Raw genomic sequence first — 57,671 nt, forward strand, 5'->3', positions numbered from 1 at the left:
TTATTGCAGTTCAATTTGATGATGAAGAAGATTCAAAGAATGCTCTTGTTATTGTTCCAGATTATCAATTGTCTCTCGCAATAGGTAAAAAGGGACAAAATGTAAGATTAGCAGCAAGATTAACTGGTTATAAGATTGATATTAAGCCTGAATCTCAAGTTGAATTTGTTGAAGAAAATGGCAACTCAGAAGATGAAGAATTTGAGGAAGCTGAAGTATCTTCAACTGAAGAACCAGAAGTAGAAGATGTTGAAGTTAAATCTGAAACAATTGATGAAAATAAAGATGATGAGGAATAGGTGATTTCTTTGAAAAAAAGAAAAATCCCAATGCGTAAGGACTTACTAACGAATACAATGATGCCTAAGAAAGAATTAGTCCGCATTGTAATTGATAAAGAAAAAAATGTTTCAGTAGATCCTACCGGTAAGAAATCTGGTAGAGGTGCATATGTATCATTAATACCTGAAAAAATTGCTGAAGCTCAAAAAGACCGGGTACTTGAAAAAAGCCTTGGTGCTAAAGTACCGCCACAGTTTTATGAAGATCTTTATGCGTATGTAGATCACCAAAAGGCTAGAAAAGATTTATTTGGTGAAGATTATCGTGCAAAATAAAATTTTAAATTTATTAGGTTTAGCACAAAGAGCGGGAAAGTTAATTGTTGGTTATGATGCAATCAAACCAGCCTTATTACACCATCAAGTAAAAGTATTAATTCTTGCCACTGATCTTAGTAACAATACAAAAGATAAAATCAGTTCGATTGCTAAACATAGCAAAAATATCCTGATAATTGAACAATTTTCAAGTGAGGAAATTAAACAAGCACTTGGAAAAGAAAGAAAGTTGCTTGCAATAACCGATGCCGGCTTTAGTCAGGCAATTAAAAAAATAAGTGATAAATAAAGGAGAGTGTTTGGATGGCTAAAAAAAGAATTTATGAAGTAGCTAAAGAACTAAACATCGATAACAAAACCGTAGTTGATAAAGCGAAGGAATTGGGATTTGATGTCAAAAGTCACATGTCTTCTTTGGATGATAGCGAAGCAAACAAGCTTGTTGAAGTTTTTTCAAAAAAGAAAAAATCTGCTGATCAATCCACTTCTTCAAAAAAGACAAAAATCAAAATTTCTGTTGGTGCCATCAGACGTCCACGACATTCTGATAAAAAGAAGAATTTTTCAAATAAGAAAAATGAAAATAAGGGTCAAAATAAGCGTAAAGAAAATAAGAACCGCCAAAATACAAATCATCCAGCAGCACGTGATTTATTAAAAGAATTACATGATAAACAAAGAAAAGACTCAGTTGAATTAGATAAACAAGCAGAGCTTTCACGCCAACAATATGAGAATAAACAAAATAATAGAGGGAAGAAAGTTCAAAAAGACGAAACTGCTAAAACTAGTCTTCCAGCCGAAGGTGCAGAAGCAGTAAAAGCAAGAGTTCAAGCTTCTAAAAAGGTTACTGGTCCAAAAATTGTAAAGCTTTCACCAGCTCGTAACCAGCCAAAGAAAGAAAAGCCTAGAGCAAGAAAAGCTACACCTGCTATTCCTAGCGCTCCAATTCAAGACCAAGATCAAAAGAGAAATAATAACCGCAAAAAAGATTTTGGAAAACCAGGACGTAAACATCATGAAGTTCCAGAATATGAACGTGAACGTAGTGATCACTCTGATAAGGCAAGACGCCGTCGCAATAAGAAGAATAAACGCAATAACCAAAGTCAAGAAGTGAAAAAGCAACCTACTCAAAGAAAAGAACGTCCATTACCAGAAACTTTAGTATATGAAGAAGGAATGAACGCTCAAGATTTAGGTAAGATTCTTCACCGTGAACCAGCTGAAATCGTTAAGAAGTTGTTCATGCTTGGTGTTATGACCAATCAAAACCAATCTCTTGATAAGGATACAATTGAAATTCTTGCAGCTGAATATGGTATTGAAGCTGAAGAGAAAGTTCATGAAGATATTTCTGATATTGATACTCTTTACACAAAAGAAGTTGAAGCTTCTAAGAACTCTAAGAACCAAGTTAAGCGTCCACCTGTAGTTACAATCATGGGGCACGTTGACCATGGTAAAACCACTTTACTTGACCGTTTACGTCATACCAATGTTTCAGCGCATGAAGCGGGTGGTATCACTCAGAGTATTGGTGCTTACCAAGTAAAATTAGATGATCGCAAGATTACATTCTTAGATACTCCTGGACATGCTGCCTTTACAAACATGCGTGCTCGTGGTGCAGAAATTACTGATATTGTTGTTTTGGTAGTTGCTGCAGATGATGGTGTAATGCCACAGACTATTGAAGCAATTGATCATGCTAAAAGTGCAGGTGTGCCAATTATTGTTGCTGTTAACAAGATTGATAAGCCAGGTGCCAATCCTGATCACGTCATGGAAGAATTAATGCAACATGGTTTAGTACCTGAAGACTGGGGTGGAGATACTATTTTTGTTAAAATCTCCGCTAAAACTGGTGAAAATGTTGAAGATTTACTTCAAATGATTCTATTACAAGCTGATGTTTTGGAATTAAAGGCTGATCCAGATCAAAAAGCAATTGGTACTGTAGTTGAAGCACGTCTTGATAAAGGACGTGGCCCGGTAGCTGACTTATTAGTTCAACAAGGTACCTTGAAAGTAGGAGATCCAATTGTTATTGGTGATACTTATGGTCGTGTTCGTGTCATGACTAATGATAAAGGTCGTCGTGTTAAGGAAGCGAAACCTTCTACTCCAGTTGAAATTACTGGTTTAAACGATGTACCAGCTTCAGCTGATAAATTAGTTGTCTTTGATGATGAAAAGACAGCTAGAAGTGTTGGTGAACAACGTGCCAAGAATGCCCTTGAAAAACAACGTGAAAATGTTCAACATGTTACTTTGGATAACTTGTTTGATACTATGAAGAAAGAAAACATGAAGTCAGTCGACATTGTACTTAAGGCTGATGTGCAAGGTTCTGTTGAAGCATTGCAACAATCACTTGAAAAGATTGATGTTGAAGGTGTTCGTGTAAATATTATTCACGCTTCTGTAGGGGCTATTAATGAATCAGACGTAACTTTAGCTGCTGCTTCAAACGCATTTATCATTGGATTTAATGTACGCCCAACTGCTACTGCTAAGGCACAAGCTGAAAGTGAAGGTGTAGATATGCGTCTTTACAACATCATTTATAAGGCGATGGATGATGTTGAAGCAGCTATGAAGGGTATGCTTGAACCAACTTATGAAGAAAAAGTTACTGGTAACTTAACTGTTCGTGAAACTTGGAAAGTTTCTAAAGTTGGTACAATTGCTGGTGCCTTCGTAGATAGCGGTTATGTAACACGTGATTCTGGTATTCGTGTCATTAGAGATGGTATAGTTAAATATGATGGTAAAGTTGCTTCTCTTAAACGTTTCAAAGATGACGTTAAAGAAGTTAAGCAAGGTTTTGATTGTGGTTTAACTATTGAAAACTTCAATGATATCAAGGTCGATGACGAACTTGAAGCATATGAAATGCAAGAGGTTAAGCCTCAATAATAGGAGGCAATTATGAAACATAGAATTGGTCGTGTTGAAGGAGAAATTTTACGCGAATTAACAAAAATCTTAAGAAAAGATATTCGCGATCCACGCTTGAGTGATGTAACTATTACGGCAGTTGAATGTACTAATGATCTTTCATATGCAACTATTTATTACAGTTTGTTAACTGAAGATCCAGAAAAGGAAAAAGATGTTGCTGAAGCTTTAGATAAAGCTAAAGGTACAATGAGACACCTGTTAGGACAAACTTTAACTGTTTATAAAGTTCCAGAATTAATTTTTAAGCGTGACACTTCCGTAGCCTATGGTAGTAAAATCGACGACTTGATTCGCCAAGTAAAAAAGGCTGATCAAGAACGAGAAAATAAATAATATTAAAAGGCGTCAATCGAGTTGTTGACGTCTTTTAATTTAGGTATTAGGAGAATTTTGATGTTAAATGGTATTGTTGTACTTAATAAGGATCGAGGAATGACCAGTAGTGACTGTGTCTATAAGCTAAGAAAATTGCTTCATATTAGAAAAATTGGTCACGCAGGTACGTTGGATCCAGAAGTAAATGGAGTCTTACCGATTGCAATTGGACAGGCAACTAAATTAATTGAATTAATGCACCAAAAACCTAAAGCCTATATAGGAACAGGAAGGTTTGGTCTAGCAACTGATAGTTATGATTTAGATGGTCATGTACTTGCAACTAAAGCAGTTGAACAGCCCTTTACACGTGAAGAAATTAGTAGTGGGATGGACAGATTAACTGGTGAATTAGAGCAAGTTCCACCAATTTATTCAGCAGTGAGAGTAAATGGAATGCGTTTATATGAATATGCAAGAAAAAATATTCCTGTTGAGCGTCCAAAAAGAAAAGTTGAAGTGTTTAATTATCAGTTAACCAATGAATTAAGGTATGATAAAGAACATAAAACACAAGAATTTGATTTTGCGATTAAATGTTCTAAGGGTACTTACGTCCGATCATTAGTGAATGATCTAGGAACGCAGTTAGAAATGCCAGCTGTCATGACTAGTTTGACTAGAATCGCAAGTTCAGGTTTTAATATTAATCATGCTGTTAGTTTAGCTGATATTGAAGAAAATCTTGATCAGCCAGAAAAATGGTTACAACCAATTGATGAATTCTTCAGCGATTATCAAACGATAGATTTATCTCAAGATCAATTTAATCGCGTAAAAAATGGTGCCGCAATTAAATTAAATATTACGACTGAAAAAGTAGCATTAAGGTTTAATAATAAGATAAAAGCAATTTATAAAAAAGTAGGACAAGATTATCGTCCTGATTTAATGCTTTTAAACAACGAATAAAGAGGAATCAGAAGTGAAAGTAGTTTCAATAAAGTATCCAATTAAGGAAAAGCCAGTTAAAGATAAGATTGTTTTAGCTTTAGGTTTTTTTGATGGACTTCATCGTGGTCATCAAGCCTTAATCAAACATGCTAAAGAAATTGCAACAAAAAAAGGGTTACCTTTGGGGGTCATGACTTTTAATCGTCACCCAAAAGAAATTTATCAAAATGATAAAACTTTTGTTTATCTTAATACTCTAAAGGAAAAAGAAGAAAAGTTAGCAAAAATGAATGTTGATTATTTACTGGTAGTGGACTTTGATAAAAACTTCAGTAAATTGAAGCCACAGGAATTTATCGACAAGGTTTTGCTTAAATTAAATATTGATACTGCAGTTGTCGGTTTTGATTATACATACGGACCTAAAGATGTCGCTAATATTGAAAACTTACCTAAGTTTGTTAAAGGAAGGTTTGATATTGTGGTTGAACCAAAACATATGGATGGTGGAGAAAAAGTAGGATCAACAGTTATTCGAAATGCAATTGAAACTGGAAAAATTGAACTAGCTAATAAGCTTTTAGGTGAGCCTTACACCACTTCTGGAATAATCGTTAGAGGCTATCGACGTGGTCATCAAATTGGTTTTCCCACTGCCAACTTGCAAGTTGAAGGTGACAAGGTTATTCCAGCTGAAGGAGTTTATGCGACACGTACCTTAATTGATGGACAGTGGTATGATTCTATGACCAGTGTAGGTTATAATGATACTTTCGAAAATAAAGAATTAACTATTGAAACCCATTTGTTTGGTTTTGATGAAGAGGCTTATGGTAAGGCAATGACAATTGCTTGGTACAAGTTTATTCGGGGTAATATTAAATTTGCGGGTATTCCTGAACTGAGAGCACAGCTGGAAAAAGATCAAGCTAATATTCAGGCTTACTTTCACAATCTAGAGAAAAATAAATAAAGATTTTGAATTAAAAGATAACGAAGTGATGAGAGAATTCTTATTATTTCGTTGTTTTTTTACATTAGTTACTTAATTTTCAAATAAATTTAGCACTCTTCTTGCATTATTGCTAAAATTTGCTATCATTATAATTGTTAGCACAGCAAAAACTTGAGTGCTAATAAAGGGGCGAGAAAAATGTTGACCGAACGGCAAGAGTTAATTTTAAAAACTATTATTAAAGACTTTACGCAAATGCATGAGCCTGTTGGCTCGAAGACCGTTATGTCCCAATTACCAATAAAGGTTTCAAGTGCGACAATTCGTAATGAAATGGCAGCTCTGGAAGAAGCAGGGTTATTAGAAAAAACACACTCATCTAGTGGAAGAATTCCTTCTACAAGGGGATACCGTTATTATCTTGACCACTTAATTAATCCAGTTCAAGTTCCAAGTTCAATTTATGAAAAGATTGGCTATCAACTTAATCAACCATTTCACCAAGTTAATGAAATTGTTCAAGAAGCCGCAAAGATCTTATCTGATTTAACTGATTATACTGCTTTTGCAGCCGGTCCTGAAACGAAGGATGTTAAGATTACTGGTTTTAGGATTGTCCCAATTTCTTCTTATCAAGTAATGGCGATTTTGGTAACTGATGATGGTAACGTTAAAAATCAAGTTTACACATTACCTCATAATGCCAAGGCTGAAGAAATTGAAAAGGCAGTAGATTTAATTAATAGTCATTTAGTAGGCAAACATCTAAGTGAAATTAATTCTTCATTACTCAATGAGATTTCACATCAGTTAATTAATCGTTCATCAGCTCCGCAAGTACTTGACTTGTTGCAGGATGTAATTAAAGATGCTGCAAGTGAACAAATGTATGTTGATGGACAGATTAATTTACTTAATAACTTTGAAAGTAATGATGTTTCTCAGCTTAAATCATTGTATGAATTGATTGATCATAAAGAGGATCTTATTTCTAATTTAATTGACTTTAACCCAGAAGATATGGTTGGTAAAGGAAATTCCAAGATTCAAGTAAAGCTTGGTTCTGAACTGCCTTCCGATCTATTGAAGAATTATAGTCTATTAACTGCAGAATATAGTGTTGGTAAATATGGAAAGGGAACAATCGCCCTTTTAGGTCCAACAAATATGCCGTACTCGCAGATGATCGGTTTACTCGATTACTTTAGAGATGAGTTAGCGAAAAAGCTACTTGATTACTACGGTAGATTTAAATAGAGGAGGTTAGCTGTGAGTAAAGAAGAATTTCCACATGAAAAGGATTTAGATAAAGATACTTCATCAGCTCTAAAGGAAGATTCAAAGGCAAAGGTAGAAGATAAGCAAAAAACTACTGAGTCCGATAAATCTCACCCAGAGGATAATAATGCTAAGATTAGTGAATTAGAATTAAAGATTGATGCTTTAACTGAAAAGAATAAAGAACTTGAAGACAAGTATTTAAGAAGTGAAGCAGAAAATCAAAATATGCAAAACCGTTATTCAAAAGAGCGTGCGCAATTAATTAAATATGAATCACAAAATTTGGCAAAAGATGTTTTACCAGCAATGGACAACTTAGAACGTGCCCTAGCTGTTAAAGCAGATGATGAAGCTGCCTTACAATTGCAAAAGGGAGTGCAAATGACTCTTGATGCTTTAGTAAGAGCGATGAATGATCACGGTATTACTGAAATAAAAGCTGAGGGCGAAAAATTCGATCCTAACTTACATCAAGCAGTTCAAACGGTAGCTGCTGAGAGTGATGATCAAAAGGACCATGTAGTTCAAGTTTTACAAAAAGGATATCAATATAAAGATCGTACATTAAGACCAGCTATGGTTGTCGTAGCACAATAGCGAAAGGAAGTAATTTATATGTCAAAAGTTATTGGAATTGACTTAGGTACTACTAACTCAGCAGTTGCTGTCTTAGAAGGAAAAGAACCAAAGATTATTACTAACCCAGAAGGTAGTCGTACCACTCCTTCTGTAGTTGCTTTTAAAGATGGTGAAATTCAAGTAGGTGAAGCTGCTAAGAGACAAGCTATCACTAACCCAAACACTATCACTTCAATTAAAAGTCACATGGGTGAAGAAGGTTACAAGGTTAAGGTAGGAGATAAGGAATATACTCCTCAAGAGATTTCTGCTATGATCTTGCAATACATTAAGAAGTTCTCAGAAGATTATCTTGGTGAAGAAGTAACTGATGCTGTTATTACTGTACCTGCTTACTTTAATGATGCTCAAAGACAAGCTACTAAGGATGCTGGTAAAATTGCTGGCTTAAATGTACAAAGAATTATTAATGAACCTACTGCTAGTTCACTTGCTTATGGTTTAGATAAAGATGATGCTGATGAAAAAATCTTAGTTTATGACCTTGGTGGAGGTACTTTTGATGTTTCTGTCCTTGAATTAGGGGATGGTGTTTTCCAAGTACTTTCAACTAATGGTGATACTCACCTAGGTGGGGATGACTTTGATAAGAAGATCATGGATTGGTTAATCGAAAACTTTAAAGCAGATAATGGAATTGACCTTTCTAAAGATAAGATGGCTTTACAACGTTTGAAAGATGCCGCTGAAAAAGCTAAGAAAGACCTATCAGGTGTATCTTCAACTCACATTTCACTTCCATTCATTTCTGCTGGCGAAGCTGGTCCACTTCACTTAGAAGTAGACTTAACTCGTGCTAAGTTTGATGAATTAACTAATGATTTAGTTGAAAAAACTAAGATTCCGTTTGATAATGCCTTGAAAGATGCTGGTTTATCAGTTGGTGATATTGATAAGGTTATCTTAAATGGTGGTTCAACTCGTATTCCAGCTGTTCAAGAAGCTGTTAAGAAGTGGGCTGGCAAGGAACCTGATCACTCAATCAACCCTGATGAAGCTGTTGCTCTTGGTGCTGCAATTCAAGGTGGGGTTATCTCTGGTGACGTTAAGGACGTTGTTTTACTTGATGTTACTCCATTGTCATTAGGTATTGAAACAATGGGTGGCGTCTTCACTAAGTTAATTGATAGAAACACTACTATTCCAACTTCAAAGAGCCAAATTTTCTCAACTGCTGCTGATAATCAACCAGCTGTAGATGTTCATGTTTTACAAGGTGAACGTCCAATGGCAGCTGATGATAAGACACTTGGACGCTTTGAATTAACTGATATTCCACCAGCACCACGTGGTGTGCCACAAATTCAAGTTACTTTCGATATCGACAAGAACGGTATTGTAAATGTTTCTGCAAAGGATATGGGAACTGGTAAGGAACAAAAGATTACTATTAAGTCTTCATCTGGTTTATCTGACGAAGAAATCAAGCGTATGCAAAAAGAAGCTGAAGAACACGCTGAAGAAGATAACAAGAAGAAGGAAGAAGTTGACTTACGTAATGAAGTTGACCAATTAATCTTCACTACCGAAAAGACTTTGAAGGAAGTTGATGGCAAGGTTCCTGAAGACGAAATTAAGAAGGTTAAGGATGCCTTAGAAGATTTGAAGAAGGCTCAAAAGGATAATAACCTTGAAGAAATGAAAGCTAAGAAAGATGCTTTATCTAAAGTTGCTCAAGACTTAGCAGTTAAGCTTTACCAACAAAATGGTGGGGCACAAGGAGCTGGAGGCCAAGCAGGTCCAAACCCACAAGGTGATCAACCAAACGACAACTCAAATGGTAACGACGGCCCAACAGTTGATGATGATTTCCACAAGGTGGACCCTGAAAAGTAATATAGGTATAATATAAATACCATTAAGAAAAGAACTGCACCCTGTAGTTCTTTTCTTTTATAAATTAAAGGAGTTTATTGATGGCACAACGTGATTATTATGAAGTGCTGGGTGTAAGCAAGAATGCAACTGATAAAGAGATTAGTTCAGCTTATCGTAAACTAGCTAAAAAATATCACCCAGACATCAACCATGAACCTGGTGCTGAAGAAAAATATAAAGAAGTAAATGAAGCTTATGAAGTTCTTCATGACAAGCAAAAACGTGCTCAATATGATCAATTTGGCCAAGCTGGTGTAAACGGCCAAGGCGGTTTTGGCGGTCAAGGTGGCTTTGGTAATGCCGGTCAAGGATTTGGCGGTTTCGGTGATTTTGGTGATATCTTTAGTGATCTTTTTGGTGGCGGTCGCAGTCGTCGAGTTGATCCTACTGCACCACAAAAGGGTCAAGATTTAGATTATACTTTAGATCTTGATTTTATGGATGCAATCAAAGGTAAGAAGACCCAAGTTTCTTACAACCGTAATGAAGTATGTGCTACTTGTCATGGAAGTGGACCGGCTAAAGGTACACATCCAATTACTTGTGATCAGTGTCACGGCTCTGGTGTGGTCATGAAGACACGCCAAACACCATTTGGTATGATGCAGCAACAAGCTGTTTGTGATAAGTGTAATGGACGCGGTCAAATTATTGAGCACCCATGCCCAACTTGTCATGGTGAAGGAACAGTTGAAAAGAAGCATACTGTTCAAATTGATGTACCAGCAGGAATTGATAATGGTCAACAAATGCGTAAAAATGGCGATGGAGAAGCCGGTAAAAATGGTGGACCATACGGAGACTTATTCATTGTCTTTAGAGTAAAACCAAGTAAGAAATTTACTCGTCGAGGTACTACAATTTATTCTGATGTCCCAATTTCATTTGCACAGGCAGCTTTGGGTGACCAAATCCAAGTTGATACTGTTGATGGGAAAGTAGCACTTAAGATCCCTGCAGGCACTCAACCAAATACCCACTTCAAATTACGCGGAGAAGGGGTACCAAAATTAAATGGTAGTGGTCGTGGTGATCAAGAAGTAACTGTGACTATTCAAATTCCTAAGAAGATTAATGATAAGCAAAAGCAAGCTTTAGTTGATTATGTTAAGGCAGGTGGAGGAAATATTTCTCCGCAAGAAAAAGGCTTTTTTGAGAGAATGAAGGATAAGTTTGATCTTCATTAATACGTAATTTTTATAAAGTTAAAAAGAATAGGAGAAATTTTCCTATTCTTTTTCTTTTGTTTTGGCCCTTTGCTATAATTAAATAGGTGAAAAAGGCGAATTTATGGATATTAAAAAATTAAAAGATTACCAAAAACATATTAGAAACTTTTCAATTGTAGCGCACATTGACCACGGTAAGTCTACAATTGCCGACCGAATTTTAGAGTTAACTGATACTGTCTCAAAAAGACAATTAAAAGAACAATTACTTGATGATATGCCATTAGAGCGTCAACGTGGAATTACGATTAAGTTGAACTCTGTGCAAGTAAAATACCATGCTAAAAATGGTGAAGATTATATTTTTCACTTAATTGATACTCCAGGACACGTGGACTTTTCATATGAAGTGTCTCGTTCTTTGGCTGCTTGTGAGGGTGCTCTTTTAGTAGTTGATGCCACTCAAGGAGTGCAAGCACAGACTTTAGCCAATACTTATTTAGCGATTGATGATGATTTGGAAATTCTGCCCGTTATCAATAAGATTGACTTACCTTCTGCAGATCCAGAAATGTGTAAGGGTGAAATTGAAGAAATGATCGGTTTAGATGCTGAAGATGCAGTTGAAGTATCAGGGAAAACTGGTCAAGGAATTCCAGAATTACTTGAAAGAATTGTTCAAGATATTCCTGCACCAGAAGGTGACATTGAAGCTCCGCTTAAGGCCTTGATTTTTGATTCAAAATATGACGATTACCGTGGTGTTGTTTTAGCAGTTCGAATTGAAGAAGGTACCGTTAAACCTGGTGATAAGATTAGAATTATGAATACTGGGAAGGACTTTGAAGTTACTGAAGTAGGTGTTTCTAGTCCTAACCCTGTCAAAAAAGATATGCTTATTGCTGGAGATGTAGGATATATTACAGCCAATATTAAATCTGTTCGTGAAACTCGAGTAGGTGATACCATTACTAGTGCACAAAATCCTACTCCAGAACCATTGCCAGGTTATCGTCAAATTCCACCAATGGTTTATTCCGGAATGTATCCAGTTGATAATCAAAAGTATGATGATTTAAAAGAAGCACTTCAAAAATTACAATTAAATGATGCTGCTCTTGAATTTGAACCTGAAACTTCCCAAGCTCTTGGTTTTGGTTTCCGTTGTGGTTTTTTAGGCTTACTTCATATGGACGTAGTCCAAGAGAGACTAGAGCAAGAATTCGGGATTGATTTAATCATGACCGCACCAAGTGTAGACTATCACGCGATTATGAATGATGGCTCAACTAAGTTGATTGATAACCCGGCTGATTTACCTGAAGCAGGTGAATATAAAGAAGTTCAGGAACCTTATGTTAAGGCTGAAATTATGGTTCCCGATGATTTTGTGGGACCAGTAATGGAATTATGCCAACGTAAACGCGGAGAATTTATCACGATGGACTACATGGATAAATACCGGGTAAATGTTAAATATAATATGCCACTGGCAGAAATAATTTTTGACTTCTTTGATGATCTCAAATCTTCAACTAAAGGTTATGCTTCTCTTGATTATGAGATCACCGGCTATCGTGCCACTAATTTGGTTAAGATTGACATGCTTCTCAACAAGGAGCCAATTGATGCTTTAAGTTTTATTGCTCACCGTGATGAAGCACAAGTTCGTGCACGGCAAATGACTACTTTACTTAAGAAGTTAATTCCACGTCAGAACTTTGAAGTTGATATTCAAGGTGCAATTGGAGCTAAGATTATTTCTCGTGCTACTATTAAGCCTTATCGTAAGGATGTTACTTGGAAAATCCACACCGGGGATCCTGATCGTCGGGCTAAGTTACTTGAAAAACAACGTCGTGGTAAGAAACGAATGAAGGCTGTTGGTAAAGTAGAAGTGCCACAAGATGCATTTATGGCTGTATTGCAAATGAATGATGAAGATATCAAAGGTAAATAAGTTGACTTAAAAGCTTGAAATTACAATATTTTGGTTGATCATCTGTGGTTTCTACATAAAATCTAAGTAAATTAAGTATACTTTTATCTTAAGGAAAAAGAATAATGAGTGAAAATAATAAAAAGAAGACACCAAAAAAAGTTATCTGGTTAAGGATTGCTGCGGTAATCTTATTGATTATTGGTTTGGGCATGATTTTTAATGCACAAATTCGAGATTACATGGTAACTCAAAATCAAACCAGTGCTCTTAAAAAATTAGATCGTAGCACGATTGAAAAGAATGAAAAGAAAAAGGGGATGTTTGATTACTCCAAAGTTCAAGAAATTGACTTTAGTCAAGTAACAAAATCTCGGGTCAATAATACTGCCGATGCAATTGGTGCACTAGCCGTTCCAGCTGTTAAAATGTATCTTCCAATAATGAAAGGCTTGAGTAATGATGCCATGTCCACTGGTGGAGGTACTATGCGTGCTGACCAAGTTATGGGTAAAGGAAATTATCCCTTAGCAGGACACTATATGACAGCTAAAGGAGTTCTATTTTCACCATTAGAAAGTGCAAAAGTTGGAGAAAAGGTTTATTTAACTGATCTTAAAAAGATTTATGTTTATAAAATCTATATGAAGAAAAAAGTTGATCCTACTGCAGTTTGGCTTGTAAATAATACTAAGCAAAATATTGTTACCTTAATAACTTGTGCTGACGGTGGTGTTAATCGTTGGGCCGTTAGAGGTAATCTGATTAAGACTGAAAAAGCAACCGATAAAAATTTACAGGTATTTAAATTAAAGTAAAATTTTTAGCTTAATTATCAATGAGAATGATAATTAAGCTATTTTTGTAGTTTGAGAACCATTGCTTAGAAAGTTTTTTCCTAATATAATAGTTAATATCTGTTAAAAAATTATTTATTACTTAGAACTTGAAGTGTTTAAATTATGAAATGGAAACAAAGAGAAGCTAATCCCTTAGCGGAAGAACTAATTGATGAATTTCAACTTAGCCCCATCCAGGCTAAGTTGTTTTCATTAAGGGAGATTAATACTGCTGAAAAATTAGAAAAATGGTTTAATGCTTCCGAATATGACTTAGCTGATCCATATTTGATGCATGATATGGATAAGGCAATTGAAAGAATCAATCAGGCAATCGATAATGGCGAAAAAATTACAATCTATGGTGATTATGATGCTGATGGAATCACTTCAACTACCATTATGGTTGAAACCTTATCTATTTTAGGTGCAGATGTGCACTATTTTATTCCGGATCGTTTTAAAGATGGTTATGGTCCCAACCTTAATCGTTATAAAGAACTAGTTGAAAATGGGACTGATTTAATTATTACAGTAGATAATGGTGTGACTGGTGTGGAAGAAGTAGAATACGCTAAAAAGCATGGTGTAGACACGATTATAACTGATCATCATACCGTTCAAAGTGAAGTTCCGGATGCTTATGCAATTGTTCATTGTAATTATCCAGGACAAAAATATCCTTTTGATGATTATTGCGGAGCAGGAGTTGCTTATACAATTTGTCGTGCCCTGATGGATGACTCAATGAGTGAAATGCTCGAGTTAGCGATGATTGGTACTATTGGGGATATGGTAAAAGTAACTGGGGAAGGTCATATCATTGTTAAACGTGGTTTAGAAATGATTAATCAAAGTGAACGACCAGGATTGCGTGCCTTAATCAAGTTATCAGGTCTTAATCTAGGACAAATTACTGCAACTGATATTGGATTTAATATTGCTCCGCGTCTAAATGCGGTTGGTCGTTTAGCAAATGCTGAATTAGCAGTGCAATTACTTTTAACTGATGATGAAGAACAGGCTCAAAAAATTGCCCAGCAAATCGAAGATTTAAATGAGAAACGAAAAGAGTTAACTAACGAAGTCTTTCAAGCTTGCTTACAAGAAGTTAAAGAAAAAGGTTGGCAACATGCTAATACATTAGTGATCTATCATCCAGATTTCCACGAAGGTGTCTTGGGCTTAGTAGCTAATAAAGTGGTAGAAGCATTGCACAAACCGACAATTGTTCTTACGAAAAATGAATTAGATGAAGTCAAAGGATCAGGCAGATCAGTTGAAGGATTCAATCTTTTTGATGCTTTAGAACCACTTAATGGAGATCTATTAACAAAGTTTGGTGGTCATGATTTTGCCTGTGGACTTTCGCTTGAAGAGGAAAATATTTCCAAGCTTAGAAAAACTTTTGAAGAAAATTATCATGTAAGTGATAATTTAGAAGTTAAAGAGTACGATATGGAATTGCCAATGTCTGAGCTGAAGCCTGAATTAATGAATCAAATTAATTTAGTGGGACCTTTTGGTACCGGTAATCCTGAACCTATTTTTACAATCACAGAACCCCAAATTTCTCATTTCTTTAAGATGGGCAAGGAGAAAAATCATGTTAAATTTATAGCAAGTAAAGATGGAGGTAAGTTAGAAGTTGTTGGTTTCAACAAAGCTTATCTAAATTCTAATCTGCTATCCTTTATTAAGACCTTATATGTTACTTTATCTTTGAATCAATGGCGCAATAAGGTTAATTTGCAAGGGATGATTGACGATATTAGTTATGGAGCACCTACTCTCGCAGTACCAAGTAAGGTAATTGATTTACGTCAAGAAAATTACATTATGGGTTTTGCGGATCGTTATTTATTATTTGATAAAAAACTAATTCCTTGGGTTGAAAATGGTTTAGGAATTAGTAAAGATCATATTAGTTTAGTAAAAGACTATAATTTGAGTGATGAAACAGCGGTCCTCTTAGATACACCAAGAAATAAAAATGAATTAGATCAGGCCTTAAGCAATAGTTATCAGCAGCTTTATTTGCGATTTATTTTAGATGAATTGCCAGTTCAAAGTATTCCAAGTAAAGATGCTTTTGGTACAATTTTAAAATATATTTATGCGCATCCAAATTTGAGTTTGAATGATTACCAAGAAGCAGCACCTTATTTAGGTTTAGACTATGATAGTATTTTGTTTATCTTAAGGGTATTCTTTGAATTGAAGTTTGTCTCTTATCAAGATGGGAGAATTATTGCTGAGAAAAATCCTGAAAAGAAGCCTTTAACTACTTCTAATTATTTAAAGGGAATTAATGCGCAGATTAAATTCACTCAGCAGTTACGGCATATGCCAAGTGAACAGTTAATAAATTATGTTAAGAAACTAATGCAATAATTTATATTTTATTAAAAATAGGTCTGAGAGTGCTTTTTACCTATATTTCTGGTAAAATAAAGCAGTCAAAGACTTATTATAATTTTAAAGTCAAAGGAGAGGTCAGCTTTATATGTCAGTTGATTTTAAGAAGTACATTGCCAGCGTTCAAAATTTTCCTAATGAAGGAATTGTTTTTCGTGATATAACTCCAATTTTGCAAGATGGTAAGTTATATCGTGCTGCTACTCATGAGTTAGCAGAATATGCTAAAAGCCGCGGAGCAGAAGTTATTGTTGGACCAGAAGCACGTGGATTTATCGTGGGCTGTCCTGTAGCAACTGAATTAGGTGTTGGTTTTATTCCGGCTCGTAAACCTGGTAAATTACCTCGAGAAACTGAAAAAGCTTCTTATGATTTGGAATATGGCTCTAATTCGCTTGAAATGCATAAGGACGCTATTAAACCTGGTCAAAAAGTAGTTATTTGTGATGACTTAATGGCAACCGCTGGTACTTTGCATGCAACTAAAGAATTAGTTGAAAGAATGGGTGGCGAAGTTGTTGGTGCAGCCTTTTACATTGAACTTCCAGATTTGAAGGGAAGAGAAAAGTTCCCAGACACTGATATCTTCAGTCTAGTTCAAATGGAAGGCGCTTAGTTTTAAATAAAATTGATTGTAAGTACTGCTAGTCGCGATGGGATTAGCAGTATTTTTTTGAGGCTTATTAATTGAAAAGTTAATTCTTCTTAACTATAGTTACTAGTAGTTAGGAGGGATTTATTATGAAAAGAATCATTTATTCAGGTACCATTTTGTTAGGTTTAATTGCTACTACTTGTGGTGTTTACTCATGGCATATGGATATTATTCATACTTATAAAGCTAATAAAAAAGCAACGAGTAGTAAATAAAAAGCTTTCGGAATTATCCGAAAGCTTTTTTTAATAAATACTATCCTTTAGTAAATAAAGAAATAAAATTAAAATTGAGGTCTTAGAATTTGAATTGAAAAAAATTTTAATTTATAAATAAAATGTAGAGAATTTTAGGAGGGATAACATGTCTGAAGATTTATTAAACCGTACTGGTGCTAATATCTTGGTAGAAGCACTTCAAAAAAACGGTGTTAAAAATGTATATGGTATTGTTGGTATTCCCGTAACTGATTTAGCTCGTCTAATGGAATTACGTGGAATGAAATATTACGGATTTAGAAGAGAAGATTCAGCTGTTGATGCTGCAGCAGGTGCAGGTTTCTTAAATAAACAACCGGGTGTTGCCTTAACAGTTTCTGCTCCAGGATTTTTAAATGGATTAACTGCTTTAGCACAAGCTACAAAGAACTGTTTCCCATTAATTATGATTTCTGGTTCTTCAGAACGTCATATTATTGATCTTTCACAGGGTGATTATGAAGGATTAGACCAATATAATGCTGCTAAGCCATTTTGTAAGAAGGCTTACCGTGTAGATCGCGCTGAAGATGTTGGCTTAGCAGTAGCTCGTGCAGTAAGAACTGCAGTATCTGGTCGTCCAGGTGGTGTTTACTTAGACTTACCAGCAGATACAATTACCCAATTGAATAATGCAACTGATCAAGTAGACCAAGGAATCTTTGCTCCTGTTGATCCCGCTCCAGCACAAGAGCCTAGTGATCAAGCTATTCAAAGAGCAGTTGATCTAATTAAGTCAGCTAAGAAGCCTTTGATGATTATCGGTAAGGGCGCTGCTTATGATCGCAGTGAAAAGCAATTACAAGAATTAGTTGATGCCACTGATATTCCATTCTTACCAATGTCAATGGCTAAAGGTGTTATCCCTGATGATGACAAACATTCAGCCGCTGCAGCTCGTTCACTTTCATTAAAGAATGCGGATGTTGTTATTTTAGTTGGAGCACGTTTGAACTGGATGCTTTCATATGGTGATGCTCCACAATTCAATCCAGATGCAAAATTCATTCAATTAGATATTGATGCAACACAATTTGATTCTTCACAAAAAATTGATGCGCCACTTCAAGGTGACTTACAATCTATTTTGAATAAGTTAGTTCCAGCCTTGAAAGCAACTAATTACAAAGTAGATTCTGCTTGGCTTGATGCAATTGCTGCTGATACTACTAAAAATGATGAAAAATTTGCACAAAGAATTGAAAAAGGTAAGACAAAACCTGAGTTTGGTTTCTATGCAGCAATTGATCCAATTAAGGAATACTTCCAAGAACATCCTGAAACTTACTTAGTAAGTGAAGGTGCCAACACTTTGGACATTGGTCGTGACATGATTGGTATGCAATTACCACGTCACCGTCTTGACACTGGTACTTGGGGTGTCATGGGTGTCGGCATGGGTTATGCAATTGCGACTGCTGTTGAAACTGGTAAACCAGTTGTTGCCCTTGAAGGTGATAGTGCTTTTGGTTTTGATGGTATGGAAATTGAAACCATTTGTCGTTACCACTTACCAATTACTATTGTCATTCTTAATAATGGTGGTATTTATAATGGTATTGATAAAGTTGTCCCTGATCAACCTGGTCCAACTCAACTTGATCCAACTGCTCACTATGATTTACTTGCTAAAGCATTTGGCGGAGATAATTACTTCGTAACTAACTACGAAGAAATGAAGGATACCTTTGCTAAGGCCGTTGCTTCAGGTAAACCAAATATTATTAACGTTCAATTAGACCCAGCCATGGGTAAAGAATCTGGTCACATTGGTAACCTTAACCCTAAGTTGAATCTTGAACCACTTGAAGAAAAAGAAAGTGTAGATAAAAATGACTAAAGAACCAAATAACAAAAATATTGAAAACGAAACTAACGAATATGCACCATTAAAAGGTATTAAAGTTGTTGACTGGACTCAAGTTCAATCAGGTCCATCATGTACACAATTATTAGCATGGCTTGGTGCCGATGTTATTAAGATTGAACGTACTAACACTGGTGACCCAACTAGAAATGAATTGCTTGATATTGCTGATTCTTGGAGTGTTTACTTCTTACAATTAAATGCCAACAAGAAATCTTTGACTTTGGACATTAAAGCACCAGAAGGTAAGAAGATTATGTACGATCTTTTGAAAGATGCTGATGTCTTTGTTGAAAACATTAAACCAGGAGCTGCTGAAAAAGCTGGTTATGGCTGGGATACGCTTCACAAGTTAAACCCAAGATTAATTTATGCTTCATTAAAAGGATTCAACCAAGGTTCTCGTTTTGCTAATGTTAAAGCCTTTGAACCAGTTGCTCAATCAGCTGGTGGTTCAGCAACTGCTACTGGTTGGAACGAAGGTAAATACAATGTTCCTACGCAATCTGCAGCTGCTTTAGGTGACTCAAACTCAGGGATGCACTTAACGATTGGTATTTTAGCAGCCTTACTTCAACGTGAACACACTGGTGAAGGTACTTTTGTTTACCAATCAATGCAAGATGCAGTTTTGAACTTAACTCGTATCAAGTTACGTGACCAAATTATGCTTGATAACTTAGGTGCACTTCCTCACTATGCTGTATATCCAAACTTTAAGTGGGGTAAAGCAATTCCACGTGCAGAAAATACTGAAGGTGGTCAAGTTATTGGTTGGACTTATAAGGCTAAAGGTTGGGAAACTGATCCAAACGCTTACGTTTATATTGTTGTTCAAAACAGTAACAAGAGTTGGGAAACTATTGCTAATACAATGGGTCACCCAGAATGGGCAACTGATCCAAGATTTAGAGATTGGGAACACCGTCAATTACACAAGCAAGAATTATATCCATTAATTGAATCTTACACTAAGAATTATGACAAGTTTGAATTAACTGAGAAGTTGGGAGCTGTTGGTATTCCTGTTGGGCCGGTTCTTGATTGGCACGAATTAGAAAATGATCCTGACTTAAACTCAGATGGAACTATTGTTACTATTGATCAAGGTGGAAACCGTGGTAAATTCAAGACTATTGGGATGCCATTTACTTTAGCTAACTACAAGCCAGTTTATAGTGCTGCACCAAACTTAGGTGAAAACAATAAGGAAATTTTGTCTTCACTTGGTTATGATCCAGATCAAATTGATGAATTGGTTGAAAAGGGCGTTATTTCTAAAGAAAAAGCTCCATCTAACCCAAGAACTCAAGTTATTAAGGGTGAAGAATAAGATTATTACTTTTAATAAAGATAAAATAGATCTAAACATTGGTTTAGGTCTATTTTTTGCTATGATGATATGAACATTAGATTGGTCAGAGGAGTAATTTTTATGAAAAATGATTATCAAATTAAAAGAGTGAGAGAAAACCAGGTCCAAGAATTACAGACTATTTCTCGTTTAACTTTTACGCAAACTTTTGGTGCTGATAATAGTGAAGCCGATTTAAATAAATATCTTGATGAAGCTTACGGTAAAGATAAATTAGTTAAAGAGCTAGAGAATCCAAATAGTGAGTTTTACTTTATTTTAGTAGATAAAGAAGTTGCTGGATATTTAAAGGTTAATGAATTTGATGCTCAAACAGAAAAAGTTGATGAAGCAGCGTTAGAAATTGAAAGAATTTATTTAGATAATAAATTTCAACATCGTGGTTTAGGTTTGGCTTTAATTCAATTAGCTGAAAAAATTGCTCACGATAAGAATAAAAAGAAAATTTGGCTAGGGGTTTGGGAAAAGAACTATCATGCCCAAAAGTTTTATGAAAAAGATGGTTTTAAGAGATTTAGTGAACATACTTTTGTAGTAGGAAATGACAAGCAGACTGACTATATCTTAGTAAAACCTTTGGACTAAAAAAAATGCAGTGCTTAAACGCACTGCATTTTCACATGTCTAATTTATAAAATTGGGGCAAGCAATCTTGAGAAGTATTCTTTGAACTTGTGCCAACGTGATTGTTTGTCAAAGTACTCGTTGGTTAAAAGAGTAGATTCAAGAATATCATTTTCAAAGATTTGTTTTAGCTTAGTGTTCAAAGCTTCATCAAAACAAATAGCATTTGCTTCAAAGTTTAATTGATAACTTCTAAAATCTTGGTTGGCAGAACCAACAGAAGCAATATTAGAACCACTGACCATGGTTTTAGCATGAATAAAGCCGTTGTTATATTTATAAACTTTAACACCATTGCGGGTCAGATACTTAGCATAGTATTCTGAAGCGCGGTAAACAAAAGCATGGTCGGGCATACATGGTATCATTACTCTAACATCAACCCCACTTTTAGCTGCAATAATTAAAGCTTCTAAAATTGGATCTCCTGGAATTAGGTAAGGAGTTTGAATGTAGACGTATTCTTTTGATTGGGCAATGATTTCTTCATAAGCTCGACGTAAGGCAAAATTTTGACTATCTGGACCAGAAGAAACAATTTGCATTGGAACTAAGTTCGGATCATCAGTTGGTTCCGCTAAAGTGAAAGTATCTAGTTCTTTTTCTAAATCAAATTTAGGTAGTTTAGATTTACGACAGCTGGTGTTCCAATCCATTGCAAATCTTACTTCCATCATTACTGCCGCTTGACCAACTACTCGCAAATGAGTATCGCGCCAGTGACCAAATTTTTTACTTTTATCAACGTATTGGTCACCGATATTAAAACCACCGATGTAACCAATCTTGTGGTCAATAATTACAAGTTTACGGTGTAAATGATAGTTGAATCGTGGGGAGGTAAAAAATTTATTACCTGCACTTGACATAAAAGGTTGAGCTTCACCATTGTATTTTCTTAAAGTATCAAAGAATTTTGGCTTAGTACCACGAGAACCACTTGCATCATAGAGTACGCGTACTTTTACGCCACGTTTTGCGGCAGCGACTAATGCGGCTAAAACACGGTTACCTAATTCATCGTCATAAAAAGTGTAAAATTCAATATCAACCGTCTTTTGAGCTTGATTAATTTTTTCAATAATATTATCAAATAGATTCTCACCATTAATAAAAGTTTGAACTTGATTATTAAAAGTTAAAATTGCACTATCATTAGCCAAGTTGAGCTCTACTAAGCGTCTAGTTCTTCTACTACTTTCGGCTTCAGGTAGTAGATGATGTTTACGTAAAAGTGCTTGTTGACGCTTTAAAAAGTGATCACGAAATTCTTTTTGTTCACTTTGTAGACTAAAGATATCGTCATGCGATAATTGACGTCCAGTAAAGAGGTAGAGAATAAAGCCAACATAGGGGAAAAGAATTAAAACTAAGAGCCAAGCCCATGTTGAAGCAATATCTCGCTGACTTCTAAAGACTGTCCAAATTGCAAAGGCGTTATTGATTAGCCACAAAACTTCAATTGTTCGTCTAATAATGTCCCAAGTTAATACCATAAAAGGCTCCTTTTTAAATTTGATATGTTAACTTATTTATTCTAGCATAAATTGTTATTGAATGAATTTTAAGTTAAGTTATTGGGAAAGGTATAAATAAAAAAGGGGGGATGAAAGAGATGATAAGTTACGTGTGGGCTGAAGATGAGGCCACAAATATTGGTTATCATGGTAAGCTACCTTGGCATCTGCCGGCTGATTTACATCATTTTCGTAACTTAACTATTAATCATCCTATAATAATGGGCAGAAAAACTTTTGCTAGTTTGCCAGGAGTTTTGCCGGGAAGATTACATGTGGTTTTAAGTCATGATGATAATTTTAGAAAAAAGTATTATACCAATAAAAATGTTTTGGTATTCAATCAAATTTCGGATTTAAAGACGTGGATTAAGGATCAAGAGCAAGAAATATGTGTGATTGGTGGCAATAGCTTATTTGAACTTTTTAAAGAGGACGTCAAGATTTTACATAGAACAATAATTCATGAGAAGTTCAAAGGGGATGTCCAAATGCCAAGGCTAAATTATAGTAAGTTTCATTTAATTAATGAGGAAAATTATTTACCAGATAATGAAAATAAGTATGCTTATTCTTTTTTAGATTATCAACGTAAGTAAAAAGCTAGTATATTGTTATAAACGCAATATACTAGCTTTTTAAATTGTTCTAAATTATTTATTTTTCATAATTGGTTGATAAATTAAATCAATAATAATTGCAGCAATAAGGGCAACTAAAATTGTAATACCCAAGTTTGACAAATTAATTTGAGTCATTGCTAGTCCAAAAAGTGCTAAAGCAAAAGTAATTACTACATCGGCGATTTGCACACTATAAACTAAACGTGATGGGGCAGATTGCCAGAAGTATTTTTTAGTACGAGTAATTAAGACTAAGAACATAGCACTTAGAACGAGGTAAACGTAAACCATTGTTGATACGACTCCATGAGCAACTCCGTGAGCGTTTAAGTACCAAACAAAACCAAATCCGATAATGGTCCAACCAGCGGCAAGTGAAAAAGCAATCTTAGCTAATTTTGCCATATTCCAACTTTCAGGCTTATAAGTTACATGAGCATTATCAGTTCCGATCATCATAGTAACCATGTTATTCATAATGGTATAAATAACCATTGCGTTTAAAGCCATAGGGATATAGTTAAAGATAAGGTAGGCAAAAGTTAAAAGCATGGTTAATTCAGCGGTACGAGCTAGTTTTGTTAAGGACCAGGTAGTCATTCGTTGGTAAACACGGTGTCCAGCATCAAGAATATTAACAATTGGGGTAAGACCATCATCAAGTAGAACCATCTTTCCACTCTTTTTAGCCATATCAGCCGCATTAGCAACCGCAATTCCAACTTCAGCTTGTTTAAGGGCAGGAGCATCATTAACACCATCTCCTGTCATTCCGACGATATAACCATCTTTTTGGAAAATTTTAACCATTCTTAATTTGTCTTCAGGTAAAACATCGGCAATTCCAGCTAAGTCATTAACGTCTGTCTGATCATTGAAATCTTTAATAGAAATAACTTTTCCTTTTAAACCTACTTCTTTGGCAACAGCAGCTGCAGTTCGTTGATTATCACCAGTTAACATAATTGGTTTAATACCGCGGCGTTTTAATTCTTCTAAAGCTGCCCTTGAGTCTGAACGAACCTTGTCTTGTAAAATGAAAACACCAGCCAACTTATTATTAATTAAAGCGGCAACTGAACGTCCTGCACCAAAGTCAATGTCCTTAGCTTCTTGATCAGCATTTTTATCAATTAAAGATAATTGCTTAAATGAACCAAGCTTGACATTATAGCCGTCAACTTCAGCCATTGAATAACCAGTGTTAGAGGTAAAAGGGGTAAATTTAGTAGGTGTTAAAGCTTTGATATCTTTTTCTGCAAGATAGTCATCAATTGCTGTATCAATGATGCTTGGACTGCGTTTATCAGTTGCAGCTCCGATTAAAGCTAAAACTTTGTTATTATCAAGATTAGAGAAATTTGTCCAAGATGAAACTGCAGTTTTATTTTCGGTTATTGTACCAGTTTTATCTAATAAAAGAAGATTTAAATTAGCTGCATCTTGAATACCAGTTAAGTCAGAAGTTAGAACTCCTTCTTTACTTAAACGTGTAGCTTCAAAAGAGTTAGAAAGGGCAAAAGTTGAAGGCATAGCAACAGGAATTGAAGCAATAAACATCATGGCTAAGAATGGCAACATTTCAATGACGTTTTGACCACGAATTAAAGCTGCAATGATTAAGATTAAAGTTAAAACCCCATCTAAAAGACAAAGATAGTAAATAATCTTGGTTAATAATTGTTGTAAGTGTCCCGGAGCAGCAGAATTGTTAATCAAGTTAATGGTTTTACCCGAACGTGAGTTACTACCAGTTGCAGTAACATATGCAAGTGTATCCCCGCTTACAACAGTTGTACCCGCATATGCAGTATCACCAACTTTTTTGTTAACTTCTTTTGATTCACCGGTAATAGATGATTCATCAACTGCGATTGACCCTTCAGCAATTTTAACGTCAGCTGCTAAAACATCGCCTCGCTTTAAACTAATTAAATCACCAACGGCTAAGTATTTTGAATTAACTTTTTTCCATTTACCATTGCGCTTAACTGCAACAGTAGGGGTTAATTCATGAGAAATTGTGTTTAATACTCGACGTGATTTTTTCTTTTGTGTTGCTCCATTAAATGCGGCAAAGAGTAGCATTAATAAAACAAATAAAGATTGAATCCATTTACCCAGAATACATTCCAAAATTAGGGCTGCTTCTAAGATCCAAGCAGATAAGTTCCATAATTTTGCCATAAATTCTTTAAAGAAATTAAATTCTGGTTCAGGAACTTCATTTAGACCATCTTTTTTTAGACGGGTATCAGCTTCAGCTTGAGTTAAGCCCTGAAGTTCTTTTTCTTCCATAAATATACCTCCTAGAATTATGTCTTGTACCAGTTTAGCGCATTTTTTTGCAATAGGGTATAAAAATTCATAATCTATCTAAGATTGACATTGAACTTAATTTTAGATAAATTTAAATAGCTTAAAAAATTTCGGTTATTTACGGAGGTAAAAATGAAATTAAAGATTAATACTTGGACAGGTATTTTGGATATTGTAAATTGTGTATTATTTGCTGTATCTTGGTTTGTAATTTTTGGAACAGCATTTTCCGATACAATGAATCATGGAAATGCTACAACCCCAACAGCAGTTTTCTTTTACGCAATGGCTTGGGCTGGAGTAGCTTTGAATATAGTTGCTCTTGTAAGATCCAAAAAAGTTGGTATTTCAATTACGGGACCTGTGTTAGGAATTATAGGTAGTGCTTTATTTGGGGTAACAGCTTTGCTTGCTTTTCCTGCACTAGTTGTTTTAATCATTGCTGCAGTATTTACAATGATGCAACGTCCGGCAAAGAAAAATAATAATCCTACTCAAGAAAATTAATATTGAGAATTGAATATTAGTAAGAAAAACGATTAAGAGCCTTTTATCAGGTTTTTAATCGTTTTTCTGATTTAAAGGACCAATGTATTTATTTAAGAATTTATTTTTGCTAAGCTACAAAAGAGAAAGGTTTTAATATTAGCAAGCATAACAAGCATAAAAGGAAGGAAAATATGGGACAGTTTTCGATATTTATTGTTGCCTTGGCCGCTTTAACAATTCCCATTGTCATGGCACGTTTTAAGGTAACTACAATTCCTACCGCTGTTGCTGAAATTATTGTAGGAATTCTTTTGGGAGAATCAGCTCTTAATATTATAGAAGAAACTACTGCAGTTAATCTTTTATCTAACTTAGGAGTTACGTTGCTGATGTTTTTGTCAGGGATGGAGATAAACTTTGATTTATTTAAACATGATGATAATCAAGAAGTAGGGCACGTTAATCCTGCTAAAACTGCTATTACTTCATATATTTTAATCGCAATTACAGCTTTTGTTGGAGCCTCAGTCTTACACTTTATCGGCTTGTTTAGTGATATTATGTTAGCTACGATTATTCTGATGACGGTAGCGCTAGGAGTTGTAATCGCAACTTTAAAGGAAAAAGAAATTTTATCACGCCCAATTGGGCAAACGATTTTATTAACGGCAGTGCTAGGAGAAGTCATTCCGTTATTGCTTTTAACAATTTATGCCTCAATTAATGGGGGAAATGCTGAAAAATTATGGCTGATTATTATCTTATTTGTGGTGGCAATTATTTTGCTTAATCGTTTCAAAAAACCTTATGAATGGTTTAATGAAATTTCTAAATCTACCACTCAACTTGATATTCGTTTAGCCTTTTTCTTAATTTTTGCCTTAGTAACAGTAGCACAACAAGTTGGGGCAGAAAATATCTTGGGTGCTTTCTTAGCTGGGATGGTAATGAAATTATTGCAACCAAGTGAAGCAACTATGGATAAATTAACCTCAATTGGATACGGCTTCTTTATTCCAGTATTTTTTATTATGACTGGGGTTAAGTTGAACTTAAAATCTTTGTTTGCTCACCCTAACGCTTTAATGTTAATTCCAATTTTGGTTTTACTATTAATTGTGGCAAAATTACCAGTTTTTCTAATTTATCGCAAAAACTTTGTTAATCGTAATGCACTCGCTGGAACATTACTTGCTACTACAACAATTACGATTGTTTTGCCAGCCTTAGAAGTTGCTCGAAAATTGAAATTAATAACTGCTACGCAATCAGATGCTTTCATTTTAGCTGCAGTCATCGTCTGCATCGTTGGACCAATTTCATTTAATGCGATTTTTAAATTAACTAAACAGGATAAGATTAAAGATCGAGTATCAATCTTGGGTGCTAATGTGATTACTGTTCCTGTAACACAAGAACTTTATGATAATTGGTATAACATTACGATGTTTACCAATGCTGAAGATCACTATAATACCTACAAGAGCCGTATTCCTAAGTTGAAATTAATTCCAGGACTTGATGAAGAACAATTAAAACAAGTTGGAGCGTTTGAATGTGAAATTTTTGTTGCTGGGTTTGAAAACGATGAGATTAATTGTCGTCTAGGGTCAATGGCTAAAAGAAATGGTGTTAAGCGTGTTATTGTCAGCCAAAGAAAAACTGTTGAAAGTCAACAATTACGTGATTTAAGAGAAAAAGGAGTTGAAGTTTTCAATGCCTTTAATGCTGAAACTTCAGTTTTGCGTTCAATGATTGAATCACCATCAATTGTAGCTATTTTACGTAATACTAAGAATGGTTTATACGAAATTACTGTTCGAAACCGTAAGTATGCTGGTCGCAAGCTCATGGATCTTCCGTTTATTAATAAAATCACGGTTAGTTACATTCTGAGAAAAAATCAATGGCTCACTCCACACGGTAATACCATTATTGAACCAGGAGATAAGATCATTTTTACTGCTCCAATTGAAGAAGTAACTCCAATCAGAACAGAAATAGAAAAGAAAAATTAATCATCTAACTAAAAATCGAAATTGTATAAAGCAATTTCGATTTTTTCATTGGAAAATTAGGATAATATTGCCTGTCTGAGGATAGTTATTTATACTTAAAAATATATTTATTGGAGGAAAGATTAACGTAAAAGAAGAATCTGAAATTAATAATGAAGAAAAAAGTTCTCAATTTATTTTTGAAACTAATTTTAGGCTTAAGTTTATTACTTGGGACTATTGCAACCGTGCAGCTCTTAGTACCAGCTCAAACTACTTTTGCTTCAATGGGTTCTACAGGAGGAGGTAGTTCCGATTTTTCTGGAGGAGGAAGTAGTTCGGATTATTCTACTTCTTATTCTTATGATTCATCTACTGATAGTAGTGATGATAATGAGTCAGATTCACCGCTTTGGCAAAAGATTTTAGCAGGAATTGTGTTAGGAGTCATAGTTTTCTTAGCTTTAATAGATAGTGTTGGTGATTTCATTTGGTATGTTTTTCAATTCTTTCTCAGAATGATCCGCTTGGCATTTATTCGTCTCCATTTGTTTTACCAATATGGTGGCAAACATCTTGCATATGATTTTATTAAGCCAAATATAGAATTAAGTGAGCTTGAAGAAGCAATAAGAGAGAATAAGATTGAGTTAAAAGAAATTTCTCAAGCCAGTAAGTATAAGAATTTTAGTGATGTTTATATCAAAGCGCAATTTTTATATAGTCAAGATCTGCGAGAAAGATATGTGAACAAGCGCTATAGCTTAAGGAATTTACTTGAATATTTAGATAAAAATTATTATTGGGTAATGAAGAATGAAATTAAGTTGAAAGTTAAGCAAGCAACTATTGATGATACGGTTGTTTCTAACGCAAGAGTCGTTAAGATAGCCAGGTTAAGTGAGAATGTTTGGTTAACTCAAATAGATGCCAGTGGAAAAGATAAGGAAGTTCAATTTAATAAAGATTTTAATGATAGTTTTACGCGATCTCAGTGGAGTGATTATGTCATTTTTGGAAAAGATCGAGAAGGGCAGATTAAGATTATTAATTTAGTTTATGGAGAACATTTCCACTTGGATGGTAAAGATTTTAATCATCAAAAGTCTTTGGGTAGTGGAGGTTATAGAGAAAGAAAATAGAAATAATAAGTAATAGCTCGATACGTTGTTGTATCGGGCTTTTATTACGGTACTTTATAATAAATTGTTGATTAAATTAACAAGAGATAGAGTTAAAAATATTGTTAATCATAATAGTAGAATATTACTGAAGGATTTACTCCAGGATAGTCGGATGAAAGTAATTTTGATTTAAGAAAGAATTAAAAAATGGTTTTTATACCTAAAGAGATAATTAATATTATTGATTTTGTTGATGGGATCCTCGCACTGAAGGATGGAGCTACAGATAAGCAAAAGATAATATATGCAGACTTTATGAAAGACTATCTTTTCAACCATAATGAAGATGATTTTGACACTTTTTTCAAGAATCATTAAGAATTTTATCTTTAGCTGTAAATGATTAAGCTAGAATAGGTTGCTTTTCTAGTAAATAATTTGAAAAAGCGTAGATCCTTCTTTTTTATTTATTCTCTCTTCAAATAGTGCTTTAATAGGACTGTGTTACAAAAGGGAGAAAATAATGAAGAATAGAAAAGATGGATATTTAGAATTAATTGATCCGATGACCTTGATTAATACTTTTGCACCATGGTTATTAGGAATTCTGTATACTTTGTACAATTATCATGTATTTAACTTATGGTTAAGTGTAGAAATGTTAGTTGCGTCCGCATTTTTACAATTAGCTTTAAATATGAATGATGATTTTTGGGATAATCGTAAGTCAAAGGCCTTGGGAATTAATGACCCTCAGAATCCAATCAGTAGTTATGGTTTAAACAAAAAATTAGTTTTATCTTTGATTATCGGATTTTTATTGGTTTCAATGGGATTTGCTTTTGCCATTGGATTTCAAACTAATTTAATTATTTGGATAGTTGGTATTTTTTGCTACGTGGTCGCAATCGGTTATTCAACTGGTAGGCATTCAATTTCTGGCACTCCTTATGGTGAAGGACTTGCTGGGATAGCCATGGGGTTCGGAATATTTTTTGTAACTGCATTTTTGAATATTAATAATGTTTATCCATTAGATTGGAATTTTGCCTGGAAAGCTATGCTTGCTTCTGGTGTCAGCGTGGCATGTACTTTTAATTTGCTATTAGCCAATAATATTTCTGATGCTGAACCTGATATTGCTCATGGGCGTCAAACAATTGTTAGTTATTTAGGAATCAGAAAAAGTTGCTATTTGCTAGCTGCGGTTTATGTAATCGGATATTTTGCTTCAATCATAGCTACTGTCGTGGGATGTATCCCTTGGACTGTACTTGTGATTGAATTATTCATAATTCCATATCTAGTCAAACAAGTAAAATTCATCTTTCGTAAACAGATTAAACAAGTTTCATTTGCCAAAATCTTAAATACCAATATTCTATTATCTTTTGGACAAATTCTAGGATTGGTAATTTGGCTTATCGCATAGTTAAGATAAAGTGATTTAAATTTTTTAGTGCAAAATCACTCTGGAGTAAGATTTCTAGAGTGGTTTTTATTATCATGAAAGGTCATGAAGAAGTAGTAAAATATTATTAAGTTAAGGTAATTATTTTTATAAAGTATGATATGTAAAACGACTTAAGCTACCTATTAGTTAAAGAAAAGAAGATGAAAATGACAAAAAAAGTTACACCACGTTTGGTTGTGGCAATTTTATCAGCAGGGATGCTCTCATTTTTTGGAATTCTTGATGAAACGGCAACAACTGTTACTTTTCCGATTTTAACCAAGGAATTTGCCATTACTACCGATCAAGTTCAATGGGTTAATACTTTGGTATTGTTAGTAATTGCGACAATTGTACCCATTAGTTCACAGATTAGGTTGAGAATTCCAACTAAAAGAATATTCATTCTAGGAGTGTCTTTGTTCCTATTGGGCTTAGTAATTGATATTTTTACTCCATGGTTTGCTCTTTTGCTAGTGGGACGAGCTATGCAGGGAATTGGTACGGGGATAGGACTACCCTTAATGTACAACATTATTTTGGCTGAAGTCCCTAAAGAAAAGCTTGGTTTTATGATGGGAATCGGAACAATGATTACCGCTTGTGCTGTAGCTTTTGGCCCAGTATTTGGTGGTATTGTGACTGATGAACTTAATTGGCGCTGGATTTTTATCATCTCACTTTTTTTAATTATTATTAGTTTATTAACTGGAATCTGGTCAATTAGACAAATTAATCCTTTACAGAAGGTAAAAATCAAGTTTGGCCAATGGTTATCTTTAGCAGTTGCGTTAGTTTGCTTGATGCTAGGCTTCACTCAGATTGCTAAATATTCATTCCTATCAGTGCCAGTCTTGGGCTTTTTACTTTTGGGCATTGCCAGTTTATTGATTTGGTTAAAAATATCTTGGTCAGACAAGGGAGCTTTAATTAGTCCTAAATTATTTAAAAATCTACGTTTTAGTATGCAGCTTATTGCTTATTGTTTTGCCAAAATTGCGACTTTAGCCTTGGGTTTTATATTTCCAATTTATGTGGAGCTCGTTAATAAAGGGTCTGTTTCACTAGCTGGTTGGATCACCTTCCCAGGTGCAGTGGTTAATGCCTTAATGGCAGCAATAGCCGGTAAGTTGCTTGATAAAAAGGGTGCGCGTTTACCAATTATTGTGGGTGTAATCGCTAGTTTGACTAGCTTAGTTTTGATGAATCTTTTACCATCGCTCAGCAACGTTGCCATTGTATTACTATATGTACTTTATTATGGTGGGTACGGAATGTGCTTCGGTAGTTTAATGACTAGTGGATTGATAACTTTAGGTGAATCTCATCATGCTCAAGGTAATGCTATTTTTAACACTTTGCAGCAGTTTTCTGGAGCACTTGGAACTGCATTAGCTGGGACCTTGATTGCGATGGCACAAAGTAAGCATATCGGTAATGGTACGGCGATTGGTTCTAAATGGACCTTTATGGTACTACTTGTATTGGTAAGTATTAATCTAGTTTTGGGACTTTGTTTTGTACCGAAGAAGCAAGAGGGGAAATCTTAAATAGATAAGAAAATAAAAAGCCCTATGTATCAGTACATAGGGCTTTCGTATTAAGGAAGGTACAGGATTTGAACCTGCGCGCCGGTATAAGCCGGTTCGCCGGATTTCGAGTCCGGTGCATTACCACTCTGCCAACCTTCCACAATAAAAATAGTATATCATTGATTAATTTATTAAGGTAATATTTTTGCAATCTTTATTTAAAAAGTCTTTTATTAGCTTCTTACAAAGGAAAGAGCTATCATGCAAGTAGAATAAAATTATACAACTAGTTTATTAATGGTGGGAGACAAAATTATGAAGAAAACATATCTTTTAGCTGTTACCGCTCTTGCAGGTGTAACTCTTGCAACCACTACACTTCCAAGTGCAGGGTTTACTAATAATATAGTTCAGGCTGCATCAAAAAAAGAATTTAAAGTAAAGCATGATAAATATCATAAGAAACGTGTTTCTGTAAATGTTAAAAATCCTAAAGCAGGAGATTATGCCAAAATTGATAATGGCGAATATATGACTTGGATTAAGGGAAATAAGAAGCTTTCTAGTTATAAGGCTAAAGGACTTAAATTTACTAATCTGAAGTATCAAGTTTTTGCAATTGAGAATTATAAGAACTATGATCAAATTTTGAATATTAATAAGAATGATAAAGCTGTTTTTGGTAAGTCTCAATTCTCAGATCCTGTTGATCAAACTTTTGTGGTTTTAAAAGTGACAACTAATATTGAAAATACAAGTAAGAAGACCATAACTTTTGGTGGTTTATCAGGTGAGGCTAAGAAGATTAAGCTGGATAAAGGTAAGAAAGTTAAAAATAAGAATATTGCCTTTGATGATGCAAGTAGCAATATTCAAATTAAACCAGGCCAAAAACTTAAGAATAAAGAAATGGTTTTAGTTTTATCCTATGGAACAGATTTGAAATCAGCGCTAAAAAAGATTAAGAGTAAGCACTTAAAAGTTACAACAAGCGGGATTAAAGATGAAAATAATAAAAATCTTGGTGGAGAAAAAACTTTAAACTTTATCATTAAATAATGACAAAATAAAAATGATTGACCTACAGAAACTGTAGATCAATCATTTTTTATTTATCTAATCGTTTTAATGCGGCAAGATATAAACTTCCACCAACAATGGCAATAATACCACCAATAGTGTCGCAGAATGGAATCATTGCAACAGCACCACCTACAATCAAGAGGACCGTTGGCGCAGTATGAACTTGGGTTACATTCTTAAATTTAACAGCCCCCACAATTCCTAAAACCAAAATTGCAATTTTAATTATAATAAAGATTACCCCGATTATTACTAACCAAATTGCATCCGAACCACTAATTTCTGAATATTCACCACCAGCCCAGTAGGCAAGTACTCCATAAAAGGCAGTAGTGAAAATGGTACCAAATAAGAGGAAAATTCCTCCAACTAATCCGACAATTCCATTGGTTAAAACCAATGAGCTTACATTTTTAGTCTTCATTTTTGTATCTCCTTATCTTGTAACATAGTGAAAGTATAGCAAAGATAGAAAAATTTTAAAATATCAAAAAAGCCACAGAAGTTTAAGCCTTCTGTGGCTAAATATTACTTTTAAGCTTCAATTTGCTTCATTTCAGAAAGATACATACTTCCACCAATGATTGCTAAAATTCCACCAACCCAGCCTAAAAGGGGAATAAGTGAAATAGCACCACCAACAATTAATAGTACGCTTGGGGCAGTATGAATTGCATCAACAGTTTTAAATGAAATTGAACCAATAATTCCAAGAACCAAGATTGCAATCTTGATAATATAAATTAAAACCGTAACAAATCCTCCGAAACCGTCATTTACAATAAAACTTAAGCCCATTAGCCAAATAGCAATTAGAAGAATAATTCCTCCAATTAAACCTACTAACCCATTAGTTAAAGCCAAGTTTTTAGCTCCTTCTTGACTCATTTTTAAGCCTCCTAAATATTAAAATTTAGCTTAAGTATAGCAAATGATTAAGATTTATTAAAGATGAAAAATAATTATAGTTATGTTATTAAAAACATACAGATTTAGGTCTAAACCTGCTACAATATAAACGTTAGTTTTAAAGAGGTAATACTGTGGATTGGAATTTAAATCTTAATATGATCGTAGCAGGAAGTGTACTTGCTGCTTTAATTCTTACCATAAAAAGTTCGCGGTTAGTAAATTTCTATGATCGCTGGGTACATCATAAATTAGGAACTCAAAATAATACTAAGCTATGGCGATTGATCACATTTCTCAATGAGCCAAAGTTAATTGCGGGATGGGATGTTGTACTTGCCAGTTTACTTTTTATTACTGGTCACCCGCATTTAAGTAAATGGGTCTTAATTACTTTGATTTTTACTGATTTGTTAGGCATTTTCCTTAAACATACAGTTAAGCGGGCAAGACCGAAAAAAACTAGTCCAGTTCGTGTTGGTTATAGTTTTCCTAGTGGTCATGTTCTAAGTGTCACAATCATGGGGTTAATGCTTTGGCATTTATTTGGTAAAAGTGGGGGATTGTTATTATTTTTAATTATTATTGCAACCTGGCTTTTAGTAGTGATTTCACGTTTAAAAACTAAGGCACATTATCCTTCAGATATTATTGGAGCGACGACTTTAGGCTTTTTCTGTTTTGCAATTGCGCAACAATTATTAGTGTTGGTTTAACGACCAACACTTTTTTAATGCAAAAATAAACTTAATTTCTGATATAAGTTTACATCATCACAATCTTGCACTAAAATAGTTTTGTAGTCCAAAAGGGCTAATGCCCAAAGGTGACGAATATATTGGTTAGATAGCAATGTATTTAGTTTGTATATTTCGCCACAAATTCTAAGGAGGATTTTATACTAATGCTCAAATCAGTTATTGAAAATGTACATGCTCTTGAAATCTTTGATTCACGTGGTAACCCAACTGTTGAAGTGATGGTTACTCTTTCAAACGGTATTGTAGGTAAGGCTGAAGTTCCATCAGGTGCTTCAACTGGTGAAAACGAAGCCGTTGAATTACGTGATGGTGGTTCACGTCTTGGCGGTAAAGGTGTTATGAACGCTGTTAACAACGTTAACACTGAAATCAACGATGCATTAAAAGGTTTAGATCCACATGATCAACCAAACATTGATGCAACTATGATCGCTTTAGATGGTACTCCAAACAAGGGTCGTCTTGGTGCTAACGCTATTTTAGGTGTATCTATGGCTACTGCTGTTGCAGCTGCAAAAGATACTCACCAACCTTTATATCGTTACCTTGGTGGTACTGATCTTGAAATGCCTCAAACTTTCCACAACGTTATTAACGGTGGTGAACACGCTGACAACGGTATTGACATTCAAGAATTCATGATTACTCCAGTAAGCAAGACTTCATTCCGTGATGGATTTGAAAAGATTGTTAACGTATACCACACTTTGAAGAAAGTTCTTGAAGATATGGGTTACGAAACTGGTTTAGGCGACGAAGGTGGTTTCGCTCCTAACATGAAGAACTCAGAAGAAGCTTTAAAGGCATTACACGAATCAATTATTAAGGCTGGTTACAAACCAGGTGAAGATATTGCCATTGCTTGTGACTGTGCTGCTTCTTACTTCTACAACAAAGAAGACGGCAAGTACCACTTGGAAGGTAAAGTATTGAACGATGAAGAATTAGCTCAATACTACGACAAGTTGCTTGCAGAATTCCCAGAATTAATTTCTATGGAAGACCCATACGACGAAAACGATGTTGAAGGTATGGTTAAATTTACCGAAAGCCACAAAGATCGTTTACAAATCGTTTTAGATGACTTCATTTGTACTAACCCTAAGCTTTTGAAGAAAGCTATTAAAGAAGGTGCCGGTAACGCTTCATTGATTAAGTTGAACCAAATCGGTACTGTTACTGAAACTCTTGAAACTATTCGTCTTTCACGTAAGAATGGTTACAACACTATGATTTCTCACCGTTCAGGTGAAACTGGTGATACATTTATCGCTGATTTAGCAGTAGCTATTAACGGTGGTCAATTGAAGACTGGTGCTCCAGCTCGTTCAGAACGTGTTGAAAAGTACAACCGTTTACTTGAAATTGAAGAACAACTTGGTAAGGGTGAACGTTTAGCATTCTTCCCAGACAGCGTTGACTTTGATTAATAATAATTAAAAGACTGGTGGAAACACCAGTCTTTTTTTCTACGTAAAGTCAAGCACAATACGATGTTTGACTATGTTTTTAGCTTGAATTTTAGTTTAAGTAGCTATTAATGTCGATATATTTTTGGAATTAAGCACGATAAATAAGCCCAAGTTTATATCTGATTTTTGGGCTTAGCGTTATAATGTAGTTGATCAATTAATTACGACTAAAGTCTTTTTTGGTTATGTGTGGCTACGTTGTAATCATATAGTTGATCATTAATAATCAGGGCATAAATTGTTCTGATTAGTTTATGTATTGAAGCAATAGCTATCTTTTTAAACCCTTTGGTTTGAGAAGATAGCTTTTTGCTTTCATAATAATCTGCTATGTGACACGGATTAGTCTTAGCCGCATTATCAATTTGACCAATAGCACGATAAAGCAATTTACGTGCTATTGCATTACCATGCTTAGTAATACTTAAATTAGAATCCATTTCACCTGACTGATATCTACCTGGATCTATGCCAATAAAAGCATTAATTTTATTGGGATTGCTAAATCTGCGTACATCTCCCAATTCTGCTAAAACTCTAACTGCAGTAGTTTGGGCAAAACCTGGAATACTTTCTAGATTTTCTAAATCATGATTAGGTAAAGTCTTAGCGAGTTTAACCATTCTTGTAATTAATTGTTCTCTTTGCTTACTTAGATTAAGTAGTCTTTGGGTATAATATTGTACTTGTTGAACTTCTATACTAGTCTCGGAGACAACTGGATAAGCTTGATAAGCTAATTCAATAAGTTTATCAGCAGTTTTTTGAGCATGTTTAAATGCAATACCTTTTAAATTCATTAGCCAATTAATAATTTGATTTTTGTTCTCTTGTCTTACTAAATCGCAATGAGGGTAATGAGCAACTATTTGCCAGTAATTATTACCTTTAGCAGTAGAAAATAGATTTTCAATTTCGGGAAAAGTTGATTGTAAAGCCTGGTGAAGTCTATTTTTAGCTGTGACTAAATCATCTGTTAGCTGGTCATAGAAACGACTCAAAGCATTGAGTTGCTTATAAGACTGAGACTGATTTTGACTAACTGGATGATGATAAAGTCTTTGAATTAAGGCTAAATGATAAGCATCAGTTTTATCAGTCTTATTATGACGTAGTCCCAAATCCATTTCTTTTTTGCTTTAAGAGGATTAAGCACAACATATTCATAACCGTAATCTTCTAGAAAAGCTTGTAGTCTGCGTGAATAAACACCAGTAGCTTCAAAAATAATTTCTGGCTGTTTAGTAAAAGCAGCTAATTCGTGCAGTAATTTAATAAAACCAGGACGGTCGTTAGTAATGGTAAATTCATTTTTACTTTCACCAATTAGCTCACAAATAGTAGAAGTAGACTTACTTACATCAATTCCAAAAGTAATTTGCATTATATAACCCCCTAAGCTTAAGTAGTAAAACGTATTTACTTAAGAAATCAGATCTAATTTTCTAAACTCGACATCAACGTGTCCACATTCTTCGAAGAGATTATTGATAGCCTAAGTAAAACTGCCAGTTTTTAATGCGACATCAAGTGTCTAAAAAGGCTTTGACATATCGTTTTACTACTACTTAAATTCTACAAGAGAATAAAAAATAGTGAATTAATTATCCCGTCGGATAACTAATTCACTATTTAGCTTAGAATGTTTTGTTTGTTAACTTTTCTTACAAGTTTGCATTAATTATTGTCTAGGCAGTATTAAAAAAATTTGCTATACTTAAGCATCTAAATAAATTGCTGTAATCAAATTTGAAAGGATGATTATTAAGTGATCACAGTTTCTGACTTAAGTTTAAATCTGGCAGGACGAACTTTATATGATGATGTAAACCTAAAATTCACACCCGGTAATTGTTACGGTATCATTGGAGCCAATGGAGCAGGAAAGTCGACTTTCTTAAAATTATTAGAAGGTAAATTAGAACCAACTACTGGGAATATTAGTATTGGTTCTAATGAAAGAATGTCTAGTTTAAATCAGGACCACTTTGCTTTTGAAGATTTCACTGTCCTGGAAACCGTAATTCAAGGCCACAAAGAGCTTTATGATGTAATGCAGGAAAAGGATGCCCTTTATGCTAAACCTGATTTTGGTGATGAAGATGGGGTAAAAGCAGCTGAACTTGAAAGTAAATTTGCTGAATTAGATGGTTGGAATGCAGAGGCTGATGCATCCAAATTATTACAGTCATTGGGAATCCCTGAATCTAAACATCAAGTTTTAATGAGTGAATTATCAGAAGCTGAGAAAGTTAAGGTCCTTTTAGCTCAGGCTTTATTTGGCAATCCTGATATTTTACTTTTGGACGAACCAACAAATGGTTTGGATGTTCATACAATAGATTGGTTAGAAAACTTTTTAGCTGATTATCCAAATATTGTTTTAGTGGTTTCTCACGATCGTCACTTTTTGAATCAAGTATGTACCCAAATGTGTGATGTTGATAAAGGAAAAATTCAACTTTATGTAGGGAATTATGATTTTTGGTATGAATCTAGTAAGTTAGCCAATGAACTAGCTGCTAACCAGAATGCTAAAAAAGAAGAAAAGATTAAAGAACTACAAGAATTTATTGCACGTTTTTCAGCTAATGCTTCAAAATCTAAGCAAGCAACTTCACGTAAAAAGCAATTAGATAAAATCACACTAGATGATATTAAACCTTCATTACGTAAATATCCTTATGTGAAGTTTGAAATGCATCGTGATCTAGGTAACGATTTACTCAAAGTAGAAAATGTTTCTTATACTGTTGATGGTGAAAAATTATTAGATAATGTTTCTTTTACGATTAACTCTGGTGATAAAGTAGCATTCTTATCAAAAGATACTAGAGCTACTACAGCATTATTAAATATTATTGCAGGTAAATTAAAACCAGATAGTGGAAGTGTAACCTGGGGTCAAACCACGGCGTTTAATTACATGTCACGTGATTTAAATGCTAACTTTAACAATGATAAGTTAACTATTTTAGACTGGTTACGTCAATATGCAACTAAAGAACAAGATGATAATACCTTTTTACGTGGCTTTTTAGGAAGAATGCTCTTTAGTGGTGATGAAATTGAAAAGCAGATCAAAGTACTTTCTGGTGGAGAAAAAGTTCGTTGTCAATTATCACGGATGATGTTAGAACCAGCTAATGTCTTAATTATGGACGATCCTACAAATCACTTAGATTTGGAATCTATTACTTCACTAAATAATGCTTTAACTGATTATCAAGGATCTATTCTTTTTACCTCCCATGATCACGAATTTATCCAAACTATTGCCAACCATATTATTGAAGTTGGACCAAAGGGAATTGTAAGTCGACCAGATATGACTTATGATGAATTTTTAGAGCGTCCAGAAGTACAAGAAAAAGTAAGTGCAATTTATTAATGAATAAACTGATATACTGCGTTATGAACGTAGATATATCGGTTTTTTTGTTAGATATTACTTTTTAGAATAATATGTGTTAATTGGCTTAAATCTCTTAATATATGAAGTTGTTTGTAGTAAAATTGAGGCAGTTGTTAATATTACTTTTAATGTAATTAAAGGAGAAAAACATGTGTACTGGAATTTTATATAATTCAAATAATCATTACTTTGGTCGTAATTTAGATTTAGAAATTACTTTTGGTCAAGAAGTGACTGTTACTCCAAGAAATTATGAATTTAAGTTTCGTGAAGTACCAGCAATGAAATCTCATTTAGCTATTATTGGGATGGCAATGGTTGCTGATAACTATCCTTTATACTTTGATGGAGCAAACGAAGCTGGTCTTGGTATGGCAGGATTGGCTTATGCAGGAAATGCAACTTATAATCCTTCTAATCCCGAAATGACTAATGTAGCTTCATTTGAATTTATTCCGTATATTTTAGGCCAAGCTAAAACTGTAGCTGAAGCTAAAGAATTAATGAAGAATCTTAATATTACTAATGAAGCATTCTCAAAAGAAACCCAACCCTCACCATTACACTGGATCTTAGGTGATAAAACTGGTGCCAGCATTACAGTTGAACCAGATGCTGATGGTCTACATGTCTACGATAATCCAACTCACACTTTAACTAATAATCCATCATACCCACAACAATTGCTTAACTTAGGAAATTATGCTGGAATTACACCTGGTGAACCTAAGAACACTTTACTTCCAGATGTCGATATTAATTACTACAGTCGTTCACTTGGAACTCATAACTTGCCTGGTGGAATGGACTCAGAAGGTCGTTTTGTTAAGGTTTCTTTTGCTTTACAACATGCTCCAAAAGGTAAGACAGAAGATGAAAACGTTACTAATTATTTCCACGTACTCGGCTCTGTAGCCCAACCTAAGGGATTAGATGAAGTTGCGCCAAATAGCTTTGAATATACGATTTATTCAGATTGCATGAATTTGGAAAATGGTATGTATTACTACACAACATATGACAATAATCAAATTTCTGCGGTAGATATGCATAAAGAAGATTTGGATGGTAATGAATTAACTTCATATGCTACTAAGAATTCTCAAAGTATTAATTGCCAAAATTAAATAACGGATAAATAATAAATAAAGAAATCGGAACAAATACTTTTTGTTATAAAAATATTGTGAAAGGCTATTATAATGAGGCTGAGAAGTGATTTGATTTAGTGAAAGGGTTATTTTTAAATAAAAAAACTATTTTAAAATAACTTCTTGTGTGCTATAATCAGATTGTCGAAGGCGGAACAGTCCTCGATATCTTCTCAACAACATGTTTTTCTCAACAATTTCGGAGTAATCCGATTTTTTTTTGCTCTAAATTATATATTATGAGATTATTCTAAAAATATTTTAAAAAAGTCTTGACGAATTAACTAAGTAATTTTATTATGTTTTTAACAATTAAATTTAAACATTTCTTCAGCAGAGTAGAAGTACAATTTACTTTTAGAGAATCTATGGTTGGTGAAAATAGATAGAAATTTACTTTGAACATGGGCTGAGTTAGTGATGGCAGAGGTGAATTTTTTAGCCTTTGACGGGGTTGCGCTCGTTAACAAAGCAAAGTAATTCTAATCAATGTAGTATTGGAGCTACTTACCAAGATTATTTATGTGAGTAAATAATGAATAAAGGTGGTAACACGAAGCACTCGTCCTTTAATTAGGATGAGTGCTTTTTTTATTTTATAAATTCTTTAGGAGGAAAGTAAATTGCATAAGAAAAGAGTCAGAAATCGTATTATTTGGTCAATAGTTGGAGTTTTAATTTTAATCGCAGGCTGGTTCAGTTTTGTACCTAATCCACTTGGTAAACAACAAGCTCAGTCTAAGACTGTTACAGTCGGAGTTGTGGGCTTATCTAAGCAAGATGAAATTATTTGGAAGAGTGTTCAACAAACTGCTAAGAAAAAATATGGGCTTACGATTAAGTTAAAGAATTTTTCAGATTATACTCAACCTAATAAAGCTCTAGCTAATGGTGATATTGATTTAAATTCTTTCCAACATTATGCATTCTTAGACGCTTGGAACGAAGCTAATCATGGTACCTTAACTCCAATTGGTAGAACGTATATTGCTCCAATTAGAATTTATTCAAAGAAGTACAAGAGTATTAAGGATTTACCAGATGGTGCAACAATTGCTGTTCCAAATGATGCAACTAATGAATCACGTGCCCTTTATGTATTAAAGAATGCTGGCTTAATAAAATTAAAGAAAAATGTTAAGTTAGCAACTATTGCGTCTATAACAAGTAATCCTAAGCATTTAAAGATTAAAGAAGTATCAGCTGAACAGACAGCGCGAGTAATTGATGATGTTGATGCAAGTATTATTAATAATACTTATGTTCAAGCAGCTCACTTAGGTGATAAAGAAACAATTTATATTGAACCATTAAATAAAGATTCAGAAAAATGGATTAATGTAATTGTTGCTCGTAAAGATGATAAGAATAATATAATTTATCGTGAAGTTATTAAATCCTTCCAAACAGAAAAAACTAAAAAATTAATCCAAAAACTTTATGGAAAAACACAATTACCAGCTTGGGGTATTGAATTGAAATAGGAGAATTGCGGATGAGTATACAAATTGATTTACGAAATATAGATGTTGAATTTAATGGTAAAAAAGCAGTTAATAATGTTGATCTCCAGGTAGAAAAGGGAGATATTTATGGAATTATCGGCTTTTCCGGTGCAGGTAAATCTACCTTAGTTAGAACGATTAATTTATTACAAGAACCAAGTAATGGTACAGTCACAGTTAATGGAACAAAATTATTTGGTAACCATCAACAAGCTGTTTCTAATCGCAAGCTTCAAGATGAACGTAAGAAAATAGGAATGATTTTCCAGCATTTCAACCTGTTAAATGAAGCTACTGTAATTGAAAATGTTGCCTTTGCTCTTAAGCATGCAAATTTGAAAGATGATGAATTAGAAAAAAGAGCTTTACATTTATTAGATCTAGTAGGGTTAAAAGAACATGCAAATTCTTATCCAGCTCAACTCTCTGGTGGTCAACAACAACGTGTAGCTATTGCAAGAGCCTTAGCCAATGAGCCCGATATTTTAATTTCAGATGAAGCAACAAGTGCCCTTGATCCAAAAACAACGAATCAAATTCTAGATTTACTTTATAAGTTAAATAAAGAGTTGAAATTAACTGTAGTTCTGATTACCCATGAAATGGATGCGGTTAAGCGGGTAGCAAATAAAATTGCAATTATGGAAAATGGAAAAATAGTTGAAAAAGGTAACTTAAAGGATATTTACTTACGTCCAAAACAAACATTAACTAAGCAATTTGTAGGTGGAGCACTTGAAGTTCAACATATTTTAAATACTTACAATTTTGAGCAAGTTAATGATAATGAAGTTTTATACCAACTAGTTTATAAGATTAATGATGTTACAAAAACAATTGTGGCTGATTTAGATGAAGCTTTAGCTACTAAAACTAGTATTTTATATGGAAATGTTGAAGTTTTGGGTGGCGAAGCCGTTGGTACTTTGGCGGTTTTACTTAATTTAAATCAAGAAAAACAAAAAGAAGCAATTCAGTATTTAGAAGATAAGGGAATAGTTGTGACCAAGCTTGATAAAGGAGTGATAACTAATGATTAATTTCTTTGATAAATATTTTCCTAATGTAGTAGCCCTTGGCTGGGGTGGAGATGCAGGTTGGGGTACCTCAATTTTTCAAACACTTTTTATGACCTTTTGGTCAGCAATCTTTGGCGGGATTTTAGGCTTGATTTTTGGATTACTTTTGATTCTGACCAAGCCCGAAGGAATTTTAGCAAATAAGGTGGCATATAATATTGTTGATAAAATAGTTTCTCTTTTTAGAGCCGTGCCATTCATTATCTTATTAGCCTTTGTTGCTCCATTAACTCAAGCAATTGTTGGTACCCAAATCGGAATGAAGGCAGCCTTGGTGCCATTAACTTTAGGTGTATTTCCATTTTTTGCTCGTCAAGTACAAGTTGCACTTGAAAGTGTTGATACTGGTAAAGTAGAAGCAGCGCAAGCTTTAGGGGCCTCAGTATCTGATATTATTTTTGATGTTTATCTCAAAGAAAGTAGATCTGAATTAGCACGTGTTTCAACTGTTACTTTAATTAGTTTGATTGGCTTAACTGCAATGGCTGGTGCTGTAGGTGCTGGTGGGTTGGGTAATACTGCGATTGCCTATGGTTATAATAGATTTGATAACGACGTAACTTTGGTTGCTACCGTTTTGGTCTTAATCTTAGTTTTGATTGTTCAAGTAGTTGGCGATTATGTTGCGAAAAAGCTAAACCACCAAGAACGTTAAGCAAAAAGGGAGGCTCAGAGAGCCTTCTTTTAATTTGTAAATAAATAACATTTGTTGTATTTCATGAATAAAAGAGTTAATCTAATACTTGAGTTTAAAGAGTTAATCTAATACTTGAGTTTAAAATGAAGTGAAAAGGTTGAATAAATAAAATGAAAACTAGTCTGCAAAAGAGAATAATTACGATAACTGCTGTATGTGGCTTAACTTTCATGACCAACGATACAAGTTTGGTTATGGCAGAAAATATCACCTCAGAAAATGCTGATTATCCTCCTTTAACTAAGGCAGAAGATTCTCCTGATAATGATTTTGAAGCTGGTGGAGATCAAGAAAATAAGCAGCAATCTCAAACTGTGGCTGCTCCAGTTCAAAATCAAAAGGCAAAGTCAGTTAATCACTCTAATTTTCATCAAAATACGCCTGATGTTTATTCACAAACCTCACCAAATTACTCGCAACAAACAAAGTCTGTTCCTCAAACAAGGACTAGTTTAAGTCAAGATAATAGCTCAACAACGGTTAAACCTCATGCTGAAAAAGTAACTAAGAAAAGTAAAAAAACTGCTGTTAAACATCAAAATAAAAAGCAGACCTCTTTAACCAAAAAGCAAAAGAAGAATAAATCTAAGAAAGAGGTTCGAAAACAACGTGATCAATTAAGAGGTGCTTTATATGGTTCAATTGGATTTGTCATTGTAGCCGTAATTGTTTGGTTTTATAAAAGGAAAGCATAGTTAAATATAATTAGTAAGCTTATATGAAATTTTCATATAAGTTTTTTTCTTAAAAAATTTAATCTTTATATCTAATGAATTATAATTAGGTTAGCAATAAAAATGGAGGTAATTATCATGACTGAAAAAGAATTTCGTACTGAAAGTGATACCTTAGGTCCTGTTAAAATTCCAGCTGATGCTTTATGGGGACCACAAACTCAAAGAAGTCAAAATAATTTCCCTACTGGGCCACGTATTCCAGTTGGTATTATTCGTGCCTTGTTAAATATTAAGGCTGCAGCCGCTAAAGCAAATATGGCTGCTGAAAAAGAAAGTACCGAAAAGGGTAATGCAATTATTGAAGCAATTAGTCAATTATTAGCGATGCCCAATGAAAAGTTACATACTTACTTTCCATTACATGTTTATCAGACAGGTTCTGGTACACAAACTAATATGAATGTTAATGAAGTAGTAGCAAATTTGGCCAATAAGAATCATCCGGGATTAAATGTTTTGCCTAATGATGATGTAAATATGGGACAATCTTCCAATGATACTTTCCCTACAGCAATGAATTTAGTAGCGGTTGAAGCTGTAGATAATTTGGAACAAGCAGTTAAACACTTAATTGATGAATTAATTGTTAAGCAAGACCAATATTGGACTACAGTAAAAGTAGGACGGACACATTTGCAAGATGCAGTACCATTAACTTTTGGTCAAGAAATATCTGGCTATATTTCTGCCCTAAATCATGATTTATCTTATCTTAAGGAATTAAAACCAACATTATATGAATTACCTATTGGTGGAACTGCCGTAGGTACTGGACTTAACGCTGCAGATGGTATGGCAGAAAAAATTGCCGAAATCTTATCTAAAGAATACGACCATGACTTTAGAGTAGATACTAATAAATTCTTTGGATTGGCTAACCATTCAGGACTTGACGTAGTTCATGGCGCAATTAAAACTTTGGCTGCAGATGCATTTAAGATTGCTCAAGATATTCGCTTCTTAGGTTCGGGTCCTAGAGCTGGATTAGGTGAACTTAATTTACCAGCTAATGAACCGGGTTCATCAATCATGCCTGGAAAAGTTAACCCTACTCAAGCTGAAGCAGTAACTATGGCTGCAACTAGAGTATTTGGTAATGACACGACAATTACTATGGCTGCTTCACAAGGAAACTTTGAAATGAATGTCTTCAAGCCAGTTATGATTGAAGCATTTCTTGAATCAGCTGATATTTTAGCTGGAACTTTGACTAAGTTTGCTGATTTAATGATTCATGGCATGACTGTTAATAAAGAAAGAATGCAAGCTGATGTCGATAATTCATTAATGACTGTTACTGCACTTTCTCCTCATATTGGTTATCACGCTGCTGCCAAAATCGCGCAAGATGCTGCAGCTAACAATACAACCTTGAAAGAAGCCGCAATTAAGAGTGGGAAAGTGACGGAGGCTGAGTACAATGAATGGATGAAGCCTTTGGAAATGACTAACGCTTTACACCAAAAACCAATTGATGATTAATTTAGAAGTGAGAATATGGAAAAATTTGAATTTAAAACAAGTGATCCTAGTGAATTAAAAGATGATTATGACATTATCATTGTCGGTTCTGGAGGAACAGGATTAACTGCTGCAATTCAAGCACAAGAATTGGGTATGAAAGTCGCAGTTCTTGAAAAAAATGAACGGTTGGGTGGTAATACTACTCGTGCATCCTCTGGTATGAATGCGGCAGAAAGTTTTGTTCAATTAAAACATCAGATTATTGATAATAAAGATGATTTTTATCGAGAAACGTTAAAGGGGGGCGGCTTATTAAATAATCGTCAAATGTTACATTATTTTGTTGACCACTCAGCTTTAGCAATTTCTTGGTTAGAAGAACATGGAATTGATCTTTCAGATTTAACGATAACTGGCGGCATGTCGAAAAAACGTGCTCATCGTCCCGCTTCAAAAGCCCCAGTTGGTGGGTACTTAGTAACAGGTTTGCTTAAGCAAATTCAAGCTAAAGATATTCCTGTTTTTGCTAATACTTTGGTAACTAGTTTGCTTCAAAATGATAAAAAAGAAGTTACTGGTGTTGAAATTGAAACTGAAAAGGGAACGAAAGCGATTAAGGCCAAGGCTGTCTTATTAGCAACTGGCGGTTTTGGGGCTTCCAAAGAACTAATTAAAAAGTATCGTCCTGATCTTGAAAACTATAAAACAACTAATCAACCAGGTGCTACTGGCGACGGCTTGAAATTAGCTCGCAGTGTGGATGCTCAACTAATCCAAATGGATTTTGTTCAAGTGCATCCAACTGCTCAAACTGATGGGGCACGCACCTACTTAATTGGTGAAGGTGTACGTGGTGAAGGTGCAATTTTAGTTAATAAAGCTGGTAAGCGTTTTGTCAATGAATTGAATACGCGCAAGGTAGTATCAAATGCGATTACTGCTCTAAATGAAGATGGCGCATATTTAATCTTAGATCAAGGAGTAAAGGATCGTTTTCCAGCAATTGACTTTTATGAAAAAGTTGGTTTAGTAGAAAAAGCTCCAACAGTTGAAGAATTAGCTAAAGTTATTGGTGTTGATGAAAAAAATTTGGCAAGTACTCTTGAAACTTGGAATGAAGAAGTTGTCCAACATAAAGATTCACAGTTTAATCGAACAACGGGAATGGAGCATCCCTTAAATACCGCACCATTTTATGCAATTCATATTCATCCAGCCATTCACTATACCATGGGTGGTATTCATATTTTGCCAGATACTAGTGCTTTAGATGAAAATGGTAATAAGATAAAAGGCCTCTATGCTGCAGGTGAAGTGAGCGGAGGTCTTCATGGAAATAACCGTATTGGTGGAAACTCAATCGCTGAAACTGTTATTTTTGGACGTGAAGCTGGAATGACAATGGCTAAAGAAATCAAGTAAGCAGTATACCAATAAAGCTAAAAGCTCTGAACGTTTTTATTAGTTCAGAGCTTTTTAGTATAATTTAGATTAAAGGAAGGCAAATATTATTAAAGGAGAATTTAAATGTCAACCAAGTTAGTTGCAATTGATCTCGATGGTACTTTATTAAGTAGCAATAATACAATCTCACTTGAAAATAAGCGTGTAATTCAAGCAATCAGAAATAAAGGCGTAAAAGTTGTTTTAGCCTCTGGACGTCCTTTATCCGGTGTAATGCCCTATGAACAAGAATTAGGGATTGATGGTAAGGATGAGCATGCAGTCGTTTTTAATGGTGCTGTAGTGCAAACACTTGCTGGACAAGTACTAATGAGTAAAAAATTAACTTATCAAGATTTTCTCAAGATGCTTAAATTACAGCGCTTGGCAAAAGTTAATTTACATTTTGAAACAACTGAGTGCTTTTATACCTGTGATCGTGACCTATCAGTACAAATGCAGATTAATGCTTCATTTACAAATAATGTCATGAAAGTAAGGAATAAAAACGAAATTCCCCAAGATTTTACCTTTAATAAAGTTGGATTTACTTGTGACCTAAAAAGCAATGAAATTGAAAAACTTTGGCGTAATCTACCTGCATGGGCTTTTGAAAAATATGATATAGTTCGTTCAGCAGAAAATTGTATTGAATTAAACACTAAAGGAGCTTCAAAAGGGGATGCGTTAGTTAATTTAGCTAATCGATTAGGAATTGCGGAAAATGAAGTTATGATTTTTGGAGATCAAGATAATGATCGGTCAATGTTTGCTAATCCAAATTTTAAGAAGATAGCTATGGGGAATGCAATTTCATCAATTAAGGAGCAGGCGGACTATATTACAGCAACTAATGATGCAAATGGGGTCGCAAAAGCTTTAAAGAAGTTTGTTTTATAGGATTCATTTTATGGTATTCTGAGTATTGTATGTTAATTAAAGGGAAGTCATAAAATGAATAAACAAGATGAAAATAGTAGTGATGTTCTAACTCCAGTTCCTACTTTATCTCATCACCATCATATGCGAATTAGATGGAAAGAATTTTTTAATAATGAAAATGATAGTTTAGCTAAAGATGTCACGCTTGAGCAAAAATCAGTTATCGTTGGTCATATTGGCCTAATGCTTCTATCCTATGGTACTGGTGCTTGGCGTGTAAGGAGCTCGATGAATACGATGGCACGTGCTCTGGGAATTACTTGTAGCGCCGACATTGGCCTAGTTTCTTTATCTTATACTTGTATTGATCACGATGGAAAAAGTTTTTCTCAGTCATTGAGTTTACCAACTACCGGTGTTAATACGACTAAATTGGCAAAGATGGAGCAGTTTGTCAGTGAGTTTAAAGCTGATGGTGGAAACTGGACTATCAGCAAGATTCATAACCGCTTGGATAAAATATCTTCAATGAAAGCACAATATAGTCCTGTCCAAGTAGCTCTAGCATCTGGTTTAGCCTGTGGCGGATTTATTTTTCTACTTGGTGGTGGGATTTTTGAAGTGATCTGTGCCTTTTTAGGAGCAATGTGTGGTCAATTTGTTAGACGTAAAATGGCTGATCATAAAATTACTATTTTAGCTAATATTGCTATTGCAGTAACAGTTGCTTGTTGCGTTTATGTTGCAGCTTTCTTGATAATTAGAGCAATTTATCCCATAAGTTTAAGACGGCTGGATGGATATATTGGAGCAATGCTTTTTGTCATTCCAGGTTTTCCATTTATTACTGCCGGCTTAGACATGTCTAAATTAGATATGCGGTCTGGTTTAGAACGATTAACTTATGCAATTATGATTATTGTGGTAGCAACTGCAGTAGGTTGGGGTGTGGCTTTAGGATTAAACTTGCATCCACAGGATTTCTTACCATTAGGCTTAAGCCCATGGCTAATGACACTTTTACGTTTGTTAGCAAGTTTTTGTGGAGTATTCGGATTCTCAATTATGTTTAACTCACAACCTAGAATGGCTGCGGTAGCAGGAATTATTGGAGCTTTTGCTAATACTTTAAGATTAAGCTTGACTGATTGGACCCTTGTTCCTCCAGCCGTAGCAGCTTTTGTAGGGGCATTACTTGCAGGCCTGCTTGCGTCAGTAATTAGAAAAAAGGTCGGTTATCCTCGGATTGCCTTAACTGTGCCTTCTATTGTCATTATGGTGCCAGGACTCTACATGTATCGTGCCATGTTTAATTTAGGTCTTACTTCAATTAATGAAGGGGCACTTTGGGGTGTAAAAGCAATTATGATTGTTTTAGCATTACCATTAGGATTAATTACAGCTAGAATTATTGCTGATAAAGATTGGCGTCATGCTGGCTAATACAAAAAGGAAGTTTGGTTTTATTCCAAACTTCCTTTTTTATTTATCTTAGTTTTTATCTTTTTTATTATCTGACTGGGTAAATATACCAACTAAAATTACTAATGCAATTGCTCCAATAATAAAACCAATAATGCCCCATATCCAAGATGCAAGTGCACCAGTTTTTGGTAAAGTAGCTAAAAGTAGATTATTCATAATATTACTTCCAATCTTTTTATAAAATTCTTTCCCTATGGCTAGTGTAAGTTAATTATAAAAGGATTGAAAGAGAATATAACTGCTCTTATTCAACTAAATCAACAAATTCCGCATCTGTTATTTTTTGGAGGTCGAGGGGATTGATTTTGATACTTCTACCAACTTCTCCACTTGAGACAATAATTTTATCGTTATTTTTCATACTTTCATCTAAATAGATAGGAAAGTGGTGTTGCTCATAAATGCCAATTGGAGTGTTAGCTCCATGAACATAACCAGTAGTAGGGACAAGTTTTTTCAGTGGAAGTAATTCGCATTTTTTATTGCTAGAGGCTTTAGCCAATTTTTTCATGCTTAAATGTTCATCTACTGGAATAACGCCAACAACGGGAGAAATCTTATTTCCCTCACAAACTAAGGTTTTATAGACCAAATGCTTATCATCCGCTAGAATAGAAGTATCAACTTGTTGAACATCTCCCTTTTTTACAGTTTTAAAGGTACATTGTTCATAAGGAATTTTCTTTTGGTCTAACATTTTTTCAACTAATGTTTTTTTTAATTTTTGTTTTTTATTTTTTTTAGACATAATTCTCACCATCAACATCATAACTGGGAGAAGTAATTGTGTCAAAGGAGTTATTTTAATGAAGTTATTAGCTATTCGAATTAAAGCAGGTCATGAACTAGAAGATGGACTTTCATACTTTTTACAAAATGATTTAGGGGCAGTAGGGCTTGAAAGTAGAAAAAAAAGCGATTTTATAGCTGAAGGGCAAAAAAATGATTCAAGCTTAGTGGAACTTGATGATATTGAAAATTTACCTGAAGATCTGGAATTAACAGCCTTTTTTGATGCTGAAGCGGACAAAGAGGAATTATTAAATAAAGTTAATGCAAAAATAGAAGAGATGAAGGGTTATGGTTTAGAACCTGGTCAAGTTGAAATAGATACACGATATATTGCAGATGAAGATTGGAATACAGCTTGGCAAAAATACTATCATGTAATTGATTTTTCAAGAAATTTAGCTATTGTTCCAGAGTGGGAAGACTATCAACCAGCTTTTCCTGATCAAAAGTTAATTAGACTAGATCCGGGTTTAGCTTTTGGAACTGGTGGTCACACTACTACGCAATTGGTATTACTAGCAATGGAGCGAGCCATGACTAAGCCAATGACAGTAATGGATGTGGGAACAGGATCAGGTATTTTAGCAATTGCTGCTTCTTTGATGGGAGCTAAAAAAGTTTTAGCTACAGATATTTCTGATGAAGCAGTTACGGCAGCGCAAGAAAATATTAAATTAAATGATATTAATAATATTACGGTTAAAAAAGCCAATTTATTAAAAGATACAGAAGAATCGTTTGACTTAATCATTGCTAATATTTTGGCAGAAATTTTATTAGATTTAATTCCTGATCTAGATAAGCATTTAAATAAAGATGGAAAAGTAATTTTTTCTGGAATTGATTATAAGCAATTACCAAAAATTGAAGCTGCTTTAGAGAAAAATGGCTTTGAAATTGAAATGAAAATGCAGGAAAAACGTTGGATTGGTCTCTTAATCAGTCGAAAAGACAAATAAGTGCTAAAATTTATAAAAAAGAAAGAGAATATTAACAATGGAAAATAAACAAAATAAAAAAGGGATTAATAAATTAAATGAAAAAAGTTTTATGCCTGTAATTTGGTTAACCTTACTTGCAGTAATTATTTGGATTATTTGCCCTTTAGTACACTTATCTAAAGTTTGGCGAATTGGTTTAGTATTTTTTATCTTTAATTCTTTTATTGCATATGAAATAGGCCATCTGATTACTTTACGTAAAGCAAGTAAATGGTGGATTTTGCTTTTCCCAGCTGTTTTTGCCATTGCTGTTTTAATTCATTTTGCCCGCTATAATTTGTTGCTTTGCGTTGTTTATTTTTGTTTTGAATTATTTGGCCTTTGGCGTGATGAATTTTATCGTGAAAAGAAATAGGTGATGTTTATATGTCCAAATATCGTGAAATGACCCATGACGAAGTTTTAGCGGCTTGTCAAGAATATATGAATGATTCAGATATTGAATTTGTTGAATCAGCCTATAAATTTGCTAAAGATGCCCATGAAGGACAGTTTCGTGTATCAGGACAACCATATATTATTCATCCTACTCAAGTAGCTGGTACACTTGCTACCTTGAAATTAGATCCTGACACAGTAGCTGCGGGTTACTTGCATGATACGGTTGAAGATACTCCGGTCACAAATGATGATATTAAAGAAAAATTTGGTGAAGATGTTGCCTTCATTGTTGATGGAGTAACGAAGCTTTCAAAAATCCCTTATAAGTCAAAAACGCATGAAGAATATTTAGCTGATAATCATCGTAAGATGCTGATTGCAATGGCAAAAGACTTACGAGTAATTATGGTTAAATTGGCAGATCGTTTGCACAATATGCATACACTAGATCACCTGCGTCCTGATAAACAAAGAAGAATTGCTGATGAAACACTAGATATTTATGCACCTTTGGCAGATCGTCTAGGTATCGGAACAATTAAGTGGGAATTAGAGGATATGAGTCTGCATTACTTAAATCCTCAACAGTATTACCGGATTGTTAACTTAATGCAATCTAAGCGTAGTGAACGTGAAGGATACATTGCAGATGCAATTGATACTCTGAAAAAAACACTCGATGGCTTGCACGTTAAATATGATATTTATGGTCGTCCAAAACATATTTATTCAATTTATAAAAAGATGGTTAATAAACATAAAGATTTCAGTGAAATTTATGATTTATTGGCTGTACGTGTAATTGTAAAATCAGTTCCTGATTGTTATGCGGTATTAGGTGCTGTACATACGGAGTGGAAACCAATCCCTGGCCGGTTCAAGGATTATATTGCTGTGCCTAAAGCCAATGGTTATCAATCATTGCATACCACAATTATTGGGCCAGGTGGTAAGCCACTTGAAATTCAAATTAGAACTGAACAAATGCACGAAGTAGCTGAATACGGGGTTGCTGCTCACTGGGCCTACAAAAAGGGTAGTACAGATGGTGTAGCCCAGACTGAAGCTACTAAGAAATTAAATATGGTTCAAGAAATTCTTGAATTACAAGATGAGACTAAAGATTCTCATGAATTCATGAAAAGTGTAAAGACGGATATTTTTTCTGATCGGGTTTATGTTTTTACACCGCAAGGGGATGTTTATGAATTACCTAAAGATTCTAGTCCGCTTGATTTTGCTTATATGATTCACTCAGAAGTTGGTTCTCATTCAGTTGGAGCTCGGGTAAATAACAAGATTGTGCCATTAGATTACCATTTAAAAAATGGTGATGTAGTTGAAATGCTAACGCAATCTAATGCCAAGCCTTCTCGTGATTGGGTAAATATTGTCAAAACTTCTCGAGCTCGCAATAAAATTAAACGTTTCTTTAAGGCAGAAGATAAAGAAGTTAATACTGAAAAAGGTAAAAATTTAGTAGAAGAAGAACTTCAAAATAAAGGTTTTGTACCAAAAGACTTTTTAACTAAGGACCAATTACAAAAAGTTATTACCCACTTTAATTATCATAATGAGAATGAACTTTTTGCAGCAGTAGGCTTTGGTGAAATTTCACCAGCTACAGTAGTTAATCGCTTAACTGAAGATGTACGCCGTGAACAGGAAAACGAAAAGCAGCGTCAAAAAGAAGCGGAAATTATGAATGCTGGTCAGCAAAGTATTACCGATAATGATGATTCAAAAGCACCAGCTGATGTAATGCGGGTGAAGCATAATAATGGCGTTATGGTTCAAGGAGTATCTGATTTAATGCTCCATTTGGCTAAGTGTTGTAACCCAGTTCCTGGTGATCCAATTGTTGGTTATGTTACCAAAGGACGTGGAGTTACAATTCACCGCTATGATTGCCCTAATATTACTGAAGAGGCGAGAAAACAGGGGCGTTTAATTGATGTGGCTTGGGAAAATGTTGCAAGACACAAAAATGATGAAAATTATAATGCAGATATTGAAGTCTTTGGTTATAATCGTTCTAAGTTATTAAGTGATGTCATTACTGCTTTAAATTCTAAAACTAAAAATATTGTTAATATTTCTGGTAAAGTTGATAACAATAGTATGGCTCACATTTATGCTACAGTTTCAGTTAGAGATGCCAATCACTTAGAAGATATTTTGAGTCGATTGCGTGATATTCCAAATGTTTATGAAGCAAAGAGGTCAACAAATTAATGAGAGTTGTGTTACAGAGAGTTAACCATGCCCAAGTAGCTATTGATAATAATATTGTAGGAAAAATTGATCGAGGACTATTAGCCTTGGTAGGTTTACGCAATGGTGATAATAGTGAATTAGTAAAAAAGGCTGCGGCTAAAGTTGCTAAAATGCGAATTTTTGAAGATGAAAATGGAAAAACAAATTTATCTTTAGCAGATGTGGGAGGTCAAATTTTAAGTGTTAGTCAGTTTACTTTATTAGCTGATACGAAAAAGGGTAATCGCCCCAGCTTCTTTGATGCAATGCGCCCACCTAAATCTAAAGAATTATGGGAAGAGTTTAATCAAGAAATGGAACAAAAGGGATTCCATGTTGAAACAGGTGAATTTGGGGCAGATATGCAAGTTTTACTTGAAAATGATGGACCTTTTACGATTGTTTTAGATCTTGATGAATAGAGCTATTGACAAGTTAATAAAAAAAAAGTATTCTAAAAAAGAATTATCGAAGACAAAGATTGAGACAAGTGGTAACCACCAGAGAGCGTCTAGTTGGTGAGAGGACGCAGAAATATACACGAGTCGTGACACTTTAGCAGATAATGGTTCGTGTGGCGAGCGTTAATCGTAGCAAACAAAAGGTGGTACCGCGCAAAAGCGCCCTTGATTAAATTCAAGGGTGCTTTTTTTGTTTTGGAAAGGTTAGATGTAGATGAAAGTTCAAAAGCCTAAAGGTACAGTAGATATTCTGCCTGACGTTTCTTATCAATGGGAAAAGGTAGAACAAACAGCAAGAGAGTTCTTTGAACGTGCCAATTATCGTGAAATTAGAACTCCAGCTTTTGAAAATTATGAAATTTTTGCTCGTTCGAGTGGTGAATCTTCAGATGTTGTTGAAAAAGAGATGTATGATTTTCATGATAAGGGAGATCGACATATTGCTTTAAGACCTGAAGGAACTGCCGGAGTAGTTAGAGCATATGTAGAAAATAAAATTTATGGCCCTGATTATGTTAAGCCATTTAATGTTTTCTATATTGCACCAATGTATCGTTATGAAAGACCACAAGCAGGTCGTCAACGTGAATTTCACCAAATTGGGGTTGAAAGCTTTGGCTCAGCTAATCCTTTAGCAGATATTGAAACAATTTTAATGGGTAATGATTTACTAAATAAACTCGGAGTTAAGAATTTCGAATTACATATTAACTCTTTAGGTAATGAAGCTGTTCGAAAAGCTTACCATGATGCTTTAGTAAATTACTTTACTCCAGTAAAAGACCAATTATCTGCTGATTCCAAGCGACGTTTGGAATCAAATCCTTTAAGAATTTTGGATTCAAAAGAAGAGCAAGATAAGCAGTTTTTGCCAGATGCGCCAAAAATTGTTGATTACTTAGATGAAGAATCTAAGGCTAACTTCAAGACGATTACTGATACTTTAACTAGCTTAGGAATCAAGTATGTATTAGATGATGACTTAGTTCGTGGTCTGGATTACTATACTGGCGTAATTTTTGAGTTTATGGTTGAAGATAAAAATCTTTGGCAATCTAAAACTACTATTTTAGGTGGAGGACGTTATGATCACTTGGTTGAAGAATTTGATGGTCCTCAGACTCCAGCTGTTGGTTTTGGTATTGGTGAAGAAAGACTAATGTTAGTGCTTAAGCAACAAAACCCTGAATTCTTTGAAGATGAGGGGATTGATTTCTTTATTACTAATATTGGCCAAGGAACTGCTCAAAAGACAGTAGAGATTGCTAGACAGTTACGTAATCAAGGTTTGAAAGTTCAATATGATGTTGATCAAAAGAAGCTTAAAGCACAATTTAGAAAAGCTGATCGTGTACACGCTAAGTATGTAATTACTTTAGGTGCTAAGGAATTAGAAAATGGCACTCTAAATATTAAGCGCTTAAGCGATGGAAAAACAATTGATCTTGAGTTAGCTGATCTTGATAATATTGATGAAGTTTTAAAACAATTAAAAGATTAATTATTTAGAATATCGAGGAAAAAATGGATAAAAGAACTGATTATGCAGGTAACATTACCTCAAAGTATGAAGGTCAAGAAGTTACTTTATATGGTTGGGTACAAAGAGTTAGAAAATTAGGTAAGCTAATTTTTATTGATTTACGTGACCGTGAAGGAATTGTTCAAATCGTAGTTAACCAAGATTCAGGACAAGAATTAATGGATATTGCTCAAAGTCTTGGGAATGAATACGTTATTGAAGTTAAGGGTAAAGTTGTTAAACGTTCTAGCGTAAATCCAGATATGAAGACTGGTGAAGTGGAAGTTGATGCAACTGAAATTAAAGTTTTGAATAAGTCACAAACTCCACCATTTGAAATTAAAGACGATGCTGAAATTAGCGAACAAACTCGTTTGAAATATCGTTATTTAGACTTACGTCGTCCAACTCTTCAAAAAGCTATCATTTTACGTTCAAAGATTTTACGAGCTGTTCATGAATACTTTGATGAAAATGGCTTTATTAATATTGAAACTCCCAATTTAGGTAAATCTTCTCCAGAAGGTGCACGTGATTACTTAGTTCCTTCAAGAATTTATCCTGGTAGTTTCTATGCTTTACCTCAATCACCACAATTATTTAAGCAGTTATTAATGGGTGCGGGTTTTGACAAGTACTACCAAATTGCTCGTTGTTTCCGTGATGAAGACTTACGTGGTGATCGTCAACCAGAGTTTACCCAGATTGATATGGAAGCATCTTTCCAAGATGAGCAGGGAATCCAAGACATTACCGAAGGCTTACTTAAAAAGGTTATGAAAGATGTAATGGGAATTGATTTAAAAACTCCTATTAAGAGAATTACTTGGGACGAGGCCATGAATAAGTACGGTTCTGATAAGCCGGATACTCGTTATGAAATGTATCTTCATGACTTAAGCCCAATCTTTAAGGATAGCGACTTCAAAGTATTCTCAGGTGCAATTGCTGACGGTGGTGTTGTTAAAGGAATTGCTGTTAAGAATGGTGCTAAGCAATATTCCCGTAAACATATTGATGCAAAACAAGATTATATTAAGCGTTATCATGCTAAGGGTCTTGCTTGGGTTAAATATGAAGACGGTGAATTTTCAGGTCCAGTAGCAAGATTCTTAACTGATGAAAATAAAGCAGCCCTGAAGAAAGAATTTAACCTTGAAGGTGGAGAATTAGTGGTAATGGTTGCTGACAAATGGAAGGTTGTTACTGATTCACTGGATCACTTACGTCGAGAATTTGCTAAAGAAACTGGCATTATTCCTAAGGATGTTTATGACTTTGTCTGGGTTGTTGATTGGCCATTATTTGAATATGATGAAGGTTTTGGCCGCTGGATTGCTGCTCACCATCCATTTACTATGCCAGATGA

The 57,671-nt window shown here is 34.4% G+C and carries 50 protein-coding genes, 1 tRNA gene, 1 pseudogene and 1 other annotated feature (2 of these 53 cut by a window edge); of the genes and pseudogenes, 44 read left to right on the forward strand and 8 right to left on the reverse strand.

The annotated features are described in order from the left end of the window. From nusA to FP432_RS01650, 19 genes are all read left to right on the forward strand, one after another. Positions 1–299, forward strand: partial view of a transcription termination factor NusA gene (gene nusA, locus FP432_RS01560; RefSeq protein ID WP_265489113.1) — the 3' end only. The gene continues 874 nt to the left of window position 1, outside the view; only the last 299 of its 1,173 coding nucleotides appear in the window; its start codon lies off the left edge, out of view; it ends in the stop codon at positions 297–299. 9 nt (positions 300–308) lie between these two features. Next, positions 309–617, forward strand: a complete 309-nt coding sequence (gene rnpM / locus FP432_RS01565; protein WP_265489114.1) for an RNase P modulator RnpM — start codon at positions 309–311, stop codon at positions 615–617. Continuing rightward, positions 607–909 (forward strand): L7Ae/L30e/S12e/Gadd45 family ribosomal protein, encoded by a 303-nt coding sequence (locus FP432_RS01570; RefSeq protein ID WP_265489115.1) that lies wholly within the window; start codon positions 607–609, stop codon positions 907–909. The genes rnpM and FP432_RS01570 overlap by 11 nt, the downstream gene beginning before the upstream one ends. A 14-nt stretch (positions 910–923) precedes the next feature. Then, a complete protein-coding gene (gene infB, locus FP432_RS01575) occupies positions 924–3,542 on the forward strand; it encodes a translation initiation factor IF-2 (protein WP_265489116.1) in 2,619 nt (872 codons plus the stop codon). 12 nt (positions 3,543–3,554) lie between these two features. After that, the gene (locus FP432_RS01580; RefSeq protein ID WP_265489117.1) at positions 3,555–3,920 is read left to right on the forward strand and encodes a ribosome-binding factor A; all 366 of its coding nucleotides are present in this window, start codon (positions 3,555–3,557) and stop codon (positions 3,918–3,920) included. Between the two features lie 60 nt (positions 3,921–3,980). Beyond that, on the forward strand, positions 3,981–4,874 hold the full coding sequence (truB, locus tag FP432_RS01585; RefSeq protein WP_265489118.1) for a tRNA pseudouridine(55) synthase TruB: 894 nt from the start codon (positions 3,981–3,983) through the stop codon (positions 4,872–4,874). Positions 4,875–4,887: 13 nt separating this feature from the next. Then, entirely contained in the window at positions 4,888–5,829 is a 942-nt protein-coding gene (ribF, locus tag FP432_RS01590) for a riboflavin biosynthesis protein RibF (RefSeq protein ID WP_265489119.1), read from the forward strand. A gap of 180 nt (positions 5,830–6,009) precedes the next feature. Next, a complete protein-coding gene (hrcA, locus tag FP432_RS01595) occupies positions 6,010–7,068 on the forward strand; it encodes a heat-inducible transcriptional repressor HrcA (protein WP_265489120.1) in 1,059 nt (352 codons plus the stop codon). Positions 7,069–7,080: 12 nt separating this feature from the next. After that, complete coding sequence (grpE, locus tag FP432_RS01600; protein ID WP_265489121.1) at positions 7,081–7,689, forward strand: nucleotide exchange factor GrpE; 609 nt, start codon at positions 7,081–7,083, stop codon at positions 7,687–7,689. Between the two features lie 18 nt (positions 7,690–7,707). Beyond that, positions 7,708–9,567, forward strand: coding sequence for a molecular chaperone DnaK (gene dnaK / locus FP432_RS01605; RefSeq protein ID WP_265489122.1), 1,860 nt, complete (start codon positions 7,708–7,710; stop codon positions 9,565–9,567). 80 nt (positions 9,568–9,647) lie between these two features. Then, complete coding sequence (gene dnaJ, locus FP432_RS01610) at positions 9,648–10,796, forward strand: molecular chaperone DnaJ (RefSeq protein WP_265489123.1); 1,149 nt, start codon at positions 9,648–9,650, stop codon at positions 10,794–10,796. A 103-nt stretch (positions 10,797–10,899) separates the two neighbouring features. Continuing rightward, positions 10,900–12,738 carry a translation elongation factor 4 gene (gene lepA, locus FP432_RS01615; RefSeq protein WP_265489124.1) on the forward strand — a complete coding sequence of 613 codons (1,839 nt, stop codon included), beginning with the start codon at positions 10,900–10,902 and terminating at the stop codon, positions 12,736–12,738. Between the two features lie 104 nt (positions 12,739–12,842). Next, positions 12,843–13,535: a class A sortase gene (locus FP432_RS01620; RefSeq protein WP_265489125.1), complete on the forward strand. Its 693-nt coding sequence runs from the start codon at positions 12,843–12,845 to the stop codon at positions 13,533–13,535. A gap of 144 nt (positions 13,536–13,679) precedes the next feature. Then, complete coding sequence (gene recJ / locus FP432_RS01625) at positions 13,680–15,950, forward strand: single-stranded-DNA-specific exonuclease RecJ (protein WP_265489126.1); 2,271 nt, start codon at positions 13,680–13,682, stop codon at positions 15,948–15,950. 112 nt (positions 15,951–16,062) lie between these two features. Then, a complete protein-coding gene (locus tag FP432_RS01630) occupies positions 16,063–16,590 on the forward strand; it encodes an adenine phosphoribosyltransferase (RefSeq protein ID WP_265489127.1) in 528 nt (175 codons plus the stop codon). Between the two features lie 125 nt (positions 16,591–16,715). Next, positions 16,716–16,844 (forward strand): hypothetical protein, encoded by a 129-nt coding sequence (locus FP432_RS01635; RefSeq protein WP_265489128.1) that lies wholly within the window; start codon positions 16,716–16,718, stop codon positions 16,842–16,844. Between the two features lie 148 nt (positions 16,845–16,992). Further along, positions 16,993–18,726, forward strand: coding sequence for an oxalyl-CoA decarboxylase (gene oxc, locus FP432_RS01640; protein WP_265489131.1), 1,734 nt, complete (start codon positions 16,993–16,995; stop codon positions 18,724–18,726). Next, positions 18,719–20,086 carry a formyl-CoA transferase gene (frc, locus tag FP432_RS01645; protein WP_265489133.1) on the forward strand — a complete coding sequence of 456 codons (1,368 nt, stop codon included), beginning with the start codon at positions 18,719–18,721 and terminating at the stop codon, positions 20,084–20,086. The genes oxc and frc overlap by 8 nt, the downstream gene beginning before the upstream one ends. Before the next feature lie 102 nt (positions 20,087–20,188). Further along, positions 20,189–20,713 carry a GNAT family N-acetyltransferase gene (locus tag FP432_RS01650; RefSeq protein WP_265489134.1) on the forward strand — a complete coding sequence of 175 codons (525 nt, stop codon included), beginning with the start codon at positions 20,189–20,191 and terminating at the stop codon, positions 20,711–20,713. 44 nt (positions 20,714–20,757) lie between these two features. On the opposite strand, the gene cls is transcribed toward FP432_RS01650, so the two are convergent. Further along, positions 20,758–22,248 (reverse strand): cardiolipin synthase, encoded by a 1,491-nt coding sequence (cls, locus tag FP432_RS01655; RefSeq protein ID WP_265489135.1) that lies wholly within the window; start codon positions 22,246–22,248, stop codon positions 20,758–20,760. A 119-nt stretch (positions 22,249–22,367) separates the two neighbouring features. Between cls and FP432_RS01660 the strand changes: the two genes are divergently transcribed. Further along, positions 22,368–22,868 (forward strand): dihydrofolate reductase, encoded by a 501-nt coding sequence (locus tag FP432_RS01660; RefSeq protein WP_265489576.1) that lies wholly within the window; start codon positions 22,368–22,370, stop codon positions 22,866–22,868. 54 nt (positions 22,869–22,922) lie between these two features. On the opposite strand, the gene FP432_RS01665 is transcribed toward FP432_RS01660, so the two are convergent. Further along, the gene (locus tag FP432_RS01665) at positions 22,923–25,190 is read right to left on the reverse strand and encodes an HAD-IC family P-type ATPase (protein ID WP_265489136.1); all 2,268 of its coding nucleotides are present in this window, start codon (positions 25,188–25,190) and stop codon (positions 22,923–22,925) included. A 153-nt stretch (positions 25,191–25,343) separates the two neighbouring features. Between FP432_RS01665 and FP432_RS01670 the strand changes: the two genes are divergently transcribed. From FP432_RS01670 to FP432_RS01690, 5 genes are all read left to right on the forward strand, one after another. Further along, a complete protein-coding gene (locus FP432_RS01670; RefSeq protein WP_265489137.1) occupies positions 25,344–25,718 on the forward strand; it encodes a transporter in 375 nt (124 codons plus the stop codon). 173 nt (positions 25,719–25,891) lie between these two features. Continuing rightward, positions 25,892–27,718 carry a monovalent cation:proton antiporter family protein gene (locus FP432_RS01675; RefSeq protein WP_265489138.1) on the forward strand — a complete coding sequence of 609 codons (1,827 nt, stop codon included), beginning with the start codon at positions 25,892–25,894 and terminating at the stop codon, positions 27,716–27,718. A 152-nt stretch (positions 27,719–27,870) separates the two neighbouring features. Next, entirely contained in the window at positions 27,871–28,839 is a 969-nt protein-coding gene (locus FP432_RS01680) for a hypothetical protein (protein WP_265489139.1), read from the forward strand. A 505-nt stretch (positions 28,840–29,344) separates the two neighbouring features. Beyond that, positions 29,345–30,253: a prenyltransferase gene (locus tag FP432_RS01685; protein ID WP_265489140.1), complete on the forward strand. Its 909-nt coding sequence runs from the start codon at positions 29,345–29,347 to the stop codon at positions 30,251–30,253. Positions 30,254–30,441: 188 nt separating this feature from the next. Next, positions 30,442–31,824, forward strand: coding sequence for an MFS transporter (locus FP432_RS01690; protein ID WP_265489141.1), 1,383 nt, complete (start codon positions 30,442–30,444; stop codon positions 31,822–31,824). A gap of 53 nt (positions 31,825–31,877) precedes the next feature. On the opposite strand, the gene FP432_RS01695 is transcribed toward FP432_RS01690, so the two are convergent. Continuing rightward, positions 31,878–31,965, reverse strand: a tRNA-Ser gene (locus FP432_RS01695). Positions 31,966–32,121: 156 nt separating this feature from the next. On the opposite strand from FP432_RS01695, the gene FP432_RS01700 reads away from it, so the two are divergent. Continuing rightward, complete coding sequence (locus FP432_RS01700) at positions 32,122–32,865, forward strand: hypothetical protein (protein WP_265489142.1); 744 nt, start codon at positions 32,122–32,124, stop codon at positions 32,863–32,865. Between the two features lie 49 nt (positions 32,866–32,914). Here the strand turns inward: FP432_RS01700 and FP432_RS01705 are convergent, their stop codons facing one another. Next, on the reverse strand, positions 32,915–33,313 hold the full coding sequence (locus FP432_RS01705) for a hypothetical protein (protein WP_265489143.1): 399 nt from the start codon (positions 33,311–33,313) through the stop codon (positions 32,915–32,917). Positions 33,314–33,423: 110 nt separating this feature from the next. After that, on the reverse strand, positions 33,424–33,777 hold the full coding sequence (locus tag FP432_RS01710) for a hypothetical protein (RefSeq protein WP_265489144.1): 354 nt from the start codon (positions 33,775–33,777) through the stop codon (positions 33,424–33,426). Between the two features lie 179 nt (positions 33,778–33,956). On the opposite strand from FP432_RS01710, the gene FP432_RS01715 reads away from it, so the two are divergent. Then, the gene (locus tag FP432_RS01715) at positions 33,957–34,514 is read left to right on the forward strand and encodes a phosphatase PAP2 family protein (protein ID WP_265489577.1); all 558 of its coding nucleotides are present in this window, start codon (positions 33,957–33,959) and stop codon (positions 34,512–34,514) included. 188 nt (positions 34,515–34,702) lie between these two features. Further along, positions 34,703–35,989 carry a phosphopyruvate hydratase gene (gene eno / locus FP432_RS01720; RefSeq protein WP_265489145.1) on the forward strand — a complete coding sequence of 429 codons (1,287 nt, stop codon included), beginning with the start codon at positions 34,703–34,705 and terminating at the stop codon, positions 35,987–35,989. A gap of 209 nt (positions 35,990–36,198) precedes the next feature. Here eno and FP432_RS01725 read toward each other — a convergent pair. Continuing rightward, positions 36,199–37,415: pseudogene (locus tag FP432_RS01725) on the reverse strand (IS110 family transposase). Between the two features lie 384 nt (positions 37,416–37,799). Between FP432_RS01725 and FP432_RS01730 the strand changes: the two are divergent. The 10 genes from FP432_RS01730 to FP432_RS01775 all read left to right on the forward strand — a co-directional run bounded on the left by FP432_RS01730 (position 37,800) and on the right by FP432_RS01775 (position 49,847). Beyond that, positions 37,800–39,422, forward strand: a complete 1,623-nt coding sequence (locus FP432_RS01730) for an ABC-F family ATP-binding cassette domain-containing protein (protein WP_265489146.1) — start codon at positions 37,800–37,802, stop codon at positions 39,420–39,422. 173 nt (positions 39,423–39,595) lie between these two features. After that, positions 39,596–40,573 (forward strand): choloylglycine hydrolase, encoded by a 978-nt coding sequence (gene bsh, locus FP432_RS01735; RefSeq protein ID WP_265489147.1) that lies wholly within the window; start codon positions 39,596–39,598, stop codon positions 40,571–40,573. A 340-nt stretch (positions 40,574–40,913) separates the two neighbouring features. Continuing rightward, positions 40,914–41,170 (forward strand) — a binding site (T-box leader). Between the two features lie 50 nt (positions 41,171–41,220). Next, a complete protein-coding gene (locus tag FP432_RS01740; protein WP_265489148.1) occupies positions 41,221–42,081 on the forward strand; it encodes a MetQ/NlpA family ABC transporter substrate-binding protein in 861 nt (286 codons plus the stop codon). Positions 42,082–42,092: 11 nt separating this feature from the next. Next, on the forward strand, positions 42,093–43,142 hold the full coding sequence (locus FP432_RS01745; RefSeq protein WP_265489149.1) for a methionine ABC transporter ATP-binding protein: 1,050 nt from the start codon (positions 42,093–42,095) through the stop codon (positions 43,140–43,142). Next, a complete protein-coding gene (locus FP432_RS01750; protein WP_265489150.1) occupies positions 43,135–43,836 on the forward strand; it encodes a methionine ABC transporter permease in 702 nt (233 codons plus the stop codon). Before FP432_RS01745 ends, FP432_RS01750 begins: the two co-directional genes overlap by 8 nt. 152 nt (positions 43,837–43,988) lie before the next feature. After that, positions 43,989–44,573, forward strand: a complete 585-nt coding sequence (locus FP432_RS01755) for a hypothetical protein (RefSeq protein WP_265489151.1) — start codon at positions 43,989–43,991, stop codon at positions 44,571–44,573. A gap of 117 nt (positions 44,574–44,690) precedes the next feature. Next, entirely contained in the window at positions 44,691–46,097 is a 1,407-nt protein-coding gene (locus tag FP432_RS01760; protein ID WP_265489152.1) for a class II fumarate hydratase, read from the forward strand. A 15-nt stretch (positions 46,098–46,112) separates the two neighbouring features. Beyond that, entirely contained in the window at positions 46,113–47,501 is a 1,389-nt protein-coding gene (locus tag FP432_RS01765) for a flavocytochrome c (protein ID WP_265489153.1), read from the forward strand. A 105-nt stretch (positions 47,502–47,606) separates the two neighbouring features. Continuing rightward, positions 47,607–48,422: a Cof-type HAD-IIB family hydrolase gene (locus tag FP432_RS01770; protein WP_265489154.1), complete on the forward strand. Its 816-nt coding sequence runs from the start codon at positions 47,607–47,609 to the stop codon at positions 48,420–48,422. Positions 48,423–48,476: 54 nt separating this feature from the next. Beyond that, positions 48,477–49,847, forward strand: coding sequence for a threonine/serine ThrE exporter family protein (locus FP432_RS01775; RefSeq protein ID WP_265489155.1), 1,371 nt, complete (start codon positions 48,477–48,479; stop codon positions 49,845–49,847). 48 nt (positions 49,848–49,895) lie between these two features. Here FP432_RS01775 and FP432_RS01780 read toward each other — a convergent pair whose 3' ends face one another. Continuing rightward, positions 49,896–50,045, reverse strand: coding sequence for an LPXTG cell wall anchor domain-containing protein (locus FP432_RS01780; protein WP_265489156.1), 150 nt, complete (start codon positions 50,043–50,045; stop codon positions 49,896–49,898). An 88-nt stretch (positions 50,046–50,133) separates the two neighbouring features. Beyond that, the gene (gene ybaK, locus FP432_RS01785; protein WP_265489157.1) at positions 50,134–50,637 is read right to left on the reverse strand and encodes a Cys-tRNA(Pro) deacylase; all 504 of its coding nucleotides are present in this window, start codon (positions 50,635–50,637) and stop codon (positions 50,134–50,136) included. Positions 50,638–50,695: 58 nt separating this feature from the next. Here ybaK and prmA point away from each other — a divergent pair, with 58 nt between their 5' ends. The 6 genes from prmA to aspS all read left to right on the forward strand — a co-directional run. Continuing rightward, on the forward strand, positions 50,696–51,640 hold the full coding sequence (prmA, locus tag FP432_RS01790) for a 50S ribosomal protein L11 methyltransferase (protein ID WP_265489158.1): 945 nt from the start codon (positions 50,696–50,698) through the stop codon (positions 51,638–51,640). Positions 51,641–51,677: 37 nt separating this feature from the next. Further along, positions 51,678–52,037, forward strand: coding sequence for a hypothetical protein (locus FP432_RS01795; protein WP_265489159.1), 360 nt, complete (start codon positions 51,678–51,680; stop codon positions 52,035–52,037). A gap of 11 nt (positions 52,038–52,048) precedes the next feature. Next, positions 52,049–54,298, forward strand: a complete 2,250-nt coding sequence (locus FP432_RS01800) for a RelA/SpoT family protein (protein WP_265489161.1) — start codon at positions 52,049–52,051, stop codon at positions 54,296–54,298. Beyond that, entirely contained in the window at positions 54,298–54,741 is a 444-nt protein-coding gene (gene dtd / locus FP432_RS01805) for a D-aminoacyl-tRNA deacylase (RefSeq protein WP_265489162.1), read from the forward strand. Before FP432_RS01800 ends, dtd begins: the two co-directional genes overlap by 1 nt. Positions 54,742–54,994: 253 nt before the next feature. Further along, positions 54,995–56,281: a histidine--tRNA ligase gene (gene hisS, locus FP432_RS01810; protein ID WP_265489163.1), complete on the forward strand. Its 1,287-nt coding sequence runs from the start codon at positions 54,995–54,997 to the stop codon at positions 56,279–56,281. Between the two features lie 23 nt (positions 56,282–56,304). Continuing rightward, positions 56,305–57,671, forward strand: the 5' portion of a protein-coding gene (gene aspS / locus FP432_RS01815; RefSeq protein ID WP_265489164.1) for an aspartate--tRNA ligase. Its footprint extends 478 nt past the window's final position; 1,367 of the gene's 1,845 nt are visible here — the first part of the coding sequence; its start codon is at positions 56,305–56,307; its stop codon lies off the right edge, out of view.

Origin of the sequence: Lactobacillus sp. PV034, assembly GCF_014522305.1 — a bacterium.
Taxonomy (GTDB): Bacteria; Bacillota; Bacilli; order Lactobacillales; family Lactobacillaceae; genus Lactobacillus.

What these genes read in the sequence shown, in the direction of transcription:
- infB (WP_265489116.1), top strand. Translation starts at nt 924, where the DNA reads ATGGCTAAAAAAAGAATTTATGAAGTAGCTAAAGAACTAAACATCGAT.
- FP432_RS01580 (WP_265489117.1), top strand. Translation starts at nt 3,555, where the DNA reads ATGAAACATAGAATTGGTCGTGTTGAAGGAGAAATTTTACGCGAATTA.
- truB (WP_265489118.1), top strand. Translation starts at nt 3,981, where the DNA reads ATGTTAAATGGTATTGTTGTACTTAATAAGGATCGAGGAATGACCAGT.
- hrcA (WP_265489120.1), top strand. Translation starts at nt 6,010, where the DNA reads ATGTTGACCGAACGGCAAGAGTTAATTTTAAAAACTATTATTAAAGAC.
- dnaK (WP_265489122.1), top strand. Translation starts at nt 7,708, where the DNA reads ATGTCAAAAGTTATTGGAATTGACTTAGGTACTACTAACTCAGCAGTT.
- dnaJ (WP_265489123.1), top strand. Translation starts at nt 9,648, where the DNA reads ATGGCACAACGTGATTATTATGAAGTGCTGGGTGTAAGCAAGAATGCA.
- lepA (WP_265489124.1), top strand. Translation starts at nt 10,900, where the DNA reads ATGGATATTAAAAAATTAAAAGATTACCAAAAACATATTAGAAACTTT.
- FP432_RS01620 (WP_265489125.1), top strand. Translation starts at nt 12,843, where the DNA reads ATGAGTGAAAATAATAAAAAGAAGACACCAAAAAAAGTTATCTGGTTA.
- recJ (WP_265489126.1), top strand. Translation starts at nt 13,680, where the DNA reads ATGAAATGGAAACAAAGAGAAGCTAATCCCTTAGCGGAAGAACTAATT.
- FP432_RS01630 (WP_265489127.1), top strand. Translation starts at nt 16,063, where the DNA reads ATGTCAGTTGATTTTAAGAAGTACATTGCCAGCGTTCAAAATTTTCCT.
- FP432_RS01635 (WP_265489128.1), top strand. Translation starts at nt 16,716, where the DNA reads ATGAAAAGAATCATTTATTCAGGTACCATTTTGTTAGGTTTAATTGCT.
- oxc (WP_265489131.1), top strand. Translation starts at nt 16,993, where the DNA reads ATGTCTGAAGATTTATTAAACCGTACTGGTGCTAATATCTTGGTAGAA.
- frc (WP_265489133.1), top strand. Translation starts at nt 18,719, where the DNA reads ATGACTAAAGAACCAAATAACAAAAATATTGAAAACGAAACTAACGAA.
- FP432_RS01650 (WP_265489134.1), top strand. Translation starts at nt 20,189, where the DNA reads ATGAAAAATGATTATCAAATTAAAAGAGTGAGAGAAAACCAGGTCCAA.
- cls (WP_265489135.1), bottom strand. Translation starts at nt 22,248, where the DNA reads ATGGTATTAACTTGGGACATTATTAGACGAACAATTGAAGTTTTGTGG.
- FP432_RS01660 (WP_265489576.1), top strand. Translation starts at nt 22,368, where the DNA reads ATGATAAGTTACGTGTGGGCTGAAGATGAGGCCACAAATATTGGTTAT.
- FP432_RS01665 (WP_265489136.1), bottom strand. Translation starts at nt 25,190, where the DNA reads ATGGAAGAAAAAGAACTTCAGGGCTTAACTCAAGCTGAAGCTGATACC.
- FP432_RS01670 (WP_265489137.1), top strand. Translation starts at nt 25,344, where the DNA reads ATGAAATTAAAGATTAATACTTGGACAGGTATTTTGGATATTGTAAAT.
- FP432_RS01675 (WP_265489138.1), top strand. Translation starts at nt 25,892, where the DNA reads ATGGGACAGTTTTCGATATTTATTGTTGCCTTGGCCGCTTTAACAATT.
- FP432_RS01680 (WP_265489139.1), top strand. Translation starts at nt 27,871, where the DNA reads ATGAAGAAAAAAGTTCTCAATTTATTTTTGAAACTAATTTTAGGCTTA.
- FP432_RS01685 (WP_265489140.1), top strand. Translation starts at nt 29,345, where the DNA reads ATGAAGAATAGAAAAGATGGATATTTAGAATTAATTGATCCGATGACC.
- FP432_RS01690 (WP_265489141.1), top strand. Translation starts at nt 30,442, where the DNA reads ATGACAAAAAAAGTTACACCACGTTTGGTTGTGGCAATTTTATCAGCA.
- FP432_RS01700 (WP_265489142.1), top strand. Translation starts at nt 32,122, where the DNA reads ATGAAGAAAACATATCTTTTAGCTGTTACCGCTCTTGCAGGTGTAACT.
- FP432_RS01705 (WP_265489143.1), bottom strand. Translation starts at nt 33,313, where the DNA reads ATGAAGACTAAAAATGTAAGCTCATTGGTTTTAACCAATGGAATTGTC.
- FP432_RS01710 (WP_265489144.1), bottom strand. Translation starts at nt 33,777, where the DNA reads ATGAGTCAAGAAGGAGCTAAAAACTTGGCTTTAACTAATGGGTTAGTA.
- FP432_RS01715 (WP_265489577.1), top strand. Translation starts at nt 33,957, where the DNA reads ATGATCGTAGCAGGAAGTGTACTTGCTGCTTTAATTCTTACCATAAAA.
- eno (WP_265489145.1), top strand. Translation starts at nt 34,703, where the DNA reads ATGCTCAAATCAGTTATTGAAAATGTACATGCTCTTGAAATCTTTGAT.
- bsh (WP_265489147.1), top strand. Translation starts at nt 39,596, where the DNA reads ATGTGTACTGGAATTTTATATAATTCAAATAATCATTACTTTGGTCGT.
- FP432_RS01745 (WP_265489149.1), top strand. Translation starts at nt 42,093, where the DNA reads ATGAGTATACAAATTGATTTACGAAATATAGATGTTGAATTTAATGGT.
- FP432_RS01750 (WP_265489150.1), top strand. Translation starts at nt 43,135, where the DNA reads ATGATTAATTTCTTTGATAAATATTTTCCTAATGTAGTAGCCCTTGGC.
- FP432_RS01755 (WP_265489151.1), top strand. Translation starts at nt 43,989, where the DNA reads ATGAAAACTAGTCTGCAAAAGAGAATAATTACGATAACTGCTGTATGT.
- FP432_RS01760 (WP_265489152.1), top strand. Translation starts at nt 44,691, where the DNA reads ATGACTGAAAAAGAATTTCGTACTGAAAGTGATACCTTAGGTCCTGTT.
- FP432_RS01765 (WP_265489153.1), top strand. Translation starts at nt 46,113, where the DNA reads ATGGAAAAATTTGAATTTAAAACAAGTGATCCTAGTGAATTAAAAGAT.
- FP432_RS01770 (WP_265489154.1), top strand. Translation starts at nt 47,607, where the DNA reads ATGTCAACCAAGTTAGTTGCAATTGATCTCGATGGTACTTTATTAAGT.
- FP432_RS01775 (WP_265489155.1), top strand. Translation starts at nt 48,477, where the DNA reads ATGAATAAACAAGATGAAAATAGTAGTGATGTTCTAACTCCAGTTCCT.
- FP432_RS01780 (WP_265489156.1), bottom strand. Translation starts at nt 50,045, where the DNA reads ATGAATAATCTACTTTTAGCTACTTTACCAAAAACTGGTGCACTTGCA.
- ybaK (WP_265489157.1), bottom strand. Translation starts at nt 50,637, where the DNA reads ATGTCTAAAAAAAATAAAAAACAAAAATTAAAAAAAACATTAGTTGAA.
- prmA (WP_265489158.1), top strand. Translation starts at nt 50,696, where the DNA reads ATGAAGTTATTAGCTATTCGAATTAAAGCAGGTCATGAACTAGAAGAT.
- FP432_RS01795 (WP_265489159.1), top strand. Translation starts at nt 51,678, where the DNA reads ATGGAAAATAAACAAAATAAAAAAGGGATTAATAAATTAAATGAAAAA.
- FP432_RS01800 (WP_265489161.1), top strand. Translation starts at nt 52,049, where the DNA reads ATGTCCAAATATCGTGAAATGACCCATGACGAAGTTTTAGCGGCTTGT.
- dtd (WP_265489162.1), top strand. Translation starts at nt 54,298, where the DNA reads ATGAGAGTTGTGTTACAGAGAGTTAACCATGCCCAAGTAGCTATTGAT.
- hisS (WP_265489163.1), top strand. Translation starts at nt 54,995, where the DNA reads ATGAAAGTTCAAAAGCCTAAAGGTACAGTAGATATTCTGCCTGACGTT.